This window comes from Micromonospora sp. CNZ285, from assembly GCF_004637285.1.
In genome coordinates, this window is sequence record NZ_SPQD01000001.1 from 5,075,001 (window position 1) to 5,132,671 (window position 57,671).

Genomic DNA, 57,671 nt, shown 5'->3' on the forward strand with positions numbered 1-57,671 from the left:
GCGGGTCGGCAGCTACTACACCGAGAGCTATCGACAGCAGTAAGCGTGGCGGGAGGCAGCGGCGCAGGCCGGTGAGCGGTTACCGTGTCAGTCATGGTCCGGCCGCGCAGCTGCCTCCCGGAGACCCGTAGCGGTCTCCCGGGCCACGCTGTCGACGGCCGGGAGCAGATCCTCGACGTACTCCGTGCCGGCGGACTCCGTTTCCGCGCCGGCGGGCGATGGCGGCGCTCGTTCTGACGAGCCCGCTCCACCGACCTGGGTGACACCCGGGTCGCGTCTCCCCGCCAGCGAACGGCACGAAAGGCGTACGACCATGTCCTCTGCACGCATGCTCACCGGCGACCGCCCGACCGGGCGGCTGCACCTCGGCCACTACGTGGGCAGCATCGCCAACCGGGTGCGGCTGCACCAGCGCTACGAGAGCTTCTTCATCATCGCGGACCTGCACATGCTCACCACGCGCAACAGCCGCGCGGACATCGAGCAGGTCGCGCACAACGCCCGCGAGATGGTCACCGACATCCTGGCCGCCGGGGTGGAGCCGGAACGGGCGACGTTCTACCTCCAGTCGGCGATCCCCGAGGTCGGCGACCTGAACACGCTGTTCCAGAACCTGATCACGGTGCCTCGGCTGGAACGGGTGCCGTCGCTGAAGGAGATGACTCGGGACGCCGGCAAGGACGAGATGCCGTACGGCCTGCTCGGCTACCCGGTCCTTCAGGCCGCCGACATCCTCTGCGTGAAGGGGCAGGTCGTGCCGGTCGGGAGGGACAACGCCGCGCACGTCGAGGTGACGCGGGAGATCGCCCGGCGGTTCAACCACCTCTACGGCGAGGTCTTCCCGGTACCCGACATGATCATGTCGGAGACGCCCACGCTGGTCGGGACCGACGGCGCCGGGAAGATGAGCAAGAGCAAGGGGAACGCGATCGCGCTCTCCGACGACGCGGCGACGGTGCGCCGCAAGGTGATGGGGATGTACACCGACCCGAACCGGGTCCGCGCCGACGTGCCCGGCACGGTCGAGGGGAACCCGGTCTTCGAGTACCACGACATCTTCAACCCGGACCGGACGCAGGTGGCGGACTTCAAGGCCCGCTACCGGGCCGGCCGGGTCGGTGACGTCGAGGTCAAGGAGGCGCTGGCGACGGCGCTCAACCGGTTCCTGGACCCGATCCGGGAGCGCCGGGCCCGCTTCGAGGCGCAGCCGGGCCTGGTCGACGAGCTGATCGTCACCGGCACCGAGCGGACCCGCGAGCAGGTGCGCCGCACGCTCGTCGAGGTCCGCCGGGCGATGGGCCTGAGCAGCGCGTACACCCAGGTGCGGCGCCGGGCCGAGCGCTACCGCAAGGCCGTCGCCACGTCGGCCTGACGACGAGCCGGTCCGGGGTACGCGCTTGCGCCGACCCCGGACTGGCCGGTTACGCTGCCGACATGGCCAGCTCGCACGCGTACCCGATGACGTCCTCAGACGTCCGGCTCGGCGCGCTGCGACGCCGGCGGTCCCGCGACCGCCTGCGCTGAGCCTTCCCCTCCTGCGACCGGCGGATCGAGCCGCCGGTCGTCATCGATCGTCCTCGCTCCGCCGTCGCGTTCCCGTCAGGTGATCCGCGCGGCGGATCCACAGCGAGATCGGCGTACTCATGGATCTTGAAAGGTTGCTCACCGACCGGCTGGCGCCGGCGTTCGCGGCGGTGGCCGGCGGGCCGGTGGACCCGGCCGTGCGGCGCTCGCAGCACGCGGACTTCCAGTCCGACGCGGCGCTGGGCCTGGCCCGGCGGCTCGGCCGGCCGCCGCGGGAGATCGCCGCGGAGGTACGGGAGCGCGCGGCGCTGGCCGACGTCTGCGCGGCGGTCGAGGTGTCCGGTCCGGGTTTCCTGAACCTCACGGTGGCCGGGCACGCGCTCGGCGGGATGGTCTCCGCGCTGGCCGCCGACCCGCGGCTCGGCGTGCCAGTGGTGGCCGAGCCGGAGACGGTGGTGGTCGACTACTCGGGGCCGAACGTGGCGAAGGAGATGCACGTCGGGCACCTGCGGTCGACGGTGATCGGGGACGCGGCGGCGCGGACGCTGGAGTGGCTCGGGCACCGGGTGCTGCGCGCCAACCACCTCGGCGACTGGGGCACACCGTTCGGCATGTTGATCGAGCACCTGCTCGACCTGGGCGAGGCCGGGGCGGCGCAGGAGCTGTCCATGGGTGACCTGGACGGGTTCTACAAGGCGGCGCGGGCGAAGTTCGACGACGACGAGGCGTTCCGGGAGCGGTCGCGGCAGCGGGTGGTGGCGTTGCAGGGCGGCGACCCGGCGACGCTGCGGCTGTGGCGGCTGCTGGTGACGCAGTCGGAGAGCTACTTCCTGACCGTGTACGACCTGCTCGACGTGACGCTGACCGGCGCCGACTTCCGGGGTGAGAGCAGCTACCACGACCAGCTCGCGCCCACTGTCGAGGAGCTGGACCGGCTGGGGCTGCTGCGGCGCAGCGACGGCGCGGACTGCGTGTTCCCGCCCGGATCGGTGGGCCGTGGCGGCGAGCCGTTGCCGCTGATCGTGCGCAAGTCCGACGGCGGGTACGGCTACCCGGCCACCGACCTGGCCGCGCTGCGGCACCGGACCGGCACCCTCGGCGCGACCCAGCTGCTCTACGTGGTCGGGCTGCCGCAGCGGCGGCACTTCGAGATGGTGTTCGCGGTCGGCGCGCAGGCCGGCTGGCTGGCCGCGCCGGCACGGGCCGAGCACGTCGGGTTCGGCTCGATCCTCGGCCCGGACGGGCGGATGCTGCGCAGCCGGGCCGGCGGGTCGGTGAAGCTGGTCGGGCTGCTCACCGAGGCGGTGGAGCGGGCCACCGCGCTGGCCCGGGAACGCAATCCGGAGCTGGGCGAGGCGGAGGCCGCCGAGGTGGGGCGCGCAGTGGGCATCGGCGCGATCAAGTACGCCGACCTGTCCGGGGACCGGCACAAGGACTACGTGCTGGACTGGGAACGGATGCTGTCGCTGGACGGGAACACCGCGCCGTACCTCCAGTACGCGTACTCCCGGGTCCGGTCGATCTTCCGGCGGGCCGGCGCGGCGGCGCGGCCGGACGCGGAGGTCTCGCTCGCCGAGCCGGCCGAGCGGGCGCTCGCCATCGAGCTGGTCGGCTTCGCCGCGGTGGTCGAGGAGGTGGCGGGCACCCTGGAGTTCCACCGGCTGACCGCCTACCTGCACCGGCTGGCGGTCGCGTTCAGCGCGTTCTACGAACGCTGCCCGGTGCTGCGGGCCGAGGGGCCGCTGCGGGACAGCCGGCTCGTGTTGTGCGAGCTGACCGGGCGGGTGCTGCGGCAGGGCCTGGACCTGCTCGGCATCCGTACCCCGGAACGGTTGTGAGGCAGCGGGGTCAGCGCGGCAGCCAGGACTGCACCTCGACCAGGTTGCCCTCCGGGTCGCGCAGGTAGGCGGAGCGGACGCCCCAGCCGGGACGGTCGGCCGGTTCGGCCAGGACCGTCCCGGCGGGCAGCGCGGCGACCACGGCGGGCACCGGGACCACGACGAGCACGCCGCCGTCGCCCCGGCCGACGGGCAGCACGGCCTCGGCGGCCCGCCGGCCGAGCAGCGCGAGCACCGTCTCGCCCCTCCTGGTGCGTCTACGGCACCCCCCTGGGCATAGCCCTTTGGGCAGCTTGTGGGCCTGATTCGCGCGTATCTATGGTCGGTGCGTCTCCGCGAGCCCGACATGGGGGTGGGTCATGCCCGAACGTCCGACTACCGGCTCGGCGGCGGTGACGCCGTCGTGAGCACCACCGAAGCACCGACCACGATCGTCTGGGACGGCGCGGCCCGGATCCGCCGCCTCGCCGCCACGATCGCTCTCGGCGAGACGGCCGGCGTCCTGGTGCCGGTGGTGGTGATCGCGCTGATGGCCCGGATCAGCGTCGAGGCGATGTACGTGCGCTCCCTCTACGTACCGTTGGCGCTGCTCTTCGCCGCCCTCCAGGTGGGCTTCGACGTGAGCAACCAGGTCTCCGCGTCGGTGAGCCGCGGCGCCGACCGGGCCAGGGACGTCCTCCCGGTCGCCGCCAGCATGGCCCGCGTCGGCGTGGCCGTCTGGGGCACCGTCAGCCTCGTACTGATCCTGGCGGCGCCCTGGCTGGCGGCGCTGCTGAACGTCCCGGACGCGTCGGTGGGGGAATTCGTCGCCTTCACCCGCTGGGCCTGCCTGGCCAACCTGATCTTCTTCCCGACCGTGCTGCTCTCGTCGAGCCTGCGCGGCTACGGCCGGCCGGGCTCCGCGGCGGCCGTGGTGCTGACCGGCGCGGTCCTGGAGGTGGGCGGCGTCGCGGTCCTGGGCTTCGGCACCGACCTCGGCGTGTACGCGCTTCCGGTCGCGATCGCGATCGGCGGCGTGGCCGCGCTGACCGTCGGCATGGTGCAGGTGTACCGCTGCGGGCTCTGGACGGCGAGCGGGCCGCTGACCTGGCGGCCGGAGGCGATCGGGCGACTGACCGGCACCGGGCTGCCGGTCACCGCGTCGTTCGTGGTGATGGCCGTGGCGAACGCGGGCCTGCTGTGGGCGCTCAGCCCGTTCGGGCCGGACGTGGTGTCCGGGTACTCGGCGGCCGGCGCGCTGCAGAACCTGCTCATCGTGCCCGCCTCGGCGCTCGGTTCGGCGACCGCGATCGTGCTCAACCAGCTGCGGGGCGCGGGGCGGCCCGGCGAAGGGCCGGCGGTGTTCGGGGCCGGACTGCGTCTGACCGCCGCGGTGTACGCGGTGCTCGCGGCCGCGATCTGGTTGGGCCGGGAGCCCCTGGCCGCGCTGCTGGCAGGTGACCCGACTGTCGCGTCGGAGACCGCACGGTTCCTGGGGATCGTCGGCCTGACCTACCTCGGCCTGGGCCTGAACGTGATGACGCTGCTCCTCCTCGAACAGGTCGGCGGAGGCCTGATCGCGCTGCTGCTGAACGTGCCCTACTTCGGGGGCATGGTCGTCGTCGGCAGCGCGCTGGCCCGGACCCAGCAGGATCCGTCGGCTCTGTACTGGACGATCTCGGTGCTCAACGCCTGCGGCATGCTGCTCGTCCCGCTGCTCACGTGGCGGCACGTCCGCCGGACCAGCCGGGCGGACGCCCGGTGAACCGCCCCGAATGGCGGGCGCGGGACGTTCGCCTGAGCGTCACGATCATGCACCATCCGGCTCGCGACGTCGCCCTGGACGTGCTCGTCGAGGCGTGCCGCCCGCTGGAGGCGCGCATCGTGCACGACCCGGACCCCGACGCCGCGCGCAGCCCGTTGCGGACCGCGAAGGTCGCCTGGGCGTCGATCGCCGAGGGCGCCACGCATCACCTGGTGCTGCAGGACGACGCCCGGGTCTGCGACGACTTCGCCGCGCACGTGGTGGCCGCCATCGCGCGCCGCCCGGCACACGGCATCGCCCTCTACACCGACTGGAGCAGCCCGCAGAACAGCTTCCTGTGCCGGCTGGCCGCGGTCGCCGGATCGCCGTGGGCGGCGCTGTCCCCGATGGAGTGGATCCCGGCGCTGGCGTTCCTGCTGCCGGCCGACATGGCCGCGGACCTGGCCGCCTATCTGGCGCCGATCCCCGACGAGGTCACCGACGACGACCAGATGATCGCCCGATACTGCCGGGAACGCGGGGTGCCGATGCTGGCGACGGTGCCGCACCTGGTCGACAACCGCGGACTGCCGACCCTGATCGCCGGGCACGGCGGCCGGCACCATGCCACCGTGTGGGCCCCGCCGGTGCCGTCCGACACGCACTGGGAACTCGACCCCCGGATCGACGCGACCCTGGCGTCGCGGTCCCGCTACCAGTCCCACGACGAGTACGTCGTGCAGGTCAAGGACTCGCGCTGCCTGATCCGGCTGCTCCGGCCGCGCACCGGTGAGCCCGGCGGCAACGAGTTCTGCTGGTACTGGGCGGACTGGTGCGACCTGCTCGGGGTCGGCGCGGAGGAGGTGACGACAGCGCTGGCCGCGTACCTGGACGGCCGGCCGGGGCCGCGACCGCAGGCGCGGGCCGCCCTGGAGATCTGGGCCGCCGGATACCTGCTCGGCCTGGAGGCCGCGGCGGTACGCCGTGACCTGCCCGTCCCACTCGGCCCCGCCCACCCCGCCCGGATCCGTTCGGCCGTGTCGACCTGGGTGGACTCCGGCCTCACCGCCCCGGACGGCACGGCCCTCGGCGCCGCCGGCCGGGCCGCGCTCATCGACCTCGGCGTGGCCGCTGTCGCTCTCGGCCTGCACCGCCGGAGCCCTGACACCTTCGTCACGGCCGGCGTTCCGGCCGACGCCAGTGGAGAGGACATCCGACATGACCACGCTTGCCACGACTCCTGACCCGGCCCTGGGCACCGTGGTCGAACGGATGGCGCTACGCGAGGTGGCGGCCCACTTCCTCGTTCCGGCCGATCAGCCGCCGGGGGTGATCCGCCCGCCCGCACCCCCGATGGCGGTCCGGATCATGACCTGCCCGGACTGCGGCGCCGACGCCGTCACCTTCGGGGACGCGGGCGTCGCTCTGCCCTTCGCGGAGTGGCGGATCGTCGCCGCGCACGACCCCGACCCCGGCGACCTGCCCACGCTGACAGTGCTCGGCTGCGAGTGGTTCGCGCCGCGCGCGATGCTGCCGGTGGCGATCGCGATCGAGCGGTTCGGCCCGGTGTCGGCGACCGGCTTCCGCAGCCGCGCGGTGGCCGTCACCGAGCTGCGTGGCCTGCCGTTCGACGCCGTCCTGGCCGCCCTCGACGAGCAGGAGAGCTGGGCCGACGCGGTGTGCGCCGGCAGTGGCCTGCCGCCGGGGCCCGCGCGGACCGTACCGGCCGCCAGCCGGCTGGTCAGCCCGGCGGCCACCTGGGCCGCCTTCCGCGCCTCGGTCACCGCCCGGTTCCTCGGCCCGCACGCGTCCGACGCCGGGCCGAACCGATGGAACGAGCGGTACCTGGAGAACCGCCGGGACGCGGCGGTCCGCACGCTGGACGGATACGCGTCGTGCCCGGCCTGACCGCCGAGGTGCGCTGGCAGCCGGCCCACTTCACCGGTTCGCGGGCGGTCGTCGAGCACCTGACGTGGGGTCAGGTGCTCGTGGAACGCGACATCCGGCGGATGCCGCCGGGCACCGCCTACAACGTCACCGTGCCCGTGCTGATCCCCGAGGGCGTGGACCTGGCGATGGTGTGCGCCGCTGTGGGCGCGCTGGCCGGCCGGTTCGAGGCACTGCGTACGCGGTTCCCGCGACGGGACGGCCGGCTGGTCCAGGAGGTGCTGGACAGCGGCAGCATCCCGGTCGGGGTCTTCTCCGGCGACGGTCCGGCCGAGCGGTTCACGGCTACCGCCCGGGACCTGGACGAGCAGCTCCAGGCGACGCCGTTCGACCACGATCGGGACCTGCCGATGCGCGTCCTGGTCTGCGTGCACCGGGGCGTGCCCAGGGCTCTGGTGCTCTGCATCGCTCACCTGGCCGCCGACCTGCAGAGCAGCCGCCTGGCGGCGCGGGTGCTGGCCGAGATGCTGGCCTGCCGGGCGGCGGGGCGCCCCGATCCGGCGACTCCGGAACTGGTTCATCCCGCCGACCTCGCCGCCTTCGAGCGTTCCCCCCGGGGCCGTACGGTCAGCGCCGCCGCCGTGGCCCACCTGCGCCGGCAACTGAACGCGGTCCCGCTGGACAACTTCGCCGCGCTCCGGCCGGTGGCGCCGGCCGAACCCCGGTTCTGGCGCGGTGTCCTGGACTCGCCGATCTCGGCGCCGGTGCTGGGGCTGCTCGCCGACCGGTACCGCACCAGCACGGCCACCGTCGCGCTCGCGGTGACCGCGGCCCTGCTGGGCGTGGTCGCCGAGACCGACCGGTGCGGGTTGCTGCTGGTCGTCGGCAACCGCACCACCGCCGCGCAGCGGGCCTCGATCGGCACGCTGACGCAGCACATGCCGGCCGTCGTCGACCTGACCGGGCCGGCCTTCTCCGACCTGGTCCGGCACTGTTGGGGCACTGCCGTGCGGGCCTTCCGGCACGGCCGCTTCGATCCGGTGGACGGGTGGGCGGCGCTGGCCGAGGTGAGCCGGGAACGCGGCGCCGAGCCGGAGATCCGGTGCTTCTTCAACGACATGCGCGGCGCACCGGAGACGCCGCCCGTCACCGCACCGCTCGACAGTGACGTGGTGCGGCGGGTCCTGGCCGAGCCGAGCTTCCGGTGGACCGAACGCCGACCGGCCGGCAGCTCGTTCTTCATGGAGGTCGGCGACCTGCTCGACACCCCGGGGCAGCTGCGCTGGACGCTGCTCGCGGACACCACCCTGCTGCCTCCCGACCTCATCCGTGCGGTCCTGACCGGAGTGGACCGGCTGCTGGTGCGGCTGCTCGACACCGATCTGCCCCTCTCCGAGGTGGGCGAGGCCGCCGGTCTGCGCGGCGTGGTGGCCCCGCACTGAACGATCCGATCGACCGGGGCGGGGCAGCGGGGGTCTGCCCCGCCCCGGTCTCTCAGCCCTGGGCGGTGGCCGTCAGCTCCGGCTGCGCGTCACCGGCGTCCGGAGCGGAGGGGACCGGCGGCCGGCCACCCAGGAAGCGAGGCGCCCACCACGCGGCGCGTCCGAGAATCGCCATCGTCGCCGGGACCAGCAGCATCCGGACGATCACCGCGTCGATCAGGACGGCCAGCACCAGGCCCAGGCCGACCTCCTTGATCGGGGCGAAGCCCCCGGTCATGAAACCGGCGAAGGTGACCGCGAGGAGCAGGGCCGCAGCGGTCACGATGCCACCGCTTCGCTGCAGGCCCTCCCGCACCGCCTGATCCGGGGCCGCGCCGGCGAAGCGGCGCTCACGGATCCGGGACAGGACGAAGACCTCGTAGTCGGTGGAGAGACCGAACGCGATCGCCGCGACGACCACCGGCACGGTCAGGTCGATGCCGTCGAGCCGCTCACCGCCGAGCAGGCCGACCAGGTGCCCCTCCTGGAACACCCAGACCACCACACCGAGTGCGGCGAACAGGCTGAGCAGGTTGGTGAGCACGGCCTTCAGCGGGATCAGCACCGACCGGGTGAACGCCAGCAGCAGGACGAACGTCGCCAGCAGGACGATGCCGCCGGCGATCGGGAGGCGGTCGCGCAGCTCCTGCTGGTAGTCGACCAGACGGGCCGCGTCGCCGGTGACCTGCACCGTGAAGGGTGCGTCCAGGTCACGGATGTCGCGTACCGCCCGGGCGGTGTCCGGGTCGCTCGTCGGGTTCTCCGGGGTGGCCTGCAGAACGGCCAGCCCGCCGCCGCTGCGCCCCGGGTTCACCACCGAGACGCCGGGTACCGCGGCGACCCGCTGCCGGAACTCGGCCAGGCCGGGGTCGTCGGCCGAGGTCCGGGCGACGATCGTGATCGCGCTCGGGCCGGCGAGTGCCGGGAAGTGCTCACGCAGCTCCTCGGTGAGCTGGCGGGTGGCACTGTCGGCCGGCAGCGACTTCGGGTTGCTGGTGTCCAGCCGCAGGTTGGTCGCCGACAGCCCGGCCACGAGCAGGCCGACGAGCACCACCAGCAGCGTGAGCACCGGCATCTTCTGCACCCCACGGGCGACCGCGGCGAACGACCGGCCGCGCTCCTTCCGGGCCCGGACCGGCTTGATCCGGTTACGCAGCAGCTGGAGCAGCGCGGGAAGCAGGGTGATCGCGGCGAGCATGTCGATCAGCACCACGGCGGCGCCGGCCACGCCGATCGACCGCAGGAACGGATCGGCGAAGACCACCAGGCTGGCCAGGCTGACCGCGATGGTCAGGCCGGAGAAGACGATGGTCCGGCCGGCGCGTTCGGAGGCCCGCACGAGCGCCTCCTCCGCGTCCTCGGTCAGCGCCCGTTCCTCCCGGAACCGGCTGACCATGAGCAGCGCGTAGTCGACGCCGAGACCGATGGCGAGCATCGTGGTGACCTGGATCGAATAGATCGATACATCGGTGAAGAAGCTCATCACCAGCAGCGTGGTGAAGGTTCCGCCGACGCCGACGAGTGCGATCAGCAGCGGCAGCCCGGCCGCGATCAGCGACATGAAGACCAGCAGCAACAGGAGCAGCAGCAACGGCGCGGAGACGATCTCGGCCCGCCGGGTGTCCGAGGTGGCCTGGTCGTTGAACTCGCGGTCGGTGAGCGGGCCGCCGGAGACCACAGCCGTCGTACCGTCGATCCCGGTCAGCTGCGTCCGTACCTTGTCGGCCAGCAGGTCGCCCTGGTGCGCCAGTTCCACGTTCACCAGCACCGCCGCGCCGTCGGTGGCGACCGGGGCCTGGGGACCGAACGGGTCGGTCACCGCCAGTACGCCGTCGACGGCGCGCAGCTCGGTGAGCGCGGCGGAGACCTTGGTACGGAAGGCGGGGTCGGTGATCGAGCCGCCGGAGATGACCGCGTTGATCACCGGTGGCGCGAGCTTGGCGTCACCGAGCGCCTGCGCGCCCTGCTGCGACTCGCTGCCGGCGATGGCGCCGACGCTTGTCGTCATCCGGGCGAAGACGCCGTTTCCGACAGTGAAGCCGGCCGCTGCGATCACCAGCCAGATGACGAGCACGACGGCAGGGCGCCGGCGAGCGAAACGCGTAACGGCACGGATCATCACACAGCTCCTCAGGACGGAAAGACCGATGTGATCTCATCCTGATGAAGCGGGCCCTCCGGCAGATCGCCGCCGAGAGCCAAATCCGGTCTCACCCGAGCGAGGGAGAGCGCTCAGTCGAGATCCTCACCGGGACTGATCAGCCCGGCCTCGTAGGAGAAGACCACCGCCTGCACCCGGTCCCGCAGGCCCAGCTTGGCCAGCACGTTGCTGACGTGGGTCTTGACGGTGTGGTCGCTCACCGTCAGCCGGGCGGCGATCTCGGCGTTGGAGAGCCCGCGGGCGACCAGGCACAGGATCTCCCGTTCCCGGCCGGTCAGCTCGTCCAGCCGGGCCGGCGGGCGGATCGCGCCCTGGGGCCGTCGCAGCAGGTCGGCGATCACCCGCCGGGTCACCGTCGGGGCGAGCAGCGCCTCGCCCTTGGCGATGACCCGTACCGCCTCGACCAGCTCGGCCCGGCGCATGGTCTTGAGCAGGAAGCCGTTCGCGCCGGCCCGCAACGCGTCGTGCACGTGCTCGTCGACGTCGAACGTGGTGAGGATGAGCACCCGCGCGTCGGTGGTGGCGCAGATCCGGCGGGTGGCCTCGATGCCGTCGATCGGGCCCTCCATCCGGATGTCCATGACCACCACGTCCGGCTTCTTCTCGGCCACCACCCGAAGAGCCTCCAGGCCGTCCGCCGCCTCGCCCACCACAGTCAGGTCCGGCTCCGCGTCGAGGATCATGGCGAAGCCGCCTCGGACCAGATCCTGGTCGTCGACGACCACGATGCGCACCATGGGGCGCCACCCCTCGATTCGTAGCAGCTCACTCAGTCGGCAGGACGGCGCGCACAGTGAAGCCGCCGCCGTCGGGACCCGCTCCGACGCACAGCTCACCACCGCAGGCGGTGACCCGCTCCCGCATGCCCATCATTCCGTATCCGCCGCCGACATCCACCGCACCGATGCCGTCGTCGGTGACCGTGACCCGGATTTCGAGCGGGTGGAACTCGATCAGCACGTCCACCATCGACGCCCGCGCGTGCCGGATGGTGTTCGTCAGTGCCTCCTGCACCACCCGGAAGACCGTGGCGTCCACGTCGGCGGGCAGGGGCCGCTGCTGCCCGCGCCAGCGCAGCGCCGCCTCCAGGCCGCCCCGGCGCGCCTCGCCGAGCAGTCGCGGTACGTCACCCACCCCCGGGACCGGGGCCGGCGGCTCCTCGCCCTCCGCCGAGCGCAGCGCGGCCAGCGACCGCCGGAGCTGGGCGATGGCGGACCGGCCGCTCTCGGCGATCACCTCGAAGGTCTTCTCGGCCCGAGCCGGGTCGGTGCGGGCCACCACCGGCCCGGCCTCCGCCTGGACCACCATGATCGCGACCGTGTGCGCCACGATGTCGTGCACCTCGCGGGCGATCCGGTTGCGGTCGCGCGCGGCGGCGGCGGCTCGTTCCTCCTCCTGGCGGGCAGCGCGTTCCTCGAGCACCGCGATCCGGTCGCCGCGTCCGCGGGAGGCGATCCCCATGCTGTACGCCGCGACGTACGCCATCCCGACGTACCCGAAGGTGGCGGCGTTCTCGCCCGGGACCACGAGTGAGACGACCACCCCCACGGCCTGCACCCCGATCGCGACCTGCCGCCAGGGAGACGGGCTCAGCGACGCGAACGTGTACGTCGCGACGAGCGGCCCGAACGGCAGCGGCGGCATCTGGTGCGAGAGCCCGAGGACGCTGATCGCCAGGCCCACCGTCACCGTGGTGAGCAGCGGGGCCCGCCGACGCCAGATCAGCGGTAGCGACGCGCCGGCGGCCACCAGGATGTGCCAGACCTTGCCGTCCTCGGAGAACGTCACCGGCAGGGCGGTGCCGACGAACACGGCCACCGCGATCAGCCCGTCCAGCCAGAGCGTGGCGTTGCGGGGCAGCCGCGCGGGTCGTGCCCGCGTCCGGACGGTGGCCGGAAGAGGCATGGACAACGGCACGATCGGCTCCTCAACGCGCGACGGTCCCCAGTATGCGGCCCCGGCGGCCGTCCGGGGCGTACGCACGCGCTCGGACCGCCGTCGATGTCCTGTTCAGGACATCGAGGTGGAGACCGGGACGAGCGGGTCGGTTGAATCGAGTTCTGTCGCAGAGAGAAGGAGGCACCACGTGGGCGCAGTCCGCGTCGCCATAGCCGGGGTCGGCAACTGTGCCGCGTCGCTGGTGCAAGGCGTCGAGTACTACCGGGACGCGAGGACGACCGACACCGTTCCCGGCCTCATGCACGTCGCCTTCGGCGACTACCACGTCGGCGACATCGAGTTCGTCGCGGCTTTCGACGTGGACGCGAAGAAGGTGGGCCGGGACCTGTCCGAGGCCATCGTCGCGAGTGGCAACAACACCATCAAGATCTGCGACGTGCCCCCGTCCGGGGTCGTCGTGCGGCGTGGCCCGACGCTCGACGGTCTCGGCGAGTACTACCGGGAGATGATCGAGGAGTCCGACGAGCAGGCCGTCGACGTGGTTCGCGCCCTGCGCGACTCCGGGGCCGACGTCCTCGTGTCGTACCTGCCGGTGGGCTCGGAGGAGGCCGACCGGTTCTACGCCCGCTGCGCGCTGGAGGCGGGGGTGGGGTTCGTCAACGCGCTGCCGGTGTTCATCGCCTCGGACCCGGTGTGGGCGGCCCGGTTCACCGAGGCCGGCGTGCCGATCATCGGCGACGACATCAAGTCGCAGGTGGGCGCCACCATCACCCACCGGGTGCTGGCGAAGCTCTTCGAGGACCGCGGGGTCCGGCTGGAGCGCACCTACCAGCTCAACTTCGGCGGCAACATGGACTTCATGAACATGCTGGAGCGTCGCCGGCTGGCGTCGAAGAAGCTGTCCAAGACCCGGGCCGTCACCTCGCAGGTGCCCCACGAGATGGCCGCCGGCGACGTGCACATCGGCCCCAGCGACTACGTGCCGTTCCTGGAGGACCGCAAGTACGCGCTGGTGCGCCTGGAGGGGCGGGCGTTCGGCGACGTGCCGCTGCAACTGGAGTACAAGCTCGAACTCTGGGACTCCCCCAACTCGGCCGGCGTGATCATCGACGCGGTCCGGGCGACCCGGATCGCCATGGACCGGGGGATCGGCGGGCCCATCCTCTCCGCCTCCTCGTACTTCATGAAGTCGCCGCCCGAGCAGTACGACGACGCCGCCGCCCGGGACGCCGTCGAGCGCTTCATCCGCGGTGAGGTCGAACGCTGACCGACGAGTGACGGGGGAGCCGGAGTCCGGCTCCCCCGTCGTCGTCCGTCACGGCCCCCGCCGCAGATCGCTCCGGAACTCGTGGTGGTGGCAGACCGCGGGATCCGCTCCGGCCAGCGCCACGGCACCGCGGAAGGCGCCGTGGTCGGGCAGGTCCCGCAGGAAGTAGGCGCCGGGCAGCCGGCCGGACGGATCACGGACCACCGCACCGCTCGCCGCGCCGGGGACCGGCAGCCGCAGCCCGAGCGCCAGGCGCGCACCGGCGGCTTTGACACACGCCTCCTTGCGGGTCCACAACCGCAGGTACGCGGCGTAGGCCCCGATGCCGGCAGCAGCCACCAGCGCGGCCTCCGCGGGGGTGAAGAAGCGCGCGGCCATCCGCCGCGGATCCAGCCCGGGCCGGGGACGGTCCAGGTCCACGCCGACCTCCCGGCCGGCGAGCGCGATCACCGCCCGATCCCCGGCGTGCGCCAGGCTGAAATGCAGCGAACCGCCCGGCAGGTACGGCCGCCCGAGCGGCTCGCGGCGCAGCGGCAACGCGGTGGGCCGCAGGTCAAGCCGCCCGGCGAGGATCCCGTTCAGGGCGGCGTGCGCCACGACGAAGCGCCGGCGGCCGTCCGGATCGCCGATGTCCGCCGCACGTCGCAGTTCGGCCGCGCCGAGCCAGCGGGCGGCGTCGACGTCGCGGTCCAGGTGGACGGTCCAGACGTCGACGCCGCCCGGCTCAGTCACGGTCGAGTTTGCCCTGCACGAGGCCCTGGAAGGTGTTGAGTCGCTGGATGTTGCCGGTGCCTTCCATGAATTCGACGCCCCGGGCGTCGCGGATCAGCTTGTCCAGCATCGGCTGCGTGAGCCGTGCGCCGGGGCCGAAGTACTCCAGCGCCTCCAGCGTCACCTCCTCGGCCAGCCGGGCCGCCCGGGCCTTCGCCGCCGAGGCCAGGTGGCCGTTGGCGGGCTGGGCGTCCACGATCGAGGCGGCCCGCCAGATGAGCTGCCGTACGCCGTCGATCCGCCGGCCGGTCCGTTCCCAGCGCAGCCGGTCGGCCTTGGACAGCGAGCCGCGCTGCTCGGTGACGTAGTCGTGCGCGGACCGGGCGATGCCCAGTGCGATCGCCGCCACGCCCGGCCGGAGACGGTTGAACATCTGCACGCCGCTCCACACGCCGCGCCGGGTGGGGCTGAGGTGGCGGCCGAGCACCCGGTCCTCCGGGACCGGCACGGCGTCCAGGGTGATCGCGCTGAGCTGGGCGCCGCGCAGGCCGACCGTCGGGATCGGCTCGGCCTTGAAGCCGGGCGCACCGGTCTCGACGAGCACCGCGGTGGCGCCGAGCGGACCGGGCCGGTCCCGGGCGAAGACGACGCCGACCTGGGCCCGGGCGCCGTTGCCGATGTAGCGCTTCGCGCCTCGCAGCAGCAGGCCGCCCTCGCCGTCGGGGTCCAGTCTCGTACCCATCGCGCCCGCGTCCGAGCCGTGGTCGGGCTCGGTCAGCGCGAAGAAGGTCCACGTCGGCGCGGCCAGCAGCCGGCCGTAGAACCACTCCTTCTGCTCCCGGTCGGCGAGCAGGTCGACGAGCACCCCGGACAGCGAGGCACCGGGGGACGCGAGCATCATGCCGGCGTCCCCGGCGGCGATCTCCTCGGCGAACACCACCCGCTCCATCGCCGTCATGCCGTCGAACCGGTACCCGCCGATGAGCGTCCGGTCCGGCAGCCACGGCGCCGGGATGAGCATGGTGGACAGGTGCCGTACGGCCGGGTTGTCCAGGCACCGGTACACGGTGTCCGGGTCACGGTCCAGCTCCAGTGCCGTCGAGCGCAGGTCGCGCGCCCAGTCCCGGGCGTGGGCCCGGGCGGCGGTGAGCCGGTCGTCCAGTTCGATCACGGCGTCCACTCCTCTCCACCGATCCAGGCGTCGGCCAGCAACTCCGACGCGTCGACCACAGCGCCCGGTCCGTCCGCGGTGAACCCGCTGGCTCCGAGCAGACGCAGCAGCATCCGGTCGGCAGTGGTGATCTCCCGGTGCAGGGAGGCCAGGGATCCGGCTGGTGGCGGCGTACCGGTGAGCCGGACCTTGATCTCGATCTGCTCGGTGACGGCGTCCGCCAGCGCACCCTTGATCATCTGTTGCAGCAGCAGCGGGGTGTCACCGACGCGGCGGTCACCGAGGTGGGCGACTGTGACGTCGAGCAGGGCCTCGGAGAGCCCGAGCCGGAGCCCGGCCAGCGCGGCCAGCCAGTCCGGCCAGGGCGCCGGTGTGCCGGCCGGCCCGGGTACGCCCCGGTAGCGGACGGCCGCCAACCGGCCGTCCGGCGTCTCGACAGTGCCGAGCCGTTCCACGGCGGCCGGGTCCAGGGCGGCGACGGTGTCACCGGTCCAGACCCGGCCGGCGTCGTGCAGCGCCGGCTCGGGCAGCACGCAGCACCCGGTCGGGCCGCACGGCAGGACCCGGTCCGCAAGCGTGGCGTGCATCGCGGTGAGCGTGGCGGTGAGCCCGCCGGTCCGGGCGCCGCGGCGGGCCTCCTCGGCGATCACGACCGCACCTCCGGGTCCGCGCCGGCGAAGACCGCCACGCAGAGGGTGCCCGAGACCGGGTCGTGGTCCGCCACCGCGATCGGCCCGGCGGTGCCCGCCCGTTGCCTGGCGAACTCGGCCCAGACACCCGCAGCACCCAGCCCGGGCGCCGCAACCGCCTGGCCGCCGGCGGTCAGGCCGGGACCGGTGATCAGGACGGCGTCCGCCGGCACCAGCTCGTCGAGCAGCGTCCCGGCCGCCGACGGCGACACGTCCGGGCGCTGGTGCACCGTGGTCCCGTCCGAGCCGGCCGGCTCGAGCAGCACCGCCACCCCGACGTCGTGGCCGGGAACTGGATATCGGGGCCCGACCACCTCGTACGGGATCGTCGTCTGTTCCAGGATCAGCAGCAACGCCCGGCAGTCGGGGAAGTCGCCGGAGTAGGTCCCGAGCAGCCGCAGGGCGGTGAACGCCGCCGCCGGTCCCTGGTCGGACACCGCGAAGGCGAGCGGATCGCCCTGCACCAGCTCGTTGAGGTAGCAGGCGGTGACCCGGCGCGGGTCGCCGTCCGGAGTGGAGTGCGCGATGGCGATCAGATCCACAGGTGCCGCGAGGTCGAGATCGCGCACCAGGCGGTCCGCCATCCCGGTGAACGAGTTACGGGCGGCCGCCGCGTGCCGATCCCGGTCGAAGCGACGACCGTACAGCTCGGTCATGTCCGACAGGTATTCCTCGAGCAACGGATCGCCCCGGTACGGCTCCGGATCGGGGTCGAACCGGCGGGCGATCACCTGAGTCGGCCGGAGCCGGCCGGTACGGACCGACGGGGCCGGGGCGATGGACAGGAACATCGGCGTCAGGCCAGGCCCTGCTCGATGACGTAGTCGGCGAGGGTGCCGACCGACTCGAAGTGGTGCTGCTCCAGCGTGTCCGAGTCGATCACGACGTTCAGCCGGTCCTCGATGTGCATGAGCAGTTCGAGGACGTTCGTCGAGTCCAGCCCGAGCTCGTCCATCAGCCGGGTCTGCTCGGTCACCTGGACCGAGTCGCGGTTCAGCACCGCGACGACGGCGTCGATCATGTGGTCGACGACCGCGGCGCGGTCGACTGTGGCTTCCGAAGCCATGGTCATGGCGGGCCTCCTGTGTGCCGGTCGGGATGGGTTGTCAGTCGAGGATCTGCGGGCCGAGCAGGTCCTCGACGGTGTCGCGGCGGCGGACCAGGCGGGCCCGTCCGCCGTCCACCAGCACCTCGGCCGGATGGCCGTGGCTGAGGAAGAGCACCGGTGAGGCGCTCGGGCCGTACGCGCCGGAGCGCAGCACGCCGACCAGGTCGCCCGGCCGCAGCTCGGGCAGTTCCACGTTGCGGCCGACGGTGTCGTTCGGCGTGCACAGCGGGCCGGTGACGTTCCACGGGCCGGCATCCGTGCCGGCCCGGTTGAGCAGCCGCATCGGGAAGTTGCGCTTCACGTAGGAGCCGATGCCGACGGCCGCCATGTGGTGGTTCGTGCCGCCGTCGGTGACCGCGAAACGCTCCCCCATCGAACTCTTCACGTACCGCACCCGGGTGACGTAGGTGCCGCACGGCGCGGCCAGGTACCGGCCGAGTTCCAGCAGCAGCCGGGCCCCGGGGTGCGCGGCGTGGAACGCCTCGACCACCGGGTTGAGCAGGCTGGCGACCGCGGCCGGGTCGAGGTCCGGTTCGCCGGGGAAGTAGGCCACCCCGAGGCCGCCGCCCACGTCGACGGCCTCCAGGACGAAGTCCAGCCGCTCGGCGAGCCGCTCGGCCAGGTCGATGATCCGGCGGGCGTTCTCGGCGACCACCTCGGGATCGAGGATGCGGGTGCCCAGGTAGGCGTGTACACCCAGGACGCGTACCCCGGGATGGTTCTTGACCAGGTCTGCCTCGTCGAAGAGCTGCTGCTCGTCGATCCCGAACTGGCGCGGTTTGCCGCCCATGGTGAGGCCGGAGCCCTTGACCGCGAAGCTCGGGTTGACCCGAAGCATCACCGGTGCGATGACGCCCCGATCCCGGGCCAGCTCGTCGATCGTCGCCAGTTCCCCGAACGACTCGCAGACCAGCGCGAAGACGCCCTCGGACAGGCACGCCTCGAGTTCGGCGCGGCTCTTGCCGGGGCCGAGGAAGATGATGTCGCCCGGGGCCACCCCGGCGGCGAGCGCGGTACGCAGCTCCACCATCGACGACACCTCCGCGCGGGCGCCCTGCGCACCGAGCAGGGCGCAGACGGCCACGTTCGGGTTGGCCTTCAGCGAGTAGAAGATCTCCATCGCCGGGTGCAGCCGCTCACGCAGCCCCAGGTACTGCCCGCGCAGGCTGTCCCCGTCGTACACGTAGAGGGGCGTGCCGAACCGCTCGGCCAGTTCGGACATGGCCACGCCCTGGATCGTCACTTCTCCGGTCACCGTCGTGTTCCTTCCGCCACGGCCGTCAGGCGGCCCGCGATCTCGGCGTCCATCGCCGTCAGCTCGTCGGCCGTCGGTGCGGTCAGCAGCCCGTACAGCCGGCCGTCCGCAGCTCCCGCGCCCTCCCGCATCAGGGCGTTCACCGTCGAGAAGTTCTGCACCACCATCCCGGCCGTACCGGCGGCGCTCAGCAGCCACGGGCCGAGCCCGTCGCGGACCTCACCGAAGCGCAGCGGCCGCGCGAGGCGCAGCGGGTACTGCCGGGCCAGCGCGTACCAGCCCGCCGGCACCAGGTGTTCCTGGAGGCCGACCTGGTAGGTCGACATGTTGTGCCGTGCGTTGATCTCCACGACCGGGTAGACGCCGCCCTCCGGGTCGAGCATCGCGTCCACCCCGACCACGCCGTGGTAGCCGTCGCGGGCCAGCCGGGCGCCGAGCACCGCGGCGCTGTGCGTCACGACCGCGAGCTGCCGCGCGGTCAGCCCGGCCGGCATCCGATGACCCTTGTGTACGCCGTTGGCGGTGACCGCCTCCTTGACGAAGTCGAAGTGCACCCCGCCGTCGCGGAAGACGGTGAACTGGTAGTTGAGGTCGACGATCTTGGCGACCCACTCCTCCACCAGCAGCGCCAGCCGCCGATCGCCGGAACGGTCGGCCCGGCGGCGCAGCGTCCGGTGGATCTGGTCCAGGCGCGCCGCGTCCCGGATCACCAGCAGGCCCTTGCCGGACACCCCGTACGAGTCCTTGAGCACCACCGGCCGCCCGGCAGCGAGCAGCGCCCGGGCGTGTTCGACCGCCTCGTCCAGTTCCTCGACGGTCTCGCAGATCCAGCCCGCGGACTGGCGCAGCCCCAGCTCGGTGGCGATCCGCCGGCTGTAGATCTTGCCGTTGACGGCCTTGCAGACGGCCGCCGGCGACCCGGCCAGCGCGACACCGGTCAGCGCGGCGAGCGCCTCCTCGTCGGCGGAGACCCCGTGCGGGACGATCGCGGCGGCCCCGGCCAGGGCGGACAACCGGGCCAGCAGGGCCGGGCTGTCCAGCGCGTCCTGGGTCACCGTGCGGTGCGGGTCCTGGCGGTCGGTGGTCAGCACATGCGGCAGGGCCGTCCCGAGCGTCTCCAGATGGGCCAGGTGCTCCGGGTCCGGCCGGTCCTTGAGCACCACGTAGTCGTCCGGACCGGCCAGCAGCAGGGCGAACTCGTCCATCCGGTTCACCATCGCGTCACCCGCGGTCAGCGCGACGCGGGGCAGGCCCGGCTCGTCACCGCCCCACCGCTGCTCGACCTCGAAGTTGCCGAGGAACACCAGGGGGGTCCGGTCGGTGCCCAGCAACGCCGTCCGCAGCCGTCTGACGAAGGGTTCCCGTGTCGTCGTCATAGCGTCCTATCAGTGCTCGAAGACCGCGGCGGCGAAGGTCGACCCCAGCCCGACCGCGGCCATCAGGTAGCGGTCGCCTGGTCGTAGCCGGCCCAGTTCGCGGGCCGCGACGTAGTTGAGGAAGGAGTCGGCGCAGAAGCAGTGGCCGGTGACCGGCATGTTGTCCAGGAACAGGCGCTCCACCGGGATCCCGGCCTTGCGCGCCACCCGCACCCAGGACACCCGGTTCACGTTGTGCGGCAGCACCACGTCCAGTTCGGCGACGGTGATCCCGGCGCGCGCCACCGCCGCGAGGATCACCTCGGCGAGCGCGTCCGGATAGCGTTGCTGGAACTCCAGGGACATCGCCGCGGTCAGGGACAGCCCGGCGTTGAACTCGCCGTGCGTGGCCGAGGCGTACGACAGCAGCCGGTCGCGCCGGCCCGTGCCGACCAGGACGGCGGCGCAGCCCTCCCCCATCAGCGCCGTGCCCGGGATCATCCGGGCCGACGGGGTGAACGCCTTCTCACCGACGAAGACCAGGGCCAGCGCGCCGGGCTCGCCGTCCTCGGCGAGCAGCCGGCCGGCCATCTCGACGGCGAGCAGCCCGGAGGCGCAGGCGTGCTGGGTGACCGCGAAGGCCCGCGCGTGCCGCAGGCCGAGGGCCCGCACCACGTCGTGCAGCGGATCCTCGGGGTACGGCGCGATCGCCTGCAGGGTCCGGGCCTGCACCACGTACCGGACCTGGGACTCGCGGCCGCGCAGCTCGGACAGTTTCGCCGCGGCGTTGAGCATCAGGTCGGTGATCGTGCCGGTCGGTTCCCGCAGCACCTCGGCCAGCCCGTAGTACCGGCGGAACATCCGGATCTGGGTGTCGGTCAGCCCCAGCTCCCCGGCCAGCGAGTCGATCGGCACCCGTTTCGGCGGCAGGTAGGCGGAGACCGCTTCGAGGGCGGTCACGTCCCGGCGTCCAGCGGCAGGCCGGACAGGTACTCGGTGAGCGCGTCGATGCTCGGGTGGTCCCACACGATCGTCGGTTCCAGGGGCATCCCCAGGTGGTCCTCGATCTCACCGCAGAGCGCGAGCGCGTACACCGAGTCGAGGCCCAGGTCGGCCAGGGGCATGGCGGTGTCGATGGTGGCCGGGTCCCGGTTGGTGAAATCGGCGACGCGGTCCCGCAGCCACGGACGGAGCTGTCCGGCGGCCCGGTGGTTCGGCGAGATGGTCAATTCCGGCTCCTTGGAAGGTCGGGCAGCACGCTGTCGGACAGGTCGAAGGCCCGGCCGGCGGCGTACCGGCGGGCGAGCTCCGCGTGGATCGGGCCGGCCAGCGCGGCCGGCAGCGACCGGGACGTGCCGTCCAGCTCGTCGGCCAGCCGCAGCAGGGCCGCCGTCACCCAGGCCGGGTCGGCCAGGAAGGTCCCCGGGTGGCGCTGCTCGGCCAGCCAGAGGTTCAGGCAGGTGGCGGCGGTCAGCACCGTGGTGTAGCGGGCGGTCAGGTCGAGCGCCGCCGGGTCGCCGCCGATCGCCAGGTCCGCCGGGCGGAGGCCGAGCGCCGCCGAACGCAGCCGGGCCAGCTCGCCGGTGAAGCGCCGGACCAGTCCGCGCAGCCGGTCGTCGCCGGCCGGCATCGCCTCGGCGGCGGCGAGCAGCTGGGCCGTGAGCGGGTCGGCCGTCGAGGCGATCCGGAGCCGGTCGAACGGCAGGGCCGGGAGATCGGCGTCCAGGTCGTACAGGGCGGGCGGTGGCTCCTGGCCGGTCGCCCAGGAGCGCCGGGCGAGCCGGGGGAGTTGAGGGAGGACGGTGGCCAGGCAGGCGACCCGGGCGGCGTGCCCGAATCCCGCCGGCGCCAGGTCGCGCTGCAGCTTCTGGAAGATGCCGTACTCGCCGGTGCGCAGGTAGCTCTGCGCGCCGAGCAGCTCACCGAGCCGGGTCATGGCGCGGATGGACCGGCCGGACACGACGTACTTGACGGCCGAGGCGTACGCGTTGGTGTCCTCGGGCAGCAGGTGCACGGCGCGGGCGACGGTGGTGGACAGGCAGTCGGCGATCAGCAGGTCCGTGAACGCCTCGGCCAGTGCGGTACGGACCACCGGCATGGCGCCCACCGGCCGTCCGCGCAGCCACCGGTCCTCGCCGAACCGCAGCACCGCGCGCAGGCCGGTGTCCAGCACGCCCAGCGTCATCGCCGGCAGCCCGGTCCGGGTGAGCTGGAACGAACGCAGCGCGACCTCCATGGCCGAGCCGAGCGGCCCGAGTGCCACGCCCGCGTCGACCGGGCACCGGTCCAGCTCGATCCCGCCGAGCTGCACCCCGCGCATCCCGCTGCTGGGGAACCGCGGCAGATACCGCAGCGCGCCCGGGGGCAGCGCGTCCTTCTCCACGAACAACTGGGTGTGGCTGCGGCCACCGGCCGCGTCCGAGGTACGACTGAAGATCACCATCGCGCTGCACCGCTGCGCGTTGGTGACCACCTCCTTGCGACCGGTGAGCAGCAGTTCGCCCGGCTGCCCCGGGTCGGCCCGGAAGTCCACCCGGGCGAAGTCGTTGCCGTGTGCCAGCTCGTGGTAGACGGACGCCACCCGCCGGCCGGAGAGCAGCAGCTCCGCCAGCCGTCGCTGCTGGGCCTCGTCGCCGCCGGCCCACACGTTGACCGAGGCGATGAACGAGCTGGCGCCGTAACCGAGGCCCAGGCAGGGGTCCCGCCGGAACACCGAGCGCATCGTCCGGATCAGCCGGTCCAGGCCGGTCATCCGCCCGCCGTGGGCGACCGGTACGAACTCGGCGTTGAGTCCGAAGTCGTCGAGCGCCAGCTCACCGTCGGCGAACATCTCCTGCCGCTCGTCGGCCGCCAGCACGGCCCGGTTCCCGAGGGGGTTCGCCGGGTCCCACGGATCACCGAAGCGACTCTCCAGATCCCGCACGGTGGTCATCGCGCCTCCCCGCCGCCGTCGAGGTCGAGCACCGAGGGGCGGCGGCCCGGGGCGAGGGACGCGTACACCCGGTCGTAGTTCTCGGGATGGTCCGGCGCGACGCCGAGGCGGTGCAGCACCCAGGTCAGCGCCGCGTCGAGCCACAGCCCGTCCGTCCACAGCGGGTCGGCGCCGGCGTGCTCGTGGTTGTGCAGCCACAGGTGCACCGCGCTCGCGCCGGCCACGCACAGCTCGTACCGGTGGGCCAGGTCGTAGGCGGCGGGTGCCACGTCGTGCGGGCGTGGGCGGTACCCGGCGAGTTCGGTGTGCAGCAGCTCGGTCGCGGCCAGGAGCGCCTCGGCCCGGGCCGCCGGGCCGCCGGCCGCGCGGACGGCCGGCACCGCCGCGGCCAGCCCGCGCAACGGCAGGCACCCGCGTCCGGCGGCCAGCGAGATCCGGTCCGGGTCCAGTTCGGGCACCGGCACCCGCAGGTCGGCCAGCGACCGCAGCCGGGCCGTGTCCACCGGGTCGCCGGGCCAGCCCCGCGCCAGTTGCGGGAACTGGTTGATCAGCGCGTTGCGGTTGACCGGGGTGCTGCCGTCGAAGATCCCGACGATCCGGTGGTCCCGTTCCACCTTCTGGAAGCGTCCGTAGTCCGGGATACCGGTGAGGAAGGCACGGGCGCCGAGCTGCTCGCCGCACCCTCCGATCAGTTCGTCGGTGAGTGCCGGCACGAAGGCCTTGAGCACCGGGGCGAGCACGCCCAGTTCCTCGGTCTCGGCCGTCGCCGCCCGGCTGACCAGGGCGGTCACCGCCTCGGCCAGGAACAGCATGGTGTGCAGCCGGCCCACCCCGCGCCGCAGGTACGGCACGTCGGCCAGCCGCCGCCCGTACAGCCGGCGGTCGGTCAGGTATCGCCGGACCAGCGCCAGCGCGTGGTCGGCGGCACCGAGCGACAACGCGGCGCAGGTGGTACGCGTCAGTTGCAGGGCGCGCAGCACCGTCTCCAGCCCGGCGCCACGCGCACCGACGAGTGCGGTCTCCGGCACCCACGCGTCGTCGAGGGCGATCCCGCTGATGTCGGCGCCCCGGATGCCGTGGGTCGGCTCCCCGGGCAGGCACCGGTACGAGTGCGCGGGAAGCTCCCGCTTGTCGGCGAGCAGCACGGTGAACCCACGTGGCCCGCCGTCCGGGTCGGTCCGCGCCAGCAGGCACACCACACCCGCCCGGGTGGCGTTGTTGATCAGCCATTTCGTCCCGCTCACCCGGTACCCGCCGTCGCTCCGGACCGCCGCGACCTCGCCGCCGAGCAGGTCGCTTCCGTGGCCCGGTTCGGTGAGCGCCCAGCAGACGGGCACCCCGGCCAGGACCGTGCCGGCGAGCGTGCGGGCCTGCGCCAGGTCCGCCTCGTCGCGTGGCGACCGGGCCCAGACCGAGGCCGCGCCGAGGAACGTCTTGCCGTGTCCGATGGCCGTGGTCAGGTCCCGGCGCGCGATCACCCGCAGGACCTGGACCAGGGTGTCGAAGCCACGCAGTTCACCGCCGTACGCCGCCGGGACGTAGTGCGCCGGCAGGCCGAGCCGGTCCAGGTGCGCGCAGATCTCCGCCGGGAACGCCTCGCTCTCGTCCGCGGCGGCGACCCGGGCGTGGTTGAACACGACGCCGGCGTCGTCCGGATCGCCCAGCCGCTCGTCGAGGTGCCGGGCCACGGCAGCGGCCAGGGGCAGGGTGGGCGCGGCCATCTCAGGCCCGCACCGGGTCGCCGGTCCGGCGCACGGCCCGCACGCCGTCGGTGAGCTCTTCGTGCTCGGCGCCGAGGGCACCGGTCAGGAAGAGCATCCGGGCCAGGCCGCGCTGGATCTTGCCGCTGGTGGTGCGGGGCACCGTGCCGGGGCGGACCAGCACCACGCTGACCGCGCCGGTCCCGAACTCCCGCGACAGCACGTGGCGGACGGCGGTGACCACGGCGGCGCGGGCCGCCGGGTCGAGGGACCGGGCCCGGCACTCCTGCACCACCACCAGTTCCTCGTGCAGCACCTCGACGGTGAAGGCGGCACCGACACCCCGGGACAGGCTCTCGTCCACGGCGCGCACCGTCACCTCGATGTCGTGCGGGTACAGGTTGCGGCCGTTGACGATCAGCAGTTCCTTGATCCGGCCGGTCACGTAGAGCTGGCCGTCACGCAGCAGGCCCAGGTCCCCGGTACGCAGGAAGCCGCCCTCGCCGTCGGCCAGCTCGTTGCCGAACACCTCCCGGGTGGCCTCCGGGTTGGCCCAGTAGCCCCGCGCCACGCTGGCGCCCCGCAGCCAGATCTCGCCGATCCGGTCGGGCGGTTGCGGCAGCCGAGTGGCGGGGTCGACGATCCTGATGTCGAACTCCGCAGTGGACTCGCCGCTGCTGACCAGTTCGCGCACCGGCTCCGGGTGACCGGCTCCGACCGGCGTCACGATGTTCCGTTCCAGCTCTTCAGCGTCGACGGTGAGCACCACCGGCGGGCGGCCGATGGTGGCGCCGCTGACGCTGAGCGTGATCTCGGCCAGGCCGTACCCGGGGCACATGGCGTCCGGCCGCAGCCCGGCGGCGGCGAATCGGCTGCCGAACGCGGCCAGGGTGGCCGCCTGCACCGGTTCCGAACCGTTCACCGCGCGCCTCCACCGGGACAGGTCGACGCCGGCGATCTGCTCGTCGGTGATCCGCCGGGTGCACAGGTCGTACGCGAAGTTCGGTGCCGGGGAGATCTCGATGTCGTGCCTGTCGATCAGCCGGAGCCAGGTGCCGGGGCGCTTGAGGAACGTCGTGGCCGACATCCCGACGCTGCAACCGCCCCGCGAGAGCGGGGCCAGCAACTGCCCGATCAGGCCGAAGTCGTGGTACATGGGCAGCCATCCGCCGACACGGACGCCCTCGCCGCCACCGAGGATCTCGTTGAACGCCCGCAGGTTGGGCAGCAGGTTCGCGTGGTCCACCACGACGCCCTTGGGGTCGCTGGTGGAACCGGAGGTGTACTGCAGGAAGGCGATGGTGGACCCGTCGACGGCCGGCCGCCGCCATGCCGGCGCCCGCTCCAGGGGGACGTCGTCGAAGGCCAGGCACGGTACGTCGGACAGCCCGCACTCGGCCGCCCAGTCGCGGACCGTGTCGAGAGCCGCGGCGTCGGTGACCACCGCGGCCACCTGGGCGTTGTGCGCGATGCCGGCGAGCCGGTCCCGTTGCCGGCGATATCCGTCCGGCAGCGGGGCCGGAACCGGGATCGCACCGGCGTGCTGGACGCCGAGGAAGTTTTCGGCGAAGGCGGTGCCGGGCTCGTTCAGCACGAGCACCCGGTCACCGGGGCGGACGGTGTCGGCGAGCAGCACGGCGATCTGCCGGGCCCGGGCGGCCAGGTCGTCCCACGACACCGTGCGCACCTCGGCGTCGCCCGATCCGGGGTCCGCGTCGAAGATCAGCGCCGGTCGCTCCGGGTGGACGGCGGCACGCTCCTGCAGCAGGTCGACGAACGTTTCGTGGTCGGGCATCAGGCGCTCCCCGCGGGTCGGTGACGTGCCGGACCCAGCGTCGCGCCGGATCCGGCATGTGCAGAAGGCTCGATCGAGCGGGCGGTTGGGGTAGCCGAACAGGTATGCCAGGCGGTCACGGCGTCTCCTGCCAGCCGCCGAGCCAGCCCTGCGCCACCCCGGCCAGGCCGATGGCGACCAGCGCCGCCCGTCGTTCCACGGTCAGGCCGGCGGCGTCCGGCTCGGCCAGGCCGGAGGTGATCCAACTGGTCATCGCGGCCTGGGCGAGCCCGGCGCCGACGGCTGCCGGGGGCCAGACCCCGTCCGCCTCGCCACGGCGGACCGTCACCGCGTCCGCGCCGAGCAGGTAGCCGGCCGCCCACACCTCCAGGGCGAGTCGCCAGTGCAGGCCCGAGGGCAGGCCGGTGACCCCGAGCAGGCGGTCGAACCCGTCCACCACCTGGTTCACGGACAGCCCGACCAGGCCGCAGTGATCGGCCCAGTACCAGCCGAAACCGTGCTCGACAGGTTCCCCGGTACCGGGGCGCAGCGGCCGCAACAGGCACCGGCTGCGATGAAGCTGCACGGTGTAGGGCAGCTTCTCGTCGGAGCGGCACCGCCGTGCCAGGGCCTCCTCGGCGCTCGCGCTGAACTGCCAGTACGTCGGCGACAGGGCCGGAGCGGGCAGGAAGACGGTGGCGTGGAACCGGCCCGGATGCCCGACGATCGTCGGATCGAACCGGTGGTCGACCAGGTGCGGCACGGTCCCGACGACCGGGATGCCGGCCTCCCGGCAGAACATCACCACCATCTCGTCGTCGTCCTTGACGTCGTCCGGGATGCCCGCCAGGTAGTCGGCCAGTTCCCGGGCCACCCGCACCGGCAGGACGAACCCCTGGGTGGGGGTCCACTCGAACAGCGACAGCGGCGCGAACGGCCAGCCGGCGATCACCGCGCGACGGACCAGGTATGAGTTCTGCGGGCTGTCCCAGTGCGAGTAGAGCGAGATGCCGTGTTCCGGGCGGGCCGCGATCGCGCGGTGGACCTGGGTGGCGAAGCTCCGGATCAGCCGGATGTCGTCCTGCAGGACCAGGTGGTGGGTGGCGCCGTCGGCGACGGCGCGCCAGGCCACCTTGGCGGTACGCAACGGGCTGGGCACCCCGTCCGGGTCCGGATCGGTCACCACCCGGGCGGTCAGCGGGGCGCAGTCGCGCACCAGCGGGGGGATGCGCTCCCGCCGGCGCGGGTGGTGCATGATCGCCACGCTGAGCCGGATCTCGCCGGCCGTCACCGCGCTTCCGCGGCCGAGAGACCGGCCGGCACGACCGGCTCCCCACCGCGGGTCGCCGACAGGTAGGCCGCCTCGATCAGCGCCGTCGTGGTGACGGCCTCCCGCATCGGCCGGTCCCAGCCGGTGCCCGCGGCGACCAGGCCGGCGAAGTCGGCGAACATGCCGGGGAACCACTCCTGGTGGGTCTGGTCCCGGTTCGGCGGGGCCAGGTCGGTGCGCTCCAGCCCGTCCGCCGTACGCACCTCGGCCATCCCGTCGTGCACGTCGGCGGCGCCGTCCGGGCCGCTGACCAGGTAGCGGTTCGACCGGGTGTCACTGACCCAGCTCAGATCGATCTCGCAGGTCCCGCCGTCGGTGAACTCCAGGTCCAGCCGGGCGGCCACGTCCATCCCGCCGGCGGCGTCGCCGTCCGCCCACTGCGCGACGCAGGAGACCGTCCGGGGCGCCTCGCCGAAGAGCTGGGTGGCCATGTACGCGCAGTGCGTCCCGTGGTCGAGCATGATCCCGCCCCGCGCCACCGAGATGTCCCGACGCCAGTCCGGTTGCCATCCGGGCACCCCGCGCGCGTGCGAGTCGCGGGCGATCCGGAACCGGGCCCGCAACGGACCGCCGAGCCGCCCGCCGGCGACCGCGCCGGTGAGCACCCGCATCATCGGCGAGAAGCCGTAGTTGTGCGCGGGGTAGAGCAGCAGGCCCCGGTCCCGGGCCAGGTCGATCAGGTCGAGTGCCTCGTCGGTGCGTACCGCGACCGGCTTCTCGCAGATCACGTGCAGACCGGCGGCGAGCGCCTCGCGTTCCAGCTCGACGTGGTGGTTCGGTGGGGTGCAGATGTCGACGGCGTCCACCGGCTGGGCGGCGAGCAGCTCGGCCAGCGTGGGGTAGGTGGCCAGGCCGGGGTCGAGCTGCCGGGCCCGGGCCCGCCGCTCCGGCGACGGGTCGAGCACCGCGACGACCCGGCCGGCGGTGACCGTACGGTAGGCGTGCAGTCGCCCTTCCCCGGCGGTGCCGAAGCCGATGACGGCGATCCTCATGCCGGTACCTCCTCAAGGTGCTGGGGCGCCGCGCCGTCGATCAGGACGCGGCGGATGATCTCGACGGCCTGCTCGGCCAGCTCCGCGTCCACGTTCAGCGGTGGGTAGAGGCGCAGCGTGGTGCCTCCGGTCATCACCAGCACCCCGGCGTCGACCAACGCCAGGAACGTCTTCCGGAAGGTGTCCTTGTCCAGCGGCCGGCGGGACCGCTTGTCGGCGACCAGCTCGATGCCGATCGCGAACCCGGCGCCCCGGACGTCGCCGACGAGCGGGGACTCGTCGACGAGCGGCTCCAGCGCGGTCAGCATCTCGGCGCCGAGCTTGGCCACGCGGCTGGGCAGGTCCTCGTCGACGAGCACGTCGGTGGTGGTGGCGACCGCCCGGCAGGCCAGCGGGAACGCGCCGAAGCTGGACGAGCTCGCGCTCGGGTCGGAGAACGGGCTGGCGGCCATCAGATCCGCTGTGGAGATCACCCCGGTGACGGGGTATCCGGCGCCCATCCCCTTGCCGACGGTGACGATGTCCGGCGTCACCTCGTCGCGCATGAAGGCGAACGGCTCACCGGTACGACCGAAACCGGTCATCATCTCGTCGACGATCAGCAACGCGTCGAACTCGTCGGCGACCGAGGCCAGCGCGGTCAGGTAGCCCGGTGGCGGCACCACGTTGCCGGACCGGCCCTGCACCGGCTCGACGACGAGCGCCGCCAGCGAGCCGGTGGAGTTCTCCTTGATGGTGTCCCGCACGGTCTCGACGCAGGCGTAGCCGCAGCTCGGGAACGTCATCTTCAGCGGGCAGTGGTAGCAGTTGGCGTACGGTGCGCTGAAATAGCCGGAGGGCAGCGGGCCGAGACCGGTCCGTGCCCCCGCGGTGAGCGCCAGGCTGCCCAGCGTCTTGCCGTGGAAGCCGCCCCAGAACGACAGGAACTCGTGCTTGCCGGTGACCGACTTGGCCAGCCGCAGTGCCGCTTCCACCGCCTCGGTGCCGCCGCTGTAGAGCTGGATCCGGTCCAGCGGCGGCGGCAGGAATCCGCGCAGCGACTCGGCCATCGCCCGGCGGCCGGCCGACCCGAACGCGCCGGCCGGCGCGGTGGCCAGCTCGGCGGTGAGGGCGGCGATCAGGCGCGGGTTGGCGTGGCCGATCGAGTTGACCCCGCCGGCTCCCTGGAAGTCGATGATCTCGTTGCCGTCCACGTCGACCAGGACCGCGCCGGCGGCGGATTCGACGCACAACTGCGCCCAGAGCATGACCGCCTGCAGGCCGGGTCCGATCACCTCCTGCTCAGCGGCCCAGTGCTGGGCACCACGTGGCCGGTCGGGCGTACGCCCAAAACGTCGGCCGTCGCCTGAACTCTCTGCCATCGCTCCGCCTCTCGGGTGCGGCCGGTCCACCGGTCACGCCGACCGCGGACCGCTTTCCGCCCATGCTCGGGATCCGGCGGCGGGCCCGGGAGCCTCCATCGGCCACGACGAATGGGCATGCCCGGACGGCTGACACGTCCGGGCAGCGCGGCACCGAGGCGGACGCGGTTAGCGTGGCGCCGTGACCAGCACCGTGCAGGACCTCATCGACGTGGCGGCGCAGTCCGCCGTGGACGCCGGCCGCCTGGTCCGGCAGCGGTTCGGCGACCCGGTGGAGGTGTCCCGCAAGCAGGCGGCCCACGACGTGGTGACCGGGACCGACCTGGCCGCCGAGGCGTTGATCCGCGCCGCGTTGGGCGGCGTCGGCCCGCGCTCGACGGTGGTGGGCGAGGAAGGCGGCCGGCCGGACGGCGCCCCGACCGGTCCGGACGATCCGGTGTGGCTCGTCGACCCGATCGACGGCACCTACAACTTCGTCCGGGGCATCCCGTTCTTCTGCGTGTCGATCGGCCTGCGGATCGGCGGTCGTACGGTCGGCGGCTGCGTCTACGACCCGCTGCGCGAGGAGCTGTTCACCGCGGCGGACGGTCGCGCGTGGTTGAACGGCGCTCCGCTGCCCACACGTACCGCCGCGTCGTCGGCGCCGCCGCTCGTGCTGTGCGACATCCCGAACGCCGGAGGGCCGCCGTCCACCGCCGAGACCGACCTGCTGGCCGCGCTGCTCACCGCCGCCGCGGACGTGCGACGCCTCGGTTCGTCCGCGCTGGCGCTGGCGTACGTCGCGGCGGGCCGCGCCGACGTGGCCGCCAACGCGGACGTCTACGACTGGGACACCGCTGCCGGGCGGGCGCTTGTCACCGCCACGGGTGGCGGTTACCTGAGTCATCCCGATCCGCTGCCGACCCGGCGGCGGGGCAGCTTCGTCGCATGGGCCCCCGCGTACGCGGCCCTCGGCCGCGCGGTCGGCGAAGCCCTGCGCCCCGACAGCCTCGCGGAGGTCGTGTGACACGCCGGCGCTTTCTGATCATGGGCGGCCTGCACCGCAGCGGCACCACCCTGCTGGCCGCGCTGGTCGGCACGAATCCCGAGGTGGCCGGGTTCCGGCAGACCGGCGCGCCGATGGACGAGGGCCAGTACCTGCAGACCGTCTGCCCCTACGACGAGCAGCACGGCGGTCCGGGGCGGTTCGCGTACGCGCCCGGGGCGCACATGACCGAGCACCACGAGCTGGCCGGCCCGGCCACCGCCCGGCTGCTGCGCGAGCAGTGGGGCCGCTACCTGGATCCCGGCCGCCCGGTCGTGCTGGAGAAGTCGCCGCCCAACCTGCTGCGCTTCCGGTTCTTCCAGCGGCTCTTTCCGGGTTCCCGGTTCGTGCTGGTCATGCGGCACCCGGTGGCGGTGGCGATGAGCACCCGGAAGTGGACGCCGGCGCTGACCGTGCGGCAACTCGTCGAACACTGGCTGCACGCCCACGAGCTGGCCCGGGCCGACGCCGCACACGTCGACGCGATGCTGACCGTCCGCTACGAGGACCTGATGGACGACCCGGACCGCACGTTGGGGGACATCGCAGCCTTCGCCGGCCTTCCACCCGCCTTCGACGTCGGCGGCCTGGACCGGGACACGAACACCCGCTACCTGCAGGCCTGGCGGCAGGGTCCGGGCGCCGACGACGACCTCGTCGACCTCGCCGACCGGGTCGCACGGTACGGCTACCGGCTGCCCGCACCCGCCTGAACCGGCTTCGCCTGAGAAGGGAGAACGGATGTCCCGGCTGCTCATCGTGCACGGCACCGGCGGACCGCGGCGCTCCGACGACTCGGTCCGCCGGGAGTGGATCGGCTCCGTCGAGGACGGCTTGGCGCTGGCCGGCTATCCCGCGACGGCGCCGGATGCCGCCCTGGTCAACCTCGACGCCCCGGACCGCGTGCCGGCCGTCGGCGACAGCGATCCGGCCGCCGAGACCGCACTGTTGCGGCGCTGCTGGCAGGCCGCCACCTTCGACACCGAGGCCGGTGCGGAGCCGGTCGGCGTGGACGCGTTGGCCGGCCGGCTGGCCTGGTCCCGATACTTCTGCGGCCTGACCGCCGAGGAGCTGACCGGAACCCTGCGTCAGGTGCTGGCGTTCGCCACCGGCACGGCGGCCGGGCACCCCGCGATCGACGCCGTACGCGCCGCGCTCACCCCGGACACCGAGATCGTGATCGGCCACTGCCTGGGCGGGGTGGCCGCCGCGCTGGCCCTCGCCGGCGCCGGTGCCGCCGCTCCCGCGCTGATCACCCTGGGTGCACCGCATCCCCCGGCCGTGGGACCGCCCGCCTCCGGGCCGGCCGTCTGGGTGGATGTGGCCGACGTGCAGGACACGCTGCTCCTGGCGGCCGGGACCGGTCCGGCCGGCGTCACCGGGAGGGTGTCACTCGACTGCGACCCTCGGCTGCGCGGCGCTCGCAACTATCTGGCCTCGCCGGAGTTCGGCAAGGTGCTCGGCAGCCTGCTGGAGACGTGCGACGGCGGTTGACCTCCGGGGCATGTCCGGAACGAGACATGGTCCTGGAAGGGGTGTACCGCCGTCCGTTTCGATGATTCGTGTGACTCCGAGTGAGAGGAGCGCGGTCATGACCGCGACGATCGTCGAACACCATCCGCACCGCGAGTCGGCAAGCCTGCGCATCGCACTCGTCATGATCAACGACATCCTGCGGGACGGTCTCAGCGTGGCGCTGCGCGGCCTGGCCCTGACCACGTCCGTCCGTTCCTACCGCTCGATGCCCGAGTTGCTGACCGAGGCCGTCGACAAGCGACCGGAAGTGCTCGTCGTCAACGCGGCCGACGGCGTCGCGGGCATCGCGGCCGCCGGGCTGATCGCCCCGGAGAGCAAGATCGTCATGCTGATCCACGACGCCCACGCCGCCGAGGCGGTGCTGGCCGACGGTGTCGTGGTGGACGGCTTCCTGCTCCAGCAGGACCTGTCCGGTCGCACCTTGGAGAACGCGCTCCGGGCGATCATGACCGGTGAGGTGCCGATGCCCGCCGTCCTGGCGCAGCAACTGCTGGCCCGGGCCGGCATCCGCCGTACGCCCTCGTCGATGGCGCCCATCAAGCTGACGCCGCGCGAGCACGAGACGTTGTTGCTGCTTGTCGAAGGGTTGAGCAACAAGCAGATCGCGCGACGCCTCAAGATCTCCGACCACGGCGCGAAGCGGCTGGTGGCCGGGGTGCTGCTCAAGCTCGGCTGCACCAATCGGACCTCGGCGGTGGTCACCGCCATCCGCTCCGGCCTGGTGGAGTGCGCGTAGCGCAGGCATCCGCGCCGGCGCGCGGGACCACGAAGGTGGCGGCACCGGAAGCGGTGCCGCCACCGTCAGGGTTCCTCAGACCGCCTGTCGTAGCGGCGGCCGCTCGTAGAGGCCGTGCGCGGCCAGCTTGATGCCGAGTTCGAGCCGGCTCCGGGCACCCACCATCTGCATGATCTGCGTGACCTGCCGCTGGACGGTACGGGTGGACACGGCCAGCGCCCGCGCGACCACGTCGTCGGTGGCGCCGCCGGACAACCGCCGCAGCACGTCACGCTGCAACGGGTTGAGCCTGCCGTGCAGGTCACTCACGTCCACCCGCGCCTCGGACCAGTGGTGGTGGAAGATCGTCGTCAGCGCCTGCACAGCGGTCGGCGAGCGTACGGCCAGCGGTGACGCGGCCCCGCCCCGCGACACGATCGCCAGGTTGCGGTCCAGCACGACCATCAGAGTCGGCGAGTGCTTGCCGCTCCGCACGTCGGCCCGGACGCCCAGCAGGGCCCGCAGCCGGGCGCCCCGGTCCAGCAGGGTCTCCCCGGCCACCACCGCACGCACCCGGGCGGCGCCGGACCACCCCGCCCGGGGCGGCCAGGGCCGGCCCGGCTCCTGATCGGACAGCAGCGCACAGTTGGCGGGTATCAGCGCGAGCACCTCGTCGCGCGCGGCTCTGATCACCCGCGCCGCCAGACGCCAGCCCGCAGCCTCGGCCTCGACGACCGTCGGCTTCGGATCCACGGCTTCGTTCTGCATCAACTCTCCCCCGAGTTGCCGTCGCACGCACGTGGTCATGCGACAAGCGGACAGTGATTGAAACGTAGCGATGGGCGAACGTGGCGGGTACCGGGGAATCCCTCCCTCGCCGAGCCGGATTTCACCGGCTCATCCCCGGGCGGGCCTAGGGTCACCATCCGGCGGAGGTGTTCGACCGGAGATACATCAGCACCGCCCGCACCCGCCGGTGCACACCCTCCGCCGCGTCGATCTGCAGCCGCTCCAGAATGCTCGTCACGTACGACTCGATGGTCTTGCTGCTCAGACGCAGACGGTCGGCTATCGCCCGGTTGGTGAGCCCCTGCGCCATCAGCGCCAGCACCTCCTGCTCCCGGACGGTCAGGCGGTCGATCCGGCCGCCCGTCCGGCGCCGGGCCATCAACTCCTCGACGAGGGCCGGATCGATGACCGCTCCACCGCTCGCCAGCTCACGCAACGCGGTGACCACCTGCTCGACGTCGAGGATGCGCTCCTTGAGCAGATATCCGACGCCGCCCTCACCCGAGTTGACGATCGCCAGCGCGTACTCCGTCTCGATGTGCATGGAGAGGACCAGCACCGCGATGCCGGTGTAGTCCCGCCGGATCCGCTCGGCGACCGCCAGCCCTTCGGTGGTGTAGGTCGGCGGCATCCGGATGTCGACGATCACCGCGTCCGGCCGGTGCCCGGCGACCGCGTCCAGCAGTTCGTGCGCGTCCTTGACCGCCGCGAGCACTGTCATCCCGGCCTGCCGCAGGAGGGCCGACAGGCCCTCCCGGATCAGCACCGCGTCGTCTGCGATGACGATGCGCACGGGATCACCGTCCGCAGCGTCGTGCCGACACCGGGTCGGCTCTCCCACTCCAGCCGGCCGCCGAGTGCCTCGGCACGGCGGCCGAGGTGACTCAGGCAGTCTTCGTCCTCAAGGGTCCGGGTCGAGCCGGAGCCGTCGTCGCACACCTCCAGGTGCAGGCAGTTCTGTTCCATCCGCATCCGGATCACCACTGTCGAGGCGCCTCCGTGCCGGACCGCGTTCGTCAACGCCTCCGCCGCGACGAAGTAGGCGGCTTCCGCCACCTCACGCGGTACCAGGCGGGGCCGGCCCTCGATCCGCACCGTCACCGGCGTGTTCGTGGTCAGGACGGCCAGCGCCTCGTGCAGCTCACGCCGCTCCAGCGCGGGCGGACGCATCCCTCGGCTCAGCAACCGCAACTCGGTGAGCGCCATGGCGAGTTCGGTGACCGCCGCGTCCAGGTGGGCGTCCGCCTCGGCGGTGTCCCGCATCGTCCGCCGCGCCATCTGCAACAGCAGGGTCGCGTTGACCAGCCGTAGCTGCGCGCCGTCGTGCAGGTCCCGTTCGATCTCGCTGCGCGCCCGGTGCCGGCCGTTGCGCGCCTCCTGCTCGTATCGGCGTTCCCAGAGCGCGGCGTCGGCCCGCCAGCCGCGAGCCTTGGCCAGCAGCACCAACGGCGGTATCAGGATCTGCAGGACCACACCTGCCGCATTACTCACCAGCCAGGCCGGATGGGACGGGGTGGTGAACAAGGGCACCATCGCCGCGGCGCCCACCTGCAGGCAGAGCAGGACGCCCGGGAGCACGACGATCCGCTGCGCGCCCTGCCACCGCCTGACCAGGTGGACGGCGAGCCAGATCGCCACCACCGTGGCCGCCAGCCGCGCGACCACCGGCTGGTACGGCGCGGCGGCCCAGCCCGGCTCGGGCAGGCAGGCCAGGCACGGGTCGATCGCGCCGGCCGGTGCGGCATAGCTGTCGATCACCAGCAGCGGCAGCCCGCCGAGCGCGACGGCCAGCAGGACGCGGTCCGCCCGGGTACGCGTACGGCCGCGCGGCTGGGTGACCAGGATGGCCACCAGGAGGGTCCAGATCAGCGGGTGCGCGACGGCGGCCACTCCGGTGCCCGTCTCACCGTGCAGCGGTCCGGTGCTCCGGGCCAGCCACACCATCGCGACGGCGAAGAACAGCATGCCGGTCAGCGGGTTGGCGGCCGACCCGATCAGGATCATCCCGGCGGTGCCGTAGGAACAGACCAGAGCCAGAGCCGTGGCGACGAAGAGCGTGGTCTCCGGGTCACCGGACTGGATCACCCGGACCGCGGCGACCAGGCTCCCGCCCAACATCACACAGACCAGCATCGCGACAGCCGCGCCCCGCAACGCTGGTCCCGCGTCGACTCGGCTGACTCTGCCGGGCATCGCAAGCCGGACCAATCATCCCTCCGCGGTCGGTAGCCGTTGGGAGCCGACCAGCGGACGGTGGTGAGCCGATGAACGGTCGCTCGACGGTCGCGACACGATCCCTGAAGACGATCAGACCGCCCGAATCGATCTCCTCGATCGGCGTCAATACTATCGCATCGCCGATTAATCGGGGGCCGCTAAATCGCATAAGAGATTCCGCAAAAGCGGTCATTACTCACCCACAGCCGCCGTAGCGGCCCCAAGCGCTCGAACCGGACACCGCCGAGCCGTAGCCCGATATCACCTATGATTCTGAGGGTATTTACCCTCCGTTCGGAACAGCAGGTCGACGCACTCCTTATCCGTCCCGCCCCGGCCGCACGGCATCGCATTCCACCCTGCGGGCACGCTTCGGCGATGGAGCAGGTCGGCGCACCAGCAGGCGATCCGCCGGGCGGACGGCGACGACATATTCCGGCAATCAGGATAATTGTCGTCCGCACCCAGGAAACAGGCCCGCACATACCACCTGCGGCCAGATGTCGCGGCCCCGACACAATAGAGGTGCGTCGGAGGGCGATCCCCGCGAGGCGTGATCGGAAACCCGACCGGACCGCAATTCGCCTGGCCATGCGCCGTACGGAGCCGAACTGCGCGTCCGAAAGGCGACACCGTTCCGAGCGCGATTCGCCACTGCGGCTGTCCCGGAACGGCGGACAGCATCGATCGAGACGAGGCACTAGCGTGACGCATCGATCGAACGAGAGGGAGGCGATCATGGCGGAACGGCGCGCGGTACTCGCACCGGGACGGGGCTACGACACCCGGGGACCGCTTTTCGTCTACATCGGGGAGGCGTTGCGCCGGCTCGGTTTCGAGGTGCACGAGGTGACCTGGCGGTCGGTGGACGAGCTGCGCCTCGACAGCGCGCCGGAGTGGGTCGCCGAGCAGCTGGATCCGGTCCTCGACGCCGGGGTGGATCTGCTCGTGGGCAAGTCGCTCGGCAGTTTCGCCGCGCCGCTCGCCGCCGACCGGGGCATCCCGGCGGTGTGGCTGACGCCGCTGCTGACCGACCCCGCCGTACGGGAGCCGCTGGGCCGGGCCACCGCGCCGTTCCTGCTGGCCGGCGGCACCCGCGATCAGGTCTGGGACGGTGCGGTGGCGCGCCGGCTCACGCCGTACGTGGTGGAGGTCGCCGACGCCGACCACTCGATGATGGTGCCCGGACCGTTGGCGGCCTCGGCCGAGGCGCTCGGGCGGGTCTGCACCGCGGTGGAGGAGTTCGCCGCCGGCCGATGACGGGTCAGCGGCGCCCTCGCCGCGTCCACACCACCGCCGCCACCGCCGCGATGAGCGGCAGCAGGCAGCAGAGCGTCAGGACGAACAGGTGCCACGGCTTGATCGCTCCCATGGGGCGAACGATAGGCGTCGCTGTCCACAGCCGCTACGCGGAGGCTCGGGCGGCCCTGCCGTCCAGCCACAGCGTGTCGCTGTCGTCGCGGTGGGATCCGGTGGACCCGACGTGCTTGGCGCTGATCTTCGGCCCGTTCCTGATCACGTGGACCAGAGCCATCGCGTGTCCCCGGCCGAGTCCGTACTCGTCCTTGAGCCAGCCCACGATCACGGCGGCCTTCACGTCGGCGGCGTCGTAGCCGCGCTCCCTGGCCTGGTCGACGAGCGTGCGCGGGGTCTTGCCGGTCTTGTCCTCGATCGCGTCGAGGTATGCCTGGAAGGACATCTGCCCAACCCTTCGCTCGGGAGGTGGTGACGACTCCAGCCTCCCGGGCAGGACGGGTGCCGATCAACGACGGACCAGGCCACCGTCGTTGCCTCCAGGGCAACGATCGCCGTCGGGCGAGACGCCGGAGAGCCCGGCCCGCGTGGTCGCGGGGCCGGGCTCTCCAGATCTCGGGGTACGCGCTCAGCGCTGGAGGGTGAGTAGTCCGGGTCGGTAGGGCAGGAGGCCGTAGTCGCCGCCGGAGTTGGGGGAGCGGCCTTGGTAGAGCAGTTGGAGGTTGCAGGGGTCGACGGTGAAGGTCTGGTCGGCGGTGGTGCGGATGAGTTCGCCGTGGCTGATGTCGTTGGTCCAGGTGGCGCCGCTGTTGGCCTTGCCGGCGAACGGGTTGGACTCGGTGGCGGCCTGCGGGGTCCAGGAGCCGTTCAGGCTGGTGGCGGTGAAGGAGCGGAAGTAGCGGCCCTGGGAGCCGATCGCTTCGACGATCATGAGGTAGCGGGTCTGGCCCTGGAGCTTGTAGACCTGCACGGCTTCGAACAGGTTGTTCGTCGAGTCCGACATGATGGTGGTGTAGTTGGAGCCGAAGCTGCCGGGGAAGTTCCCGATCGGCATGCTGGAGCGGTAGATCTTGCCGTTGTCGCCGGCGAAGAACAGGTACATGTTCTGGTCGTCGGCGATCAGGGTCTGGTCGATCGGGCCGGTGCCGGAGCCGGAGATGCTGCCGGTGAACAGCGGCTGCGCCGACGACCACCCGTTCGGGTTCGTCGGGTTCGTCGACGTGCGGTACGAGAAGGCGGTCGGTCCCCACTGGTAGGCCAGGACCCAGATGTTGCGCGGCGCGAAGTAGAACAGCGTCGGCGCCACAGTCCCCGACGACATCGCGTTCTGGCTGGCCGAGGCCATCTGCGACCAGTTCGAGAACAGACCGAAGTTCATCGACCCCCACGACGAGCCGGTGTCGTGCGTCGTCGCGTACACCAGATGCTGCCCGTTGTACGGCACCACAGTGAAGTCCTTCAACGACACCCAGCCCGAGCGCGGCTGCGCCAACGCACCAGTGGACGACCACCGGTACGACGACGGCAGGTTGCACGTACCACCCGGCGGCGGGGTCGTCGGAGGCGGCGTGGTGGGGTTGCCGCCGCCACCGTCCACCCGGACGAGCTGCCACTGCTGGTTGGCGCCGTTCCAGTCGTCGTACTGGACGATGTTTCCGCCGTCGGCGGTCGAGGCGCCCTGCACCTCCACCACCTTGTTGCTGTGGCGGCTGATCAGCCGGACGTAGCCGCTGTCGGAGTCGGCCAGCCGGAACTGCTGGTTGGTCCCGTTGAGATCGGACCACTGCACGATGCTGCCGCCGTTGGCGGTCGACCAGTTGTAGACGTCGAGCACCTTGCCGGACAGCCGCGACTTCAGCCGGTAGTAGCCGCCGCCGGAGTCGACGAACTGCCACTGCTGCTGGTTGCCGTTGTTGCGCGACCACTGCACGATCCGCGCGCCGTCGTTCGTGGCCAGGTTGTAGACGTCGAGCGCCTTGCCGCTGTTGCGGTTGACCAGGACGTACCAGGCGTTCGTGTCGACGCTCGCGGCGGCGGCGGGCGCGGACACGGCAGCCACTGCGGCGGCGCCGACGAGTACCGCGGTCGCGCCCGACGCGACGACTCGCGGCAGCCATCCGCGCCGTCGCGGCGGCGACACCGTCGATGGGGACCTACCGAATGCAAACATGTTCCTCCCTCTGATCACATGTTGTGAGCGCTAACAATTCGTCGTAGCGCACTGATCCCACACCCGGCCTGCCACGCGGCCACCCGCGCCCGCCCGGTGGGCCATCGATGCCGCCGTCCCGTGCCATCGACTGTGAGCGATAACACGTCGTTCGTCAAGTCGTAACAGTCGATGGACCGGCGAACGCGCCGCCGGCGGGACCATGTCAGCTTCTCGACCCAGCACTACCGCCGCCCGCACCGCGGCCCGACAGTGCACACGGCTGGAGGGGGTGGGGGAATTGGGGCAGCCGGCGAACGACTCCGTCATGATCCGGGACTGGTTCAGCATGCCGCGGGTGTCCGCCGAGGACCGGGCCGCGGTCTTCGGCGCACGCACCCAGGACCCGCGTGTGGAGTTCGTCGCGCTGACGGTCAAGTACTGGATGGACGCGCACGCCACGCGCTCGATGACCCGCGAGCGCGTGCTGGCCGCGATGACCGGCCGTATCACCCCGGACAACGTCTGGGACCTGGTCTCGATGCTCGCGCGGCTGCGCCTGGCCGAGGCGTTCTTCGACCTGGCCGCCTCCGACGTCGACTCCGACGGCACGTTCCGTCGCTACCTGCTCGGCCTCGACCCCGCGCTGCTCGACGCGATGCGGCACTACGCGGCCTGGAACGGGATCAACCCGAAGCTGTTCCTGGACGGCTTCGCCGTCGGCGTCGGGGAGTCCGTGGCGACAGTGGTGGTCGACCTCGGCAAGCTCGTGCAGTTGATCGGCCGCCTCCAGCAGGAGCAGTTCACCACGCTCATCGTGCTCACCGTCGACCCCCGCGCCGGTGTCCAGCGCCTCGCCGACCAGGCCACAGTCGTACGCCAGGCCCTGGCCGGCATCGTCGCCGCGCTGGACCCGACGACGGTTCCGGAACGGCTGCTGGCGCTGTGGCGCGGCTGGGCCGCCCAGTTCGCCAGGCACCTGGACGACCTCGACCCGTTCGCCGCCGGCCGCCTGCTCGGCCGCGTCGCCGGCGATCTCTACCAGGTGCTCACCGGTCTGGTGCATCTCGCCCGGCTGCTCGGCGGCGTCGCGGTCCGCGCCGCCGTCCGGTACGTGCCGCTGCTGCTCGCGGGCGCCCGGGAGGCGCGCCTGCTGACCGCCCAGACGGCCGCGCTGCTGGTGGCGATCGGCCGGGCGGCGATCCTCGCCGCGCCCCAGGTGGGCCTCGCGATGCTGCGGACGCTCTTTCCCCCGAAGGTGCTCGACGCGCTGTTCCGGCAGGGCCGGGTGCTGCTCGCCGACGCCGAACTCACACTGACCCTGTTCAACCAGGCGGCGCAGGCCGAGGCGTTCGCCGGCGCCGGGGCGGGCACCCGGCTCGGCGCGCTGGTGAGCCTCGACGGCCGGCCCGTGCTGATGGCGAGCATGTCGGAGACGGTGTCGTCGGCCGGCCGGGCCGCGACCCGCGCCGAGCTGAACGAGGCGCTCGACGAGATCATCAAGCGGGTCGAGGACCTGCGCGAGCTGAAACCACCGAAGACACCCCGGGACATCCGGGCCGCCGTCGTACGCGCCGCCATCGCCCGGCAACTGGAGCAGCGGCTGACCACCGCGTTCAACAGGGCACTCCAGACCGTCGCGTACGAGGAGTTCCGCGCGCTGCGGAAGGCCGGACAGGCACAGCCGTGGCGGCTCGGTCAGCAGGTGCACCGGCGGATGGCCGCCGAGGTCGCGCAGCTCGTCGGCCGGTCACCGGGCCTGGAGCCGTTCACGGAGAAGTCGCTGGCGACGGTCATCGAGGCGGTCCGCGCGGCCCACCCGGAGCTGGCACCCGCGCTGCGCGGCTCCGAGGCGGTGCTGCGCCAGACGGTCGCCCAGATGCTGCTCGGCCACCCGGACCGGGACCTGCTGCTGCGCCTCGTCGGGTTCACCGGCAACCCGGCCGCGACCGGCGCGGAGAAGGCGCTCGCCACCCACCTGGCCGAACGGTTCCGATGGAAGGCGTCCACCACGGTCGGGGACCTCCGCTCCGACCTGCTGCTCGTCGACCCCGAGGCGGCCCGCGTCACAAACGTCGACTGGACGTCCTCGACGAAGCTGGAGCGCTTCGAGAAGACCTGGGGGACCGTCGCCGACGACCTCGGGGAGACGTTCGACGGGCGCTGGGAGGCCGTCGCGGAGGCCTACCAGCGGGCCGCGAAGGGCGGTGTGCCGGCGGAGGTCGTCGCCGGCCTCGACGAGCTGACCGCACACGCCGTACGCGAGACGGTCGTCCGCCAGGCCGCCCTCAGCCAGTTGTTCCCCGGGTTCTTCGTCACCTCGCACGAGATGGCGTACCGGGGCCTGCAAAACCTGTTCAACCTGCCGCTGTAGAGGAGCACCGATGGGCAGAGTCGTCGTCGCCGACGCCGATCCGGCGACGCTTGGTTTCAGCACCGCGCATTCCGACCGGTACGTCTACTCCAACTACTTCGTACCGGTCCGGCTCACCTTCGGCGGTGGCGAGACGCCCATCCTGCCGTTCTACGTCAAGCAGGCGCTGATCGAGGCGATCCGCTACGGCGGGCTCGACGGCGACCGGCTGCCGCACCTGCTCAAGGAACTCGGCCTCTACGACCTGTGGAAGGCCAACGACATGGACGCCGCCACCGAGGCGCTGCCCGGCGTGGACTCGGGCATGTCGTACCGGGAGCCGCCGGCGCGGCGCCAGACGCTGCTCGGCGACCAGCAGGCGGAGTTCCTCGCCGGCCTGCTCCAGTCCGACGTGGGCATCGCGTTCCTCGACCGCACCCGGATCCGACCGGTGGGTTTCGCACTCGGCGAGCACGTCTACGCGCTGGCGCTCGCCCCCGGTGAGGAGGCGGTGCTGGAGCAGCGCACCTACACCAAGCGCGAGCTGACCCTGGAGGAGCAGAACGAGTCGGAACAGCAGACCGACGTCGAGCTGACAAGCGCGCTCACCACCGAACTCCAGGAGGGCTTCGAGCGGCAGAAGTCGCTCACCGACACCTGGGGGCTCAACGCGAGCCACACCGGCCAGTACACCAGCCCGACCGGTATCTGGGGCACCTTCAACGCCAGCCACACGATCGGCTTCGCCAGCAGCGTCACCGCGGCGAGCCAGGAGACGAGCCGCCGTGCCGTGAAGGACAGCCGGACCGCCACCTCGAAGGTCGCGGCGCGCTACCGCACCCAGCACAAGACCGACTTCAAGCTGGTCACCGAGACCGGCGCGGAGTCGTCCTCGAAGCGCACCGTCCGCAACCCGAACCGGGCCACGCCGATCACGCTGCACTACTTCAAGGTGCTGCAACGGCTGGAGCTGGCCCACGAGCGGTACGGCGCACGGGTCTGCTGGGCCCCCACGATCAAGGATCCGGCGTTCGCCTTCGCCCAGAAGATCATCGGCGGACGGCAGCGAATCCGCGACAACGCGGTCGCCGCGCTGCCCCCGGCGCCGGTGAAGCCGGAGCGCCCGCCGCGTGGCGCACCCGCCGCGGTGGAGACGCGCGTCGTGTACTCCCCCGTGGTCACGCTCGACAAGTGGGGATTCACCGGCGACATGAGCGCCGACTACGACGTCGACGTCGCGTTCGACGCCGGCTGGGAGTGGGACGGCGACATCGACACGATCCGGCAGAACCTCACGCTGATCACCCGCCGTCCGCCGGACGCGATCGCCGCCCGGGTGGTGGGCGTGCCGGTGGTCACCGAGGCGGACGGCCGGCCGGTGCTCCGCGTACGCGTGCACGTCGGCGCCCGGAGCTGGCTGGCGGGTCCGGGTGCCGACGTGCAGCTCGCCGCCGGGTTCCGGCGTACCCCGACGGTGGTGGACCAGACCGCCGACGACGCGGCGTACAACGCGCTCGTCGCCGGTTACCTGACCGATCTCCAGGAGTGGCAGGACCGGCGCGACGAGGCGCTGGGGGCGGCGGAGACGGCCGGGGACGAGTTCGAGGCGCGGCTGCGGGCCGGCTTCTCGCCGGTGAACGAGATGGTCTCGCAGATCGTGGAGACGCACTTCCCGGCCAGCGTGCGGGACGAGGCGTGGGAGATCGACTTCTGGCACCGGGTCTTCGACTGGGAGCGCGCGTCGTTCGTGGCGTACCCCGGCTGGTGGTCCGGCGGCGACGCCCGCGCCCCGGAGCGCGACCCCGGCGACTTCGTCAACGCGAGCTGGGCGAAGCTCTATCTGCCGGTGCGGGCCGGCATGGAGCTGACCGCGCTGCGGTGGATCTTCGGCAAGGTGGTGGCGATGCGCCTGGCACCGGAGGTGGAGCGGGAGCTGGAGGCGTTCGTGGACGAGCTGACGACCTACCGGACCGGCCACCTCGGCTCCGGCGACGAGATGCCCGAGCTGACCACCGAGTGCCAGGACGTGCCCGAGCGGGTGTACTGCCTGGCGAAGTGGACCGAGCTGATGCCCACCGACGGCACCCACCTGGAGGTGGTGCAGGGCATCACGACCGCGGCCGACGCGGTGACCGCCAAGGAGATCAGTGACGCGGAGGCGTTGCGGGCGGCGCTGCTCGACGGCGAGGTGCAGACCAACCGGCTCCGGACCAAGGCGTACGACCAGATGACCGAGCCCGCCGACGTCGACATCCGCCTCGGTACGCCGTCCGGGAGCGGCCCGGCCGTCTGAGCCGCCGGAGACAGGGTCGTCCACCTCGAGCACGCGTCGAGGTGGACGATTTCTGTAAAAGTATAGACTTTGGAATCATGTCGGATGGGCAAAAAGGGGCATAATATTGATCCCCCAGGTCGCTCCCTCGACGGCACAGCAGCCGCCGGTCGCGCAACCGTCCAAAATGCACTGCTTCCCACCGGCGGGTCGATACCGCGCGGCTCACAAAGCCTCTATTTTAAGCCGTTGCTTGTTGTTTCCGCCTGGCGTGTGCACGAACCTAAGGAAGACTCATGACGACCGTACCCATGCGCCAGGAAGAGCCCCCGGTGTCGCTGGGCAGGGTCCGCGCGGAGCCCCTCGACCGGCTCTCCGCAGCGGACATATCCCCGATAGTGCGCCGAGTGATGGCTACGCACCTCGATAAGACCCGGGTCCCGGCGGCGAAGTTCGGCTCGTTCATCTGATCTGCGATGTCCCCGGGGCCGGCCCGCGCGGCGCTCACCGAGTTCGTCCTGAAGGTGCACGCCAGGTGTGACCTGGCGTGCGACCACTGCTACGTCTACGAACACGCCGACCAGAGCTGGCGCCGCCGCCCGGTGCGGATGACGCCGGACGTGCTCCGGGCCGCGGCCGGACGGATCGCCGAGCATGCCGCCGCCCACCGGCTGCCGGACGTCACTGTCGTCCTGCACGGCGGTGAACCGCTGCTCCTCGGCCCCGAACGGCTGGGCCAGGTGCTCGCCGACCTGCGGCGCGTCATCGGCCCGGTCACCCGGCTGCGGATCGGCATGCAGACGAACGGCGTACTGCTCTCCGAGCGGTTCTGCGACCTGCTCGCCGACCACGACGTCGCGGTGGGCGTTTCGCTCGACGGCGACCGGGCCGCCAACGACCGGCACCGGCGCTTCCGGTCCGGCGCCGGCAGCTACGACCAGGTGCTGCGCGCGCTCGCCCTGCTGCGCCGCCCGGCGTACCGGCGGATCTACTCCGGCCTGCTGTGCACGGTGGACGTGCGCAACGACCCGATCGCGGTGTACGAGGCGCTGCTCGCCCAGGAGCCACCGCGGATCGACTTCCTGCTCCCGCACGCCACCTGGGACGACCCGCCGTGGCGGCCGGCGGGCGGCGGCACCGCGTACGCGGGCTGGCTGCGCGCCGTCTACGACCGCTGGCTGGCGGACGGCCGGCCGGTCGCCGTCCGCCTCTTCGACTCGCTGCTGTCCACCGCCGCGGGCGGACCCAGCGGCACCGAGTGGCTCGGTCTCGACCCGGTCGACCTGGCGGTGATCGAGACGGACGGCGAGTGGGAGCAGGCGGACTCGCTCAAGACCGCGTACGACGGCGCGCCGGCCACCGGCATGACCGTCTTCTCGCACGCGGCCGACGACGTGGCGGCCAGCCCGCTCCTGGCCCGCCGCCGCTCCGGCCGGGCCGGTCTCAGCGACGAGTGCCGGCGGTGCCCGGTGGTCGACCAGTGCGGCGGCGGACTCTTCGCCCACCGGTACGGCGCCGGGCACTTCGACCATCCGAGTGTCTACTGCGCCGATCTGAAAGAGCTGATCGTGCACGTGAACGAGAACCCACCGGCACCCGTCCGGCTCGACGCCGGCCTGCCCGACGACTTCATCGACCGCCTCGCGGCGCCGACCGGCGACCGGGTCGCCATCGGCCGGCTCGTGGAGGCACAGATCGCCATCGTCCGCGCGCTGCTCGCCGAGGTGGCCGACCGCCTGCCGGCCGGCGGGGCCGGAGCCGACGGCTGGGAGGCGCTGGCCGCCCTCGACCGCAGTGCGCCGGAGTCCGTGGCCCGGATCGCGGCCCACCCGTACGTGCGGGCGTGGGCCGTCGACTGCCTCGCCGGCACCGGCACCGGCGCCCGGCAGGGACCGGACTACCTGAGCGCGCTCGCGGTCGCCGCCGCGCTCGACGCCGGCACCCCGGTACGCCTGGACCTGCCGGTGCGGTCCGGCCGCCTGCACCTGCCGACGGTGGGCACCGTCCTGCTGCCCGAGGTGGGCGACGGCACCGCACGGGTCGAGACCGGCCCGGGCTCGCTGCGGGTGACCGCCGGGAACGTGAGTGTGGCGATCCGCCCCGGGACGCCCGGGGACGCGCCCCGGTGGTGGCCGACCCGCGTACTCGTCGCGGCGGACGTGAGCGTCCTGCTGGAGGACGGCGACCCGCACCGCGACTGCCACCGGCTGCCCGCCGGCGACCGGCTCGACGACGCGGGCGCCGCGCGCTGGGCCCTGACGTTCGCGGCGGCGTGGCAGGTGATCCGGGACGAGGTGCCGGGCCACGCCGAGGAACTGCGTACCGGGCTGCGGGCCGTGGTCCCGTTGCGGCGCAGCGGCGCGGGGGTGAGTGAGGCGTCGACCGCGCGGCAGGCGTTCGGCGGCGTCGCGGCCACGGAGACCGACGCCGGCTCGCTCGCGGTGCTGCTCGTGCACGAGTTCCAGCACAGCAAGATGAACGCGCTGCTGGACGTCTGCGACCTGGTCGACGGCACCCGCCCGATCGACATCACCGTCGGCTGGCGGCCCGACCCGCGGCCCGCCGAGGCCGTCCTGCACGGCATCTACGCGCACGCGGCGGTGGCCGACATCTGGCGGATCCGGGCCGACCGTCAGGTCGACGGCGCGCAGGCGGTCTACCGCCGGTACCGCGACTGGACGGCCGAGGCGATCGGCGCGCTGCAGCGGGCGGACGCGCTCACCCCGGCCGGTTCGCGGCTGGTCCGGCAGGTCGCCCGCTCGATGTCCGGGTGGCCGTCGTGACCACCGCCGTCCCGCCCGCGTACCGGGTCGGCACGCTCGCCGCCGACCTGCGCGCGCTCGGGCTCGGCCCCGGCGACGTGGTGCTCGTGCACTGCTCCCTGCGCGCGCTCGGACCGGTCGACGGCGGACCGGCCACGCTGGCCGACGCCCTGCGGGCCGCCGTCGGCCCGTCCGGCACCGTCGTGGTCCCGGCGCAGACCCCTGACAACTCGGTGAGCAGCCCCGCGTACCAGGCCGCGACCGCCGGGCTCACCGACGAGGAACGCCTGGCGTACGAGGAACGGATGCCCGGCTTCGACCCGGCCGTCACGCCGTCGTTCGGGGTCGGCGCGTTCGCCGAGCACGTACGCCGGCTGCCCGGCGCGGTCCGCAGCCGGCACCCGCAGACGTCGTTCAGCGCGTGGGGGCCGCGGGCGGCGGAGCTGATGCGCGTCCACGACCTCGACTCCCATCTCGGGGAGCGGTCCCCGCTCGCCGCCCTGGAGGCGGCCGGCGCCCGGACGCTGCTGCTCGGTGTCGGTTATGCGACATGCACCGCGCTGCATCTCGCCGAGTACCGGTTGCGGCGCCCGGCGCCGCGTCGTCCGTACCGCTGCTACGTGCTGCGCGACGGCCGCCGGGAACGGCTGGACTTCGAGGCTCCGCACCTGGATGCGGCCCCTTTCCCGGCGATCGGCGCGGAACTCGACCGGGCGGCGTTCACCCGGCACGGGACGGTCGGTGACGCACCGGCCCGGCTGCTGCCGATATCCGACGCGGTACGCACCGCCGTCGCGTGGATGGATGCCCACATCGGACGGTGCGGGCCTGGTAACCCGAGCGCAACCTCTCTACCCTGATCGATAGACGCCGCATCGTGTCGACTGGGGAGCAGCGCGTGATCGTTACCGGTTGGGGGTCAGACACTCGTCCCGTGGAACGGTCGTGTCGTCGTGACCTCTGAGCGGCCCACGCTGCCGGGCCCGCCCTATTTCTTCCTCAGCTATGTCCCCCCGCCGACACACAACGACCGCACTCCGGGCGACCACTGGGTCCGCCGCTTCTATCACGATCTCAACCTGGCGATCGACGGCCGGCCCGGCGATCGGGTACGCCGGCAGGGCTTCGCCGACTTCATGGTGCGGCCGCCGGAGGCCCGGACGGAACGAAAACGCACCGCGCTGGCCGAGGCCGAGGTGTTCGTCCCGCTGTACTCACCGGACTACCTCAACCGGGACGACTCGCGCCGGGAACGGGAGTGGTTCCGGCAACGGCTCATCCGGGCCGGCCGCCCGCCGGACGGCGACAACATCCTGCCGGTCCTGTGGATCCCGTCGCCCGCCGCCCTCCACGCGCCGGACCAGGCCCGGGCCGTGGCGATGGCCGCCGACGTGGACGTGTACGCCGCGAACGGCATGAGCGCGCTCTGCCGGCTCCAGAAGTTCCAGGACGCCTACAAGGAGGTGCTGGGCCGCTTGGCGCAGCACATCGTCGACACCGCCGAGCAGACGCCGCTGCAACCGGCCGAGCCGCCGACCGGCCCGACCGACCTGCCGTCGTCCCCGACCAGCGAGGTGCCGTTCCGGGCGGTGGTGATCGCACCCGAGCAGCCGGCCGACCCGGAGCGGCTCAACGGGCGGTCCGACACCCACGCCGGCCGGTGGCGCCCGTTCCGCGGCCGGCCGCCGGTCATCGAGGACGTGACCGACGCGGTGCAGCGACTGCGGATGCCGATCGACGTCCGCGACTTCGTCCCCGACGCCGGACTGTTCCGGTCCTGTCCGGGCGTACTCATGATCGATCCTCTGGTGGTCGAGACGCCGGACGGCGTGGAGGCCGTCCAGGCGGCCGTCGACTGCCTGCACGGCTGGGTGGGCGTCGTACTGATCAGCGAGGACGCCCACCATGCACACCGCTCGCACGCGGCCGGGCTGCTCGACCGGGCGGTGACCATGCTCTCCGCCACCACACGCCCGCTGAAGATCACCACGTGGGACGACTGGCGGACCGAGATCCACGATCTGGTCCGCCGGATGCGACGCCGCTACCTGGAGGCGGGACCGACCTACCCGCCACCGGGACCGCCCATCAACAAGCCCCGGCTCTGGGAGAACCCGCCGTCCGACGAGGGAGTGGACACATGACCCGACGCGAGGGACAGGTCGTCACCTTCTACTCCTACAAGGGCGGCACCGGCCGGACGATGGCGCTGGCGAACGTCGCCTGGATCCTCGCCGCCAACGGCAAGCGGGTGCTCGCCGTCGACTGGGACCTGGAGTCCCCCGGCCTGTCGCGCTTCTTCGCGCCGTTCATCGACCGGGACGCGCTGGAGAGCACCGGCGGAGTGATCGACCTGATCCGGGAGTACGAGTGGGCGACCACCACCAAGCAGGACAAGGGCGACGACCGCTGGCACGAGCAGTACGCCCGGGTGCACAAGTACTCGTTCTCGCTGAACTGGTCCAACTTCCCCGGTGACGGGACGCTGGACTTCCTCGGCGCGGGCCAGCAGAACAACGACTACGCGGGCGCGCTCGCCGGGATGAACTGGGACGAGTTCTACGAGCGGCAGGGCGGCGGCTACTTCTTCGACGCGCTGCGCGCCGACATGAAGCGCAACTACGACTACGTGCTGATCGACAGCCGCACCGGGTTCTCCGACGTCGCCGACATCTGCACCATCCAACTGCCGGACGTGCTTGTCACCTGCTTCACCCTCAGCGAGCAGGGCATCACCGGCGCGGCGAAGGTGGCACGGCTGGTCGAGCACCGGTACGGGTCGCGGCGGATCCGGGTGCTGCCGGTGCCGATGCGCATCGACCCGGCGGAGAAGGTCAAGGCGGACACCGGGCGGGCGGTGGCGCGGCAGCGCTTCAGCGGCCTGCCCAGCGCCATGAGCGAGGCCGAACGGGACCGGTACTGGGCCCGGATGCAGGTGCCCTACCAGGCGTTCTACGCGTACGAGGAGCTGCTCGCCACGTTCGCCGACCAGCCAGGCGTCAACGGGTCACTGCTGTCCGCGTACGAGCTGCTGGCCCGGGAGATCACCCGGGGCGAGGTGGAGTCGCTGCCGCCGATGAGCAGCGCGATCCGCGAGCGGGTCAACGCGCGGTTCACCCGTACCTCCAACTCGGTGGAGAACGAGATCATGCTCCGGCACGCCCCGTACGACCGGGTGTGGGCGGAGTGGATCGGGCACCTGCTGGTCTCGGCCGACGTCCGGGTGACCGACCCGTGGTTCACCGACGACGAGGCGCCCCGGACGGCCCGGGAGCTGATCATCGTCTCCGAGGCGAACGCCAACGAGGAGGCGGTGCTCGCCGCGCCGGACCGCTCGCCCGACCAGGTGCCGCTCGTCGTCTACGTGGCCGACGTGCGGCGCCTGGCGAACGTGCCCGCCGCGCACACCGTGTCGGTCGCCGGGCTGGAGGCGCGTACCGCCGCCGCGCGGATCCTGCGCCTGGTCGGCCGCGAGGGCGTGCCGGCGGACCTGGAACTGCCGACCGGTCCCCGGTTCCCCGGCCGGGACAACACGGTGTTCGAGGTGCCGGGCCGCAACAAGCGCTTCACCGGCCGCGAGGCGGACCTGCGCGAGCTGCGGACGCTGCTGCGCAGCAGCCCGAAGGTGGTGCTCTCCGGCACCGGGCCGGTGGCGTTGCAGGGCATGGGCGGCATCGGCAAGAGCCAGCTCGCGCTGGAGTACGCCCACCGCTACCGCGCCGCGTACGACATGGTGTGGTGGATCGACGCCGACCAGGTGCCGTTCATCGAGTCGGCCATCGGTGACCTCGCGCCCTACCTGGGCGTACCGTCGTCCGAATCGAACCGGGAGAACGCCCGGCTGGTGCTCCAGGCGCTGCGCCGCACCGACCTCCGGTGGCTGCTGATCATGGACAACGCGGACGAGGTCGAGGGCGTCCTGCCGTACGTGCCGGACGGCAAGGGCCACGTCGTGATCACGTCCCGGAACCTGCAGTGGGTCGAGCGGGCCACCACGATCCCGGTCGACGTGTTCAAGCGCGCGGAGAGCATCCAGCACCTCACCGAGCGGGTGCCGACCATGCGCGTCGACCAGGCCGACCGGATCGCCGCCCTGCTGGGCGACCTGCCGATCGCCGTGACCGCCGCCGCGGCCTGGCTGGCCGACACCGGCCACTCGGTCGACAGCTACCTCACCGAGATCGCCAAGTTCGGGCCGGGCGCGGTGATGGAGCCGAACAGCAACGTCTCCGTGGAGGCCACCTGGGAGCTGTCGCTCAACCACCTGCGGACCCGGAACCCGGCGGCCTACCGGGTGCTGCAACTGTGCTCGGTGTTCGCCCCGGAGATCTCCGCCGACCTGGTCTACAGCGACGAGTTCGCCGAGGCGCTCGTGCCGTTCCACCCGCAGGCCAAGGAACGGCTGGTCCGCCAGCAGCTGGTGCAGCAGGCCAACCGGCTCGCCCTGGTCCGGGTCGACCTGCGGGCCGAGAGCCCGTCCGGCGGTGAGCGGGGCCGGGGCGGCCTGGTGCTCATGCACCGCCTGCTCCAGCACGCCGTCCGGTCCCGGATGACCGAGGAGGAACTCGACGAGGCGCGCCGCCAGGTCCACCTCGTGCTCGCCGCCGCCCGGCCCGAGGGCGAGGTGGACGACCCCGACGGCTGGCCCCGGTTCCGGGTCATCTGGCCGCACCTGGAGGCGTCGAAGGCCCCGCTGAGCCACCGGGTGGAGGTGCGGGCGCTGATGATCGACCGGGTCCGCTACCTCCAGTTGCGCGGCGACCTGGAGACCGGCCGGCGGCTCGGTGAGGAGGTCGCGCAGACCTGGGAGCAGATGCTCGCCGAGGAGACCGACGCACGGGCGCGCGACGACCTGCGCCGGCAGTTGCTGCACCTGCAGTTCAACCTCGCCAACATCCTCGCCTTCCTCGGGCAGTTCACCGAGTCCCGGGCGCTGGACGAGGAGGTCCTCGCGGCCCAGCGGGAACTGCTCGGCGAGGACCACCCGCACACCCTGATGACCGCCGGCGGGCTGGCACGCGACCTGCGCGGCATGGGCAAGTACAACGAGGCGCTGCGCCTGGACGAGATCACGTTCAACGCGTGGAAGCGGAACTTCACCGAGGAGCACCCGCGCACCCTCGTCGCGCTGAACAACCTCGCCACCACCCAGCGCCTGATGGGCGACTTCCGGGAGGCCCGCAAGAACGACGAGATGGTGCTGGCCGGGCGCCGCGCGATCCTCGGCGAGGACCACCCGGACACGCTCGCCTCGTCCGCGTACGTGGGCATCGACATGCGCGACGCCGGCGACTACGAGCAATCCATCGCCCGGCTCCGCGGCGTCCACCGGGACCTGCTGCGCACGGCCGGTGCCGAGCACCTGATGACCCTGCGCGCGCAGACCAACCTGGCGGTGTCGCTGCGCTCGGCGGGGCACGCGGTCGAGGCGGGCAAGCTCCTCGAAGCGGCGTACGAGCTGCTGAACGAGCGGTTCGGGCCGGACAACCCGGAGACGCTGACCTGCCGGCTGAGCCTGTCCGTCAACCTGCTCACCGTCGACCTGTTCCAGCGGGCCAGCCGGGAACTGACCGAGGTGCACCGCGTCTACCAGAACAACCTCGGCCCTGGGCACCCGCTGACGCTCGTCTGCTTGGTCAACCTCGCCATGGTGGCCCGCCGCGCCGGGGACTTCGCCGAGGCCCGGCAGCTCGCCGGCCGGTCCGCCGACGCGCTCGCCGACGTGCTGGGCGACGACCACCCGTACCCCCTCTCGGGGTGGATGAACCAGGCCATCTGCATCGCCGAGCAGCCCGACCCGCCGGAAGGCCGGGAGGCGGCGGACCTGGAGGCGCTGGCGCTGTTGCGACGTGCCCACGACGGCCTCGACCGGATGCTCGGCCGCGACCACCCGAACACGCTGCGCTGCCGGGCGAACCTGACGGTGATGCAGGAGCGGGTGGAGGGCGGCCGGCGGGCGGAGCTGGAGGCGATCACCCGCGAACTGACCTACCGGCTGGGCGAGAGCCACCCGGCGGTCGAGACCCTCCGGGAGAACCGGTTGCAGCGGCGCATCATCGACCCGCATCCGATCTGACGGTGGCCCGCTCCACCGGGTCGGCCAGCCAGGCGAGGATCTCCGGCAGCACCTCCACCGCGCCGAAGTGCGCGCTGCGCGGCTGCACGTGCAACTGTGCGCCGGGGATCTGCTCGGCCAGCCAGCGGGTGTGGCTGGCCGGGGCGAAGTTGTCGTCCGCGCCGTGCCAGAGCCGTACCGGCATCCGGATGTCCGGGAGCGTGACGCCCCAGTCGGTGCGCAACGCCAGCACGTCGTCGATCCAGCCGTGCGGCCCCTGGCGCAACGCCTCGGCATAGGCGTCGGTGAGCTGCCGGCGGATCGGCACCCCGGCCACCACCCGGCGGTCGGCTTCGGTCATCTGCCCGACCAGCAGCGCCAGCAGCGAGCCCGGGTCGTCCATCGTGCGTTCGGCCCGCAGCCGCAACTGCTCGGCGAGCATCGGCACGTCGTGCTCGGCGGCGCCGTAGTCGCGCACGTTGGCGTCGGTCATGCCGCCGAACCAGTCCAGCCCGGTCGCGCCGGCCGGGGCGAGGCCGACCAGGACCGCGGTCCGCCGTACCCGGTCCGGCAGCAGCGCGGCGCAGGCCAGGGCGTGCGGGCCGCCGCCGGAGCGCCCCACCACCGAGAACCCGTCCAGGCCCAGGTCGTCGGCGATGGCGGCGACGTCCGCCGCGGCGTCCGCGACGCGGCGGCCGGGCAGCCGGCTGGAGCCGCCGTAACCCGGCCGATCGTACGAGATCAGCCGTACGCCGAGCCGGTACAGCACGATGGACCGTGGTCGTGGACCGTTGCGGCTGCCGGGGGTGCCGTGCATCAGGAACACGGGCCAGCCGCGTTCCGCCCCGGCGATGTCGACCGCCAGGTTCCTCCTTCCCGTCCGGACGATGTGCTCTCGGTGCCTGGGCGAGTGTGCCAATCGGGGCCTCCGGACGGGTGGTGGCGGTACGGGCGGCGTGGTCAGACCGCCTCGGCGGCCGGGATCGGGCCGGCCCGGCCGGCGTGGTCGGACCGGTCGGACTGATCGGCGTGGTCGGACTGGTCGGCGTGGTCGTCGGATGCGGCGAGGGCGCGCAGCGTGTCGAGGGCTGATGCCAGCGAGACCTCGGCCGGCACCCGGTCGTGGGCCCGCAGATAGTCCAGGAGCAGCCGGCACAGGCTCGCCTCGTCGAGGAACTCGTCCGGCAGCCGGTGCGCGAGCAGGGCGTGCATCGTCTTCGGTGGGATCTTCGGCCAGGCCAGTTCGGCGTACTCGTCCAACGCCATCAGCAGCCACAGCGCGGTGCGGTTGTCGGCCCGCGCGGCGGCGAACTGCTCGGCCATCTCGGCCGACACCACGCCGTCCTCCAGCGGCAACTCCGCGAGCCGGTCCTCGATGTCGGCGAGCACCCTCCGGACCCGGGGCACGTACCGCTGCGGCAGCCGGTGGAGCCCGTGCCGCAGGATGAGCGCGTGCAGCACCGCGTGGTCGTCGGTCGAACCGAGCGAGTCGACCAGTTCCGGGAACTCGTCGATCAGGTACGGGCACGAGATGATCAGCTCGGGTGGCGCGGTGGGCGAGTCGGGCAGCCGGCTCAGCGCCACCCGGGTCAGCCCGCACACCACCTCGCGGGGCAACTGCGCGCCGTCCTCGGCGAGGCATTCCAGCAGGACCGTGGCGCTCGTGCTGGACACCGCCTCCGGTGACTCGACCGCACGCGCCCACAGCCGCCGGTAGCTGCGCTCGTCGTACAGGATGAGCTGGTGCAGCGACGGCACCGGCCAGCGGCGGGTGGCGAGCGACACCAGGTCGGCGTGGAAGCGGCCGGCCTCGAAGCTGTCCGGCTGCTGACCGCGCCACGTCCGCGCGCCCGCCTGCAACTGGCCGTAGGTGGTGATGTCGCCGAGCAGCCGCGCCTCCTCGGCGGCCACGTTCACCGTCTCCCCCCGGCGTTCGCGCCGCCGCTCGGCGATGATCCGGCCGTCGGCGTCCCGGTTCAGCCAACTGATCATCGCGAGCTGGCCCTTCTCGTCCAGCCCGGCCCGCCACAGCCGGACCGTGGACACCCAGGTCGCCTCGTCCATCAGGTCGGTGTGGCGTACTCCGTCGGGTGACACCAGCGCGGCGAGCGCGACCAGGTTCGCGGTGTACGCGGCGAGCAGCCGCACCGGGTCGTACGGCGCGGGCCGGTAGCCGTCCACGCCGGCCAGGTTCGTCCGCTGCCGGGCCTCGGCCAGCAGGCCGGAGATGGTCTCCACGATCCCGTCCCGCTCGTCCGGGTGGCGGAGGCCGAGCTCGCGGGCGAAGCCGACCACCGCCTCCCGCTTCACCAGCGGCTGGTGGGAGAGCAGCGCCCGGAACTGACCGGTGTCCAGTTGATAGCCGAAGCCGGCCGGGCTGCGGGTGTGCCGGCGCAGCTCGGCCAGGCTCCGCAGCGCCCCGACGACGTACTCGGCGATCAGGAAGTCCCCGATCGTGGTGTGCAGGAACTCGTACGTGCGCCGGGCGTCCTCGCCCTGCACGTCGTCCGGGCCGTAGACCACGAAGAACGCGGCGGTGACCAGCTGTTCCGGGCCGAGCACGTCGCCGAGTTCGAACCGGGAGGCGTCACCGCTCCGGGAGCCGAAGCAGTCCAGGTCGAGGCGGAGCGCGGCCCGGTTCACCAGTTCCCGGTTGCGGTTGAACATGGCGAACGCGGTGATCGCCAGGTCGCGCCGGAGCTGGTGCTCGCGGGCCTCCCGCTCGTGGTGCGCGAGCGCGGTCGGCGCCTTCTCGCTGACCTGCCGCCTGATGAACGCGGTGAGCAGGCCGGTGAACAGGTCAGACCGCGAGATGGCGGCACCGGGGCGGCGGTCGGCCCAGTGCTCGTTGTAGTAGATCGCGAGCAGCGTGAGCAGCAGCGGCTGGCGGGCCAGCTCGCCGTGCGACAGCAGTTCGCCGGCGGACAGCCGGCGGTAGCCGGGCCGGTCCTCGTTCGCCGCGTTGACGGCGGCCAGCCAGGCCGTCACCTGGGCGTCGGTCAGGTCTTCCAGCCGGACCAGCACGGTGCCCTGCGGCACGCTGGCGCGGTCCATCACCAGGATCCGGGACGTGATGATCGGAATGATCGAGTAGCCCAGGTCCCACTGGGCCTCCTGGAACTCGGCCACCCGGTCGATGTACTGCGAGTGGGCGGTGCCGGTGACCTGGACGAGTTCGTCGAACCCGTCGAAGATCACCACGACGGTGGTGTGCTGGGTGGCCCGGCGCAGGTCCGCCCAGCGGATACGCTCGTCCATCACCTGCTCGATCGCGGCCTCGATCTGCTCGGTCGGCGACGTGTCCCCGGACATCCGGCGCAGCGGCACCACTATCGCGGTGAACCGGCTCGCCGGCAGCCGGGCCGCGATCACCCGGGTCAGCAGCGTCTTGCCGGCGCCCGGCTGGCCGAGGAGCAGCAGCGGGCGGTGCAGGCTCGCCGGGTCGGTCAGGTACCGGGAGAGGAACCCGACGAGGTCACCGCGGCGCGGCTGGTCGTCCCACCAGGCCTCCCGCTCCGGTGACGTGTGCTTGCCGTACTCGGCGGCCCGGAAGTCGGGGCTGATGAAGCCGCTGTCCACGTTCGGCAGCCGCAGGTGGAAGTCGACGTCCTTGATCCGCAGCAGCGGCTGCCGGAACACCGCCGCGAGCGAGCCGGTGAGCCGGTCGAGGGATTCGCGGAGCAGGTCGGGCCGGTCGGTGGCGACCGGCCCGGACAGCTCGGCGAGGTTGCGGTAGAGCTCCGCCAGCGCGTCCAGCCGGGCCGAGACCTCGGTGGTGAGAGTGCGGTTGTCTCTCAGGTTGTGCTCGATCGCCTGCCGCATCATCCGGAACCCGAACTCGGGGAGGTCCGTGGCGAGACGGTCGAAGCGGTCCTGGTAGTGCGACATGGCCCGGCTCACCACGCGCGAGCGCAGCGACGTGAGGTCGAGCCCGCGCCGCACCGACGGCCAGGCGGCCAGTCCCTCGCAGAACGCGATGGTGGCGTCGTAGAGCCTGACGTACGCGGCCTCGACGTCCCGGCGGGTGTCGTCCATGCCGTACACCGAGGAGGGCAACGGGAAGTAGCCACCGTCGATCTCCTGCGGGAGCGTGTGGTGCCGCCGCTCGGCCGGCACCATGCCGGCCTTTTCCTCGTCGGTCAGTTCCAGCCTGTCGAAACCCGGCCCGACCTCGTCCCGGAAACCGTCGAAGAACGCGGAGAGGGCCAGCACGGTGTGGCTGGCCTCCAGCAGCTCGTAATACGATTTCCCGCCGGTTGTCCGGATGCGGCCGGCCTGGTTTCCGGTGGCGTCCCGGACGAGCTGCACGAGTGCGTTCTTCGGGCCGAGCAGCGCGAGCGCCGTACCGTGGGAGAGGGCCCCAGCGCCCAGGATCCCCGCGCTGACG

At 72.5% G+C, this 57,671-nt stretch carries 45 protein-coding genes (2 of these 45 cut by a window edge); 19 read left to right on the top strand and 26 right to left on the bottom strand.

Annotation, left to right across the window (positions count from 1 at the left end):
* The 3 genes from CLT75_RS23115 to argS form a co-directional block, all read left to right on the top strand.
* Positions 1-43, top strand: partial view of a PRC-barrel domain-containing protein gene (locus CLT75_RS23115; RefSeq protein ID WP_135242434.1) — the final stretch only. It extends 401 nt beyond the left edge of the window; only the last 43 of its 444 coding nucleotides appear in the window; its start codon lies beyond the left edge, outside the window; it ends in the stop codon at positions 41-43.
* A 270-nt stretch (positions 44-313) separates the two neighbouring features.
* Positions 314-1,372, top strand: a complete 1,059-nt coding sequence (gene trpS / locus CLT75_RS23120; RefSeq protein ID WP_135242435.1) for a tryptophan--tRNA ligase — start codon at positions 314-316, stop codon at positions 1,370-1,372.
* A gap of 271 nt (positions 1,373-1,643) precedes the next feature.
* Positions 1,644-3,362, top strand: coding sequence for an arginine--tRNA ligase (argS, locus tag CLT75_RS23125; protein ID WP_135242436.1), 1,719 nt, complete (start codon positions 1,644-1,646; stop codon positions 3,360-3,362).
* Positions 3,363-3,372: 10 nt separating this feature from the next.
* Here the strand turns inward: argS and CLT75_RS32895 are convergent, their stop codons facing one another.
* Entirely contained in the window at positions 3,373-3,597 is a 225-nt protein-coding gene (locus CLT75_RS32895; RefSeq protein ID WP_209310372.1) for a VOC family protein, read from the bottom strand.
* A 168-nt stretch (positions 3,598-3,765) separates the two neighbouring features.
* Here CLT75_RS32895 and CLT75_RS23135 point away from each other — a divergent pair, with 168 nt between their 5' ends.
* Genes CLT75_RS23135 through CLT75_RS23150 form a run of 4 tightly spaced genes read left to right on the top strand, consistent with a single transcriptional unit; the run spans position 3,766 to position 8,414 of the window.
* A complete protein-coding gene (locus CLT75_RS23135; protein ID WP_135242437.1) occupies positions 3,766-5,106 on the top strand; it encodes an MATE family efflux transporter in 1,341 nt (446 codons plus the stop codon).
* Between the two features lie 47 nt (positions 5,107-5,153).
* Positions 5,154-6,329, top strand: a complete 1,176-nt coding sequence (locus CLT75_RS23140) for a hypothetical protein (protein ID WP_135242438.1) — start codon at positions 5,154-5,156, stop codon at positions 6,327-6,329.
* Positions 6,304-6,993, top strand: a complete 690-nt coding sequence (locus tag CLT75_RS23145; protein ID WP_135242439.1) for a hypothetical protein — start codon at positions 6,304-6,306, stop codon at positions 6,991-6,993. The genes CLT75_RS23140 and CLT75_RS23145 overlap by 26 nt, the downstream gene beginning before the upstream one ends.
* The gene (locus CLT75_RS23150; protein WP_167796944.1) at positions 6,981-8,414 is read left to right on the top strand and encodes a condensation domain-containing protein; all 1,434 of its coding nucleotides are present in this window, start codon (positions 6,981-6,983) and stop codon (positions 8,412-8,414) included. The genes CLT75_RS23145 and CLT75_RS23150 overlap by 13 nt, the downstream gene beginning before the upstream one ends.
* A 52-nt stretch (positions 8,415-8,466) precedes the next feature.
* Here CLT75_RS23150 and CLT75_RS23155 read toward each other — a convergent pair whose 3' ends face one another.
* The 3 genes from CLT75_RS23155 to CLT75_RS23165 form a co-directional block, all read right to left on the bottom strand.
* Positions 8,467-10,527, bottom strand: a complete 2,061-nt coding sequence (locus tag CLT75_RS23155; protein ID WP_167796945.1) for an MMPL family transporter — start codon at positions 10,525-10,527, stop codon at positions 8,467-8,469.
* A 158-nt stretch (positions 10,528-10,685) separates the two neighbouring features.
* Entirely contained in the window at positions 10,686-11,351 is a 666-nt protein-coding gene (locus CLT75_RS23160; protein WP_030504405.1) for a response regulator, read from the bottom strand.
* A gap of 28 nt (positions 11,352-11,379) precedes the next feature.
* Positions 11,380-12,531 carry a histidine kinase gene (locus CLT75_RS23165; protein WP_135242442.1) on the bottom strand — a complete coding sequence of 384 codons (1,152 nt, stop codon included), beginning with the start codon at positions 12,529-12,531 and terminating at the stop codon, positions 11,380-11,382.
* A gap of 169 nt (positions 12,532-12,700) precedes the next feature.
* Here CLT75_RS23165 and CLT75_RS23170 point away from each other — a divergent pair, with 169 nt between their 5' ends.
* Positions 12,701-13,780 (top strand): inositol-3-phosphate synthase, encoded by a 1,080-nt coding sequence (locus CLT75_RS23170; protein WP_135242443.1) that lies wholly within the window; start codon positions 12,701-12,703, stop codon positions 13,778-13,780.
* Between the two features lie 48 nt (positions 13,781-13,828).
* Here CLT75_RS23170 and CLT75_RS23175 read toward each other — a convergent pair whose 3' ends face one another.
* The 15 genes from CLT75_RS23175 to CLT75_RS23245 all read right to left on the bottom strand — a co-directional run bounded on the left by CLT75_RS23175 (position 13,829) and on the right by CLT75_RS23245 (position 30,071).
* On the bottom strand, positions 13,829-14,512 hold the full coding sequence (locus CLT75_RS23175) for a 4'-phosphopantetheinyl transferase superfamily protein (RefSeq protein WP_135242444.1): 684 nt from the start codon (positions 14,510-14,512) through the stop codon (positions 13,829-13,831).
* Positions 14,505-15,662: an acyl-CoA dehydrogenase family protein gene (locus tag CLT75_RS23180; RefSeq protein WP_209310373.1), complete on the bottom strand. Its 1,158-nt coding sequence runs from the start codon at positions 15,660-15,662 to the stop codon at positions 14,505-14,507. Before CLT75_RS23180 ends, CLT75_RS23175 begins: the two co-directional genes overlap by 8 nt.
* Entirely contained in the window at positions 15,659-16,312 is a 654-nt protein-coding gene (locus CLT75_RS23185; protein WP_135242446.1) for a hypothetical protein, read from the bottom strand. Before CLT75_RS23185 ends, CLT75_RS23180 begins: the two co-directional genes overlap by 4 nt.
* Complete coding sequence (locus CLT75_RS23190; RefSeq protein WP_135242447.1) at positions 16,309-17,142, bottom strand: hypothetical protein; 834 nt, start codon at positions 17,140-17,142, stop codon at positions 16,309-16,311. The genes CLT75_RS23185 and CLT75_RS23190 overlap by 4 nt, the downstream gene beginning before the upstream one ends.
* Positions 17,143-17,147: 5 nt before the next feature.
* Entirely contained in the window at positions 17,148-17,423 is a 276-nt protein-coding gene (locus CLT75_RS23195) for an acyl carrier protein (RefSeq protein WP_209310374.1), read from the bottom strand.
* A 34-nt stretch (positions 17,424-17,457) separates the two neighbouring features.
* Entirely contained in the window at positions 17,458-18,714 is a 1,257-nt protein-coding gene (gene lysA, locus CLT75_RS23200; protein WP_135242448.1) for a diaminopimelate decarboxylase, read from the bottom strand.
* Positions 18,711-20,090 (bottom strand): preATP grasp domain-containing protein, encoded by a 1,380-nt coding sequence (locus CLT75_RS23205; protein WP_135242449.1) that lies wholly within the window; start codon positions 20,088-20,090, stop codon positions 18,711-18,713. Before CLT75_RS23205 ends, lysA begins: the two co-directional genes overlap by 4 nt.
* 9 nt (positions 20,091-20,099) lie before the next feature.
* Positions 20,100-21,029 (bottom strand): ketoacyl-ACP synthase III family protein, encoded by a 930-nt coding sequence (locus tag CLT75_RS23210; RefSeq protein ID WP_135242450.1) that lies wholly within the window; start codon positions 21,027-21,029, stop codon positions 20,100-20,102.
* Entirely contained in the window at positions 21,026-21,298 is a 273-nt protein-coding gene (locus CLT75_RS23215) for an acyl carrier protein (protein WP_135242451.1), read from the bottom strand. Before CLT75_RS23215 ends, CLT75_RS23210 begins: the two co-directional genes overlap by 4 nt.
* Positions 21,295-23,001: an acyl-CoA dehydrogenase family protein gene (locus CLT75_RS23220; RefSeq protein ID WP_135242452.1), complete on the bottom strand. Its 1,707-nt coding sequence runs from the start codon at positions 22,999-23,001 to the stop codon at positions 21,295-21,297. The genes CLT75_RS23215 and CLT75_RS23220 overlap by 4 nt, the downstream gene beginning before the upstream one ends.
* The gene (locus tag CLT75_RS23225; protein WP_209310375.1) at positions 22,998-24,722 is read right to left on the bottom strand and encodes an acyl-CoA dehydrogenase family protein; all 1,725 of its coding nucleotides are present in this window, start codon (positions 24,720-24,722) and stop codon (positions 22,998-23,000) included. Before CLT75_RS23225 ends, CLT75_RS23220 begins: the two co-directional genes overlap by 4 nt.
* A 1-nt stretch (position 24,723) precedes the next feature.
* Positions 24,724-26,496 (bottom strand): fatty acyl-AMP ligase, encoded by a 1,773-nt coding sequence (locus CLT75_RS23230; protein ID WP_135242453.1) that lies wholly within the window; start codon positions 26,494-26,496, stop codon positions 24,724-24,726.
* Between the two features lie 115 nt (positions 26,497-26,611).
* Positions 26,612-27,766: a hypothetical protein gene (locus tag CLT75_RS23235; RefSeq protein ID WP_135242454.1), complete on the bottom strand. Its 1,155-nt coding sequence runs from the start codon at positions 27,764-27,766 to the stop codon at positions 26,612-26,614.
* On the bottom strand, positions 27,763-28,797 hold the full coding sequence (locus tag CLT75_RS23240; RefSeq protein WP_135242455.1) for a Gfo/Idh/MocA family protein: 1,035 nt from the start codon (positions 28,795-28,797) through the stop codon (positions 27,763-27,765). The genes CLT75_RS23235 and CLT75_RS23240 overlap by 4 nt, the downstream gene beginning before the upstream one ends.
* Positions 28,794-30,071 carry a class-III pyridoxal-phosphate-dependent aminotransferase gene (locus CLT75_RS23245; protein ID WP_167796946.1) on the bottom strand — a complete coding sequence of 426 codons (1,278 nt, stop codon included), beginning with the start codon at positions 30,069-30,071 and terminating at the stop codon, positions 28,794-28,796. Before CLT75_RS23245 ends, CLT75_RS23240 begins: the two co-directional genes overlap by 4 nt.
* A 268-nt stretch (positions 30,072-30,339) precedes the next feature.
* On the opposite strand from CLT75_RS23245, the gene CLT75_RS23250 reads away from it, so the two are divergent.
* The 4 genes from CLT75_RS23250 (at position 30,340) to CLT75_RS23260 (ending at position 33,454) form a co-directional block, all read left to right on the top strand.
* Positions 30,340-31,164, top strand: a complete 825-nt coding sequence (locus CLT75_RS23250) for an inositol monophosphatase family protein (protein ID WP_135242457.1) — start codon at positions 30,340-30,342, stop codon at positions 31,162-31,164.
* Positions 31,161-31,895 (top strand): sulfotransferase family protein, encoded by a 735-nt coding sequence (locus CLT75_RS23255; protein WP_167796947.1) that lies wholly within the window; start codon positions 31,161-31,163, stop codon positions 31,893-31,895. Before CLT75_RS23250 ends, CLT75_RS23255 begins: the two co-directional genes overlap by 4 nt.
* Before the next feature lie 28 nt (positions 31,896-31,923).
* Positions 31,924-32,676, top strand: coding sequence for a hypothetical protein (locus CLT75_RS32755; RefSeq protein ID WP_167796948.1), 753 nt, complete (start codon positions 31,924-31,926; stop codon positions 32,674-32,676).
* Between the two features lie 97 nt (positions 32,677-32,773).
* Entirely contained in the window at positions 32,774-33,454 is a 681-nt protein-coding gene (locus tag CLT75_RS23260) for a LuxR C-terminal-related transcriptional regulator (protein WP_167796949.1), read from the top strand.
* A gap of 75 nt (positions 33,455-33,529) precedes the next feature.
* On the opposite strand, the gene CLT75_RS23265 is transcribed toward CLT75_RS23260, so the two are convergent.
* From CLT75_RS23265 to CLT75_RS23275, 3 genes are all read right to left on the bottom strand, one after another.
* The gene (locus CLT75_RS23265) at positions 33,530-34,201 is read right to left on the bottom strand and encodes a LuxR C-terminal-related transcriptional regulator (protein WP_135242460.1); all 672 of its coding nucleotides are present in this window, start codon (positions 34,199-34,201) and stop codon (positions 33,530-33,532) included.
* Positions 34,202-34,352: 151 nt separating this feature from the next.
* A complete protein-coding gene (locus tag CLT75_RS23270; RefSeq protein WP_135242461.1) occupies positions 34,353-35,015 on the bottom strand; it encodes a response regulator transcription factor in 663 nt (220 codons plus the stop codon).
* The gene (locus tag CLT75_RS23275) at positions 34,982-36,340 is read right to left on the bottom strand and encodes a sensor histidine kinase (protein ID WP_486485362.1); all 1,359 of its coding nucleotides are present in this window, start codon (positions 36,338-36,340) and stop codon (positions 34,982-34,984) included. The genes CLT75_RS23270 and CLT75_RS23275 overlap by 34 nt, the downstream gene beginning before the upstream one ends.
* 837 nt (positions 36,341-37,177) lie before the next feature.
* Between CLT75_RS23275 and CLT75_RS23280 the strand changes: the two genes are divergently transcribed.
* Positions 37,178-37,699: an alpha/beta hydrolase gene (locus CLT75_RS23280; RefSeq protein ID WP_135242463.1), complete on the top strand. Its 522-nt coding sequence runs from the start codon at positions 37,178-37,180 to the stop codon at positions 37,697-37,699.
* A gap of 145 nt (positions 37,700-37,844) precedes the next feature.
* On the opposite strand, the gene CLT75_RS23285 is transcribed toward CLT75_RS23280, so the two are convergent.
* The gene (locus CLT75_RS23285) at positions 37,845-38,138 is read right to left on the bottom strand and encodes a DUF4287 domain-containing protein (protein WP_135242464.1); all 294 of its coding nucleotides are present in this window, start codon (positions 38,136-38,138) and stop codon (positions 37,845-37,847) included.
* Positions 38,139-38,321: 183 nt separating this feature from the next.
* Positions 38,322-39,863 (bottom strand): non-reducing end alpha-L-arabinofuranosidase family hydrolase, encoded by a 1,542-nt coding sequence (locus CLT75_RS23290; RefSeq protein WP_135242465.1) that lies wholly within the window; start codon positions 39,861-39,863, stop codon positions 38,322-38,324.
* Between the two features lie 307 nt (positions 39,864-40,170).
* Here CLT75_RS23290 and CLT75_RS23295 point away from each other — a divergent pair, with 307 nt between their 5' ends.
* The 6 genes from CLT75_RS23295 (at position 40,171) to fxsT (ending at position 53,305) form a co-directional block, all read left to right on the top strand.
* Entirely contained in the window at positions 40,171-42,216 is a 2,046-nt protein-coding gene (locus tag CLT75_RS23295; protein ID WP_486485252.1) for a hypothetical protein, read from the top strand.
* A gap of 10 nt (positions 42,217-42,226) precedes the next feature.
* Positions 42,227-44,488: a hypothetical protein gene (locus CLT75_RS23300; RefSeq protein WP_135242467.1), complete on the top strand. Its 2,262-nt coding sequence runs from the start codon at positions 42,227-42,229 to the stop codon at positions 44,486-44,488.
* Positions 44,489-44,943: 455 nt separating this feature from the next.
* On the top strand, positions 44,944-47,250 hold the full coding sequence (locus tag CLT75_RS23305) for an FxsB family cyclophane-forming radical SAM/SPASM peptide maturase (protein WP_135242468.1): 2,307 nt from the start codon (positions 44,944-44,946) through the stop codon (positions 47,248-47,250).
* Positions 47,247-48,089 carry an AAC(3) family N-acetyltransferase gene (locus CLT75_RS23310; RefSeq protein ID WP_135242469.1) on the top strand — a complete coding sequence of 281 codons (843 nt, stop codon included), beginning with the start codon at positions 47,247-47,249 and terminating at the stop codon, positions 48,087-48,089. The genes CLT75_RS23305 and CLT75_RS23310 overlap by 4 nt, the downstream gene beginning before the upstream one ends.
* 93 nt (positions 48,090-48,182) lie before the next feature.
* Positions 48,183-49,373, top strand: a complete 1,191-nt coding sequence (locus CLT75_RS23315; RefSeq protein ID WP_135242470.1) for a TIR-like protein FxsC — start codon at positions 48,183-48,185, stop codon at positions 49,371-49,373.
* The gene (gene fxsT / locus CLT75_RS23320; RefSeq protein ID WP_135242471.1) at positions 49,370-53,305 is read left to right on the top strand and encodes an FxSxx-COOH system tetratricopeptide repeat protein; all 3,936 of its coding nucleotides are present in this window, start codon (positions 49,370-49,372) and stop codon (positions 53,303-53,305) included. Before CLT75_RS23315 ends, fxsT begins: the two co-directional genes overlap by 4 nt.
* On the opposite strand, the gene CLT75_RS23325 is transcribed toward fxsT, so the two are convergent.
* Positions 53,283-54,203 (bottom strand): alpha/beta fold hydrolase, encoded by a 921-nt coding sequence (locus CLT75_RS23325; protein WP_135242472.1) that lies wholly within the window; start codon positions 54,201-54,203, stop codon positions 53,283-53,285. The genes fxsT and CLT75_RS23325 overlap by 23 nt on opposite strands.
* A gap of 41 nt (positions 54,204-54,244) precedes the next feature.
* Positions 54,245-57,671, bottom strand: partial view of an NACHT N-terminal helical domain 7-containing protein gene (locus CLT75_RS23330; protein WP_135242473.1) — the 3' portion only. Its footprint extends 86 nt past the window's final position; only the last 3,427 of its 3,513 coding nucleotides appear in the window; its start codon lies off the right edge, out of view; it ends in the stop codon at positions 54,245-54,247.

What these genes read in the sequence shown, in the direction of transcription:
- CLT75_RS23220 (WP_135242452.1), bottom strand. Translation starts at nt 23,001, where the DNA reads ATGACCACCGTGCGGGATCTGGAGAGTCGCTTCGGTGATCCGTGGGAC.
- argS (WP_135242436.1), top strand. Translation starts at nt 1,644, where the DNA reads ATGGATCTTGAAAGGTTGCTCACCGACCGGCTGGCGCCGGCGTTCGCG.
- CLT75_RS23230 (WP_135242453.1), bottom strand. Translation starts at nt 26,496, where the DNA reads ATGCCCGACCACGAAACGTTCGTCGACCTGCTGCAGGAGCGTGCCGCC.
- CLT75_RS23275 (WP_486485362.1), bottom strand. Translation starts at nt 36,340, where the DNA reads ATGTTGGGCGGGAGCCTGGTCGCCGCGGTCCGGGTGATCCAGTCCGGT.
- CLT75_RS23260 (WP_167796949.1), top strand. Translation starts at nt 32,774, where the DNA reads ATGACCGCGACGATCGTCGAACACCATCCGCACCGCGAGTCGGCAAGC.
- CLT75_RS23240 (WP_135242455.1), bottom strand. Translation starts at nt 28,797, where the DNA reads ATGAGGATCGCCGTCATCGGCTTCGGCACCGCCGGGGAAGGGCGACTG.
- CLT75_RS23285 (WP_135242464.1), bottom strand. Translation starts at nt 38,138, where the DNA reads ATGTCCTTCCAGGCATACCTCGACGCGATCGAGGACAAGACCGGCAAG.
- trpS (WP_135242435.1), top strand. Translation starts at nt 314, where the DNA reads ATGTCCTCTGCACGCATGCTCACCGGCGACCGCCCGACCGGGCGGCTG.
- CLT75_RS23300 (WP_135242467.1), top strand. Translation starts at nt 42,227, where the DNA reads ATGGGCAGAGTCGTCGTCGCCGACGCCGATCCGGCGACGCTTGGTTTC.
- CLT75_RS23225 (WP_209310375.1), bottom strand. Translation starts at nt 24,722, where the DNA reads ATGGCCGCGCCCACCCTGCCCCTGGCCGCTGCCGTGGCCCGGCACCTC.
- CLT75_RS32755 (WP_167796948.1), top strand. Translation starts at nt 31,924, where the DNA reads ATGTCCCGGCTGCTCATCGTGCACGGCACCGGCGGACCGCGGCGCTCC.
- CLT75_RS23290 (WP_135242465.1), bottom strand. Translation starts at nt 39,863, where the DNA reads ATGTTTGCATTCGGTAGGTCCCCATCGACGGTGTCGCCGCCGCGACGG.
- CLT75_RS23205 (WP_135242449.1), bottom strand. Translation starts at nt 20,090, where the DNA reads ATGACGACGACACGGGAACCCTTCGTCAGACGGCTGCGGACGGCGTTG.
- CLT75_RS23195 (WP_209310374.1), bottom strand. Translation starts at nt 17,423, where the DNA reads ATGACCATGGCTTCGGAAGCCACAGTCGACCGCGCCGCGGTCGTCGAC.
- CLT75_RS23280 (WP_135242463.1), top strand. Translation starts at nt 37,178, where the DNA reads ATGGCGGAACGGCGCGCGGTACTCGCACCGGGACGGGGCTACGACACC.
- CLT75_RS23305 (WP_135242468.1), top strand. Translation starts at nt 44,944, where the DNA reads ATGTCCCCGGGGCCGGCCCGCGCGGCGCTCACCGAGTTCGTCCTGAAG.
- CLT75_RS23160 (WP_030504405.1), bottom strand. Translation starts at nt 11,351, where the DNA reads ATGGTGCGCATCGTGGTCGTCGACGACCAGGATCTGGTCCGAGGCGGC.
- CLT75_RS23190 (WP_135242447.1), bottom strand. Translation starts at nt 17,142, where the DNA reads ATGTTCCTGTCCATCGCCCCGGCCCCGTCGGTCCGTACCGGCCGGCTC.
- CLT75_RS23265 (WP_135242460.1), bottom strand. Translation starts at nt 34,201, where the DNA reads ATGCAGAACGAAGCCGTGGATCCGAAGCCGACGGTCGTCGAGGCCGAG.
- CLT75_RS23145 (WP_135242439.1), top strand. Translation starts at nt 6,304, where the DNA reads ATGACCACGCTTGCCACGACTCCTGACCCGGCCCTGGGCACCGTGGTC.
- fxsT (WP_135242471.1), top strand. Translation starts at nt 49,370, where the DNA reads ATGACCCGACGCGAGGGACAGGTCGTCACCTTCTACTCCTACAAGGGC.
- CLT75_RS23140 (WP_135242438.1), top strand. Translation starts at nt 5,154, where the DNA reads ATGCACCATCCGGCTCGCGACGTCGCCCTGGACGTGCTCGTCGAGGCG.
- CLT75_RS23295 (WP_486485252.1), top strand. Translation starts at nt 40,171, where the DNA reads ATGATCCGGGACTGGTTCAGCATGCCGCGGGTGTCCGCCGAGGACCGG.